The sequence below is a fragment of the Thalassobacillus hwangdonensis genome (genome assembly GCF_042675915.1).
GTDB classification, from domain to species: domain Bacteria; phylum Bacillota; class Bacilli; order Bacillales; family Halobacillaceae; genus Thalassobacillus_A; species Thalassobacillus_A hwangdonensis.
Genome location: NZ_JBHTKL010000005.1, coordinates 1,082,694 through 1,137,941 on the forward strand (window position 1 = coordinate 1,082,694; position 55,248 = coordinate 1,137,941).

The 55,248-nt window shown below is 44.0% G+C and carries 66 protein-coding genes and 3 riboswitches (2 of these 69 running past the window's edge); of the genes, 50 read left to right on the forward strand and 16 right to left on the reverse strand.

Going from position 1 to position 55,248, the window contains the following annotated elements:
- Together ACFQ2J_RS14825 and ACFQ2J_RS14830 are read right to left on the reverse strand one after the other, a co-directional pair.
- On the reverse strand, positions 1-113 hold the start of the coding sequence (locus ACFQ2J_RS14825) for a spore coat protein (protein ID WP_386062523.1). 178 nt of this gene lie to the left of the window's left edge; 113 of the gene's 291 nt are visible here — the first part of the coding sequence; it begins with the start codon at positions 111-113; its stop codon lies off the left edge, out of view.
- 63 nt (positions 114-176) lie between these two features.
- Entirely contained in the window at positions 177-437 is a 261-nt protein-coding gene (locus ACFQ2J_RS14830) for a hypothetical protein (RefSeq protein WP_386062129.1), read from the reverse strand.
- 238 nt (positions 438-675) lie between these two features.
- On the opposite strand from ACFQ2J_RS14830, the gene ACFQ2J_RS14835 reads away from it, so the two are divergent.
- From ACFQ2J_RS14835 to ACFQ2J_RS14880, 10 genes are all read left to right on the forward strand, one after another.
- Complete coding sequence (locus ACFQ2J_RS14835; protein WP_386062131.1) at positions 676-1,593, forward strand: proline dehydrogenase family protein; 918 nt, start codon at positions 676-678, stop codon at positions 1,591-1,593.
- Between the two features lie 297 nt (positions 1,594-1,890).
- The gene (locus ACFQ2J_RS14840; RefSeq protein ID WP_386062134.1) at positions 1,891-4,290 is read left to right on the forward strand and encodes a 3-hydroxyacyl-CoA dehydrogenase/enoyl-CoA hydratase family protein; all 2,400 of its coding nucleotides are present in this window, start codon (positions 1,891-1,893) and stop codon (positions 4,288-4,290) included.
- Between the two features lie 35 nt (positions 4,291-4,325).
- On the forward strand, positions 4,326-5,501 hold the full coding sequence (locus ACFQ2J_RS14845; protein WP_386062136.1) for an acetyl-CoA C-acetyltransferase: 1,176 nt from the start codon (positions 4,326-4,328) through the stop codon (positions 5,499-5,501).
- A gap of 13 nt (positions 5,502-5,514) precedes the next feature.
- Positions 5,515-7,299, forward strand: a complete 1,785-nt coding sequence (locus ACFQ2J_RS14850) for an acyl-CoA dehydrogenase family protein (protein WP_386062139.1) — start codon at positions 5,515-5,517, stop codon at positions 7,297-7,299.
- A 338-nt stretch (positions 7,300-7,637) separates the two neighbouring features.
- Complete coding sequence (locus ACFQ2J_RS14855; RefSeq protein WP_386062142.1) at positions 7,638-7,994, forward strand: arsenate reductase family protein; 357 nt, start codon at positions 7,638-7,640, stop codon at positions 7,992-7,994.
- 97 nt (positions 7,995-8,091) lie between these two features.
- Entirely contained in the window at positions 8,092-8,475 is a 384-nt protein-coding gene (gene gcvH, locus ACFQ2J_RS14860; protein WP_386062144.1) for a glycine cleavage system protein GcvH, read from the forward strand.
- 41 nt (positions 8,476-8,516) lie between these two features.
- On the forward strand, positions 8,517-8,675 hold the full coding sequence (locus ACFQ2J_RS14865; protein ID WP_386062147.1) for a hypothetical protein: 159 nt from the start codon (positions 8,517-8,519) through the stop codon (positions 8,673-8,675).
- Between the two features lie 155 nt (positions 8,676-8,830).
- The gene (locus tag ACFQ2J_RS14870; protein ID WP_386062150.1) at positions 8,831-9,184 is read left to right on the forward strand and encodes a toprim domain-containing protein; all 354 of its coding nucleotides are present in this window, start codon (positions 8,831-8,833) and stop codon (positions 9,182-9,184) included.
- Between the two features lie 9 nt (positions 9,185-9,193).
- Positions 9,194-9,502, forward strand: a complete 309-nt coding sequence (locus ACFQ2J_RS14875; protein ID WP_386062152.1) for a thioredoxin family protein — start codon at positions 9,194-9,196, stop codon at positions 9,500-9,502.
- A 101-nt stretch (positions 9,503-9,603) separates the two neighbouring features.
- Complete coding sequence (locus ACFQ2J_RS14880) at positions 9,604-9,930, forward strand: hypothetical protein (RefSeq protein ID WP_386062155.1); 327 nt, start codon at positions 9,604-9,606, stop codon at positions 9,928-9,930.
- A gap of 2 nt (positions 9,931-9,932) precedes the next feature.
- On the opposite strand, the gene ACFQ2J_RS14885 is transcribed toward ACFQ2J_RS14880, so the two are convergent.
- On the reverse strand, positions 9,933-10,352 hold the full coding sequence (locus tag ACFQ2J_RS14885) for a TlpA family protein disulfide reductase (protein WP_386062157.1): 420 nt from the start codon (positions 10,350-10,352) through the stop codon (positions 9,933-9,935).
- Positions 10,353-10,433: 81 nt separating this feature from the next.
- Positions 10,434-10,551, forward strand: a riboswitch (SAM riboswitch).
- Between the two features lie 570 nt (positions 10,552-11,121).
- A riboswitch (SAM riboswitch) is annotated at positions 11,122-11,236 on the forward strand.
- Between the two features lie 80 nt (positions 11,237-11,316).
- Here ACFQ2J_RS14885 and ACFQ2J_RS14890 point away from each other — a divergent pair.
- The 18 genes from ACFQ2J_RS14890 (at position 11,317) to ACFQ2J_RS14975 (ending at position 28,697) form a co-directional block, all read left to right on the forward strand.
- On the forward strand, positions 11,317-12,342 hold the full coding sequence (locus tag ACFQ2J_RS14890; RefSeq protein ID WP_386062160.1) for a methionine ABC transporter ATP-binding protein: 1,026 nt from the start codon (positions 11,317-11,319) through the stop codon (positions 12,340-12,342).
- Positions 12,335-13,003 (forward strand): methionine ABC transporter permease, encoded by a 669-nt coding sequence (locus ACFQ2J_RS14895; RefSeq protein ID WP_386062163.1) that lies wholly within the window; start codon positions 12,335-12,337, stop codon positions 13,001-13,003. The genes ACFQ2J_RS14890 and ACFQ2J_RS14895 overlap by 8 nt, the downstream gene beginning before the upstream one ends.
- Positions 13,004-13,029: 26 nt before the next feature.
- Positions 13,030-13,851: a MetQ/NlpA family ABC transporter substrate-binding protein gene (locus ACFQ2J_RS14900; protein ID WP_386062166.1), complete on the forward strand. Its 822-nt coding sequence runs from the start codon at positions 13,030-13,032 to the stop codon at positions 13,849-13,851.
- Between the two features lie 81 nt (positions 13,852-13,932).
- Positions 13,933-14,298: a carboxymuconolactone decarboxylase family protein gene (locus ACFQ2J_RS14905; RefSeq protein ID WP_386062169.1), complete on the forward strand. Its 366-nt coding sequence runs from the start codon at positions 13,933-13,935 to the stop codon at positions 14,296-14,298.
- Between the two features lie 236 nt (positions 14,299-14,534).
- Complete coding sequence (locus tag ACFQ2J_RS14910) at positions 14,535-14,675, forward strand: hypothetical protein (RefSeq protein WP_386062171.1); 141 nt, start codon at positions 14,535-14,537, stop codon at positions 14,673-14,675.
- 229 nt (positions 14,676-14,904) lie between these two features.
- The gene (sufC, locus tag ACFQ2J_RS14915) at positions 14,905-15,690 is read left to right on the forward strand and encodes a Fe-S cluster assembly ATPase SufC (protein WP_386062174.1); all 786 of its coding nucleotides are present in this window, start codon (positions 14,905-14,907) and stop codon (positions 15,688-15,690) included.
- Positions 15,691-15,708: 18 nt separating this feature from the next.
- Positions 15,709-17,013 carry a Fe-S cluster assembly protein SufD gene (sufD, locus tag ACFQ2J_RS14920; RefSeq protein ID WP_386062177.1) on the forward strand — a complete coding sequence of 435 codons (1,305 nt, stop codon included), beginning with the start codon at positions 15,709-15,711 and terminating at the stop codon, positions 17,011-17,013.
- A complete protein-coding gene (locus ACFQ2J_RS14925; RefSeq protein ID WP_386062180.1) occupies positions 17,013-18,233 on the forward strand; it encodes a cysteine desulfurase in 1,221 nt (406 codons plus the stop codon). The genes sufD and ACFQ2J_RS14925 overlap by 1 nt, the downstream gene beginning before the upstream one ends.
- Entirely contained in the window at positions 18,223-18,666 is a 444-nt protein-coding gene (gene sufU, locus ACFQ2J_RS14930) for a Fe-S cluster assembly sulfur transfer protein SufU (protein WP_386062183.1), read from the forward strand. The genes ACFQ2J_RS14925 and sufU overlap by 11 nt, the downstream gene beginning before the upstream one ends.
- Before the next feature lie 27 nt (positions 18,667-18,693).
- Positions 18,694-20,091: a Fe-S cluster assembly protein SufB gene (sufB, locus tag ACFQ2J_RS14935; RefSeq protein ID WP_386062186.1), complete on the forward strand. Its 1,398-nt coding sequence runs from the start codon at positions 18,694-18,696 to the stop codon at positions 20,089-20,091.
- A 115-nt stretch (positions 20,092-20,206) separates the two neighbouring features.
- Positions 20,207-21,025 carry a sulfite exporter TauE/SafE family protein gene (locus tag ACFQ2J_RS14940; protein ID WP_386062189.1) on the forward strand — a complete coding sequence of 273 codons (819 nt, stop codon included), beginning with the start codon at positions 20,207-20,209 and terminating at the stop codon, positions 21,023-21,025.
- 11 nt (positions 21,026-21,036) lie between these two features.
- Positions 21,037-22,431: a bifunctional metallophosphatase/5'-nucleotidase gene (locus ACFQ2J_RS14945; RefSeq protein WP_386062191.1), complete on the forward strand. Its 1,395-nt coding sequence runs from the start codon at positions 21,037-21,039 to the stop codon at positions 22,429-22,431.
- A gap of 60 nt (positions 22,432-22,491) precedes the next feature.
- Positions 22,492-22,800, forward strand: a complete 309-nt coding sequence (locus ACFQ2J_RS14950; protein WP_386062526.1) for a YunC family protein — start codon at positions 22,492-22,494, stop codon at positions 22,798-22,800.
- A 120-nt stretch (positions 22,801-22,920) separates the two neighbouring features.
- On the forward strand, positions 22,921-24,000 hold the full coding sequence (locus ACFQ2J_RS14955; RefSeq protein WP_386062194.1) for an HD-GYP domain-containing protein: 1,080 nt from the start codon (positions 22,921-22,923) through the stop codon (positions 23,998-24,000).
- Positions 24,001-24,061: 61 nt separating this feature from the next.
- Positions 24,062-24,868, forward strand: a complete 807-nt coding sequence (gene yunB / locus ACFQ2J_RS14960) for a sporulation protein YunB (RefSeq protein ID WP_386062197.1) — start codon at positions 24,062-24,064, stop codon at positions 24,866-24,868.
- Positions 24,869-24,924: 56 nt separating this feature from the next.
- Positions 24,925-25,104, forward strand: a riboswitch (Lysine riboswitch).
- 173 nt (positions 25,105-25,277) lie between these two features.
- Positions 25,278-26,855: a Na+/H+ antiporter NhaC family protein gene (locus ACFQ2J_RS14965; RefSeq protein ID WP_386062200.1), complete on the forward strand. Its 1,578-nt coding sequence runs from the start codon at positions 25,278-25,280 to the stop codon at positions 26,853-26,855.
- 209 nt (positions 26,856-27,064) lie between these two features.
- Positions 27,065-28,591, forward strand: a complete 1,527-nt coding sequence (locus ACFQ2J_RS14970; RefSeq protein WP_386062203.1) for a sodium-dependent transporter — start codon at positions 27,065-27,067, stop codon at positions 28,589-28,591.
- 1 nt (position 28,592) lies between these two features.
- A complete protein-coding gene (locus tag ACFQ2J_RS14975; protein WP_386062206.1) occupies positions 28,593-28,697 on the forward strand; it encodes a methionine/alanine import family NSS transporter small subunit in 105 nt (34 codons plus the stop codon).
- A gap of 266 nt (positions 28,698-28,963) precedes the next feature.
- On the opposite strand, the gene ACFQ2J_RS14980 is transcribed toward ACFQ2J_RS14975, so the two are convergent.
- A complete protein-coding gene (locus ACFQ2J_RS14980; RefSeq protein WP_386062209.1) occupies positions 28,964-29,932 on the reverse strand; it encodes a M23 family metallopeptidase in 969 nt (322 codons plus the stop codon).
- A gap of 111 nt (positions 29,933-30,043) precedes the next feature.
- Positions 30,044-30,679 carry a YhcN/YlaJ family sporulation lipoprotein gene (locus ACFQ2J_RS14985; protein ID WP_386062212.1) on the reverse strand — a complete coding sequence of 212 codons (636 nt, stop codon included), beginning with the start codon at positions 30,677-30,679 and terminating at the stop codon, positions 30,044-30,046.
- 146 nt (positions 30,680-30,825) lie between these two features.
- Here ACFQ2J_RS14985 and ACFQ2J_RS14990 point away from each other — a divergent pair, with 146 nt between their 5' ends.
- A complete protein-coding gene (locus ACFQ2J_RS14990) occupies positions 30,826-31,101 on the forward strand; it encodes a YutD family protein (protein WP_386062215.1) in 276 nt (91 codons plus the stop codon).
- Between the two features lie 73 nt (positions 31,102-31,174).
- Here the strand turns inward: ACFQ2J_RS14990 and ACFQ2J_RS14995 are convergent, their stop codons facing one another.
- The 3 genes from ACFQ2J_RS14995 to glpX all read right to left on the reverse strand — a co-directional run bounded on the left by ACFQ2J_RS14995 (position 31,175) and on the right by glpX (position 32,787).
- Complete coding sequence (locus tag ACFQ2J_RS14995) at positions 31,175-31,468, reverse strand: cytosolic protein (protein ID WP_386062217.1); 294 nt, start codon at positions 31,466-31,468, stop codon at positions 31,175-31,177.
- A gap of 62 nt (positions 31,469-31,530) precedes the next feature.
- On the reverse strand, positions 31,531-31,800 hold the full coding sequence (locus ACFQ2J_RS15000) for a DUF3055 domain-containing protein (RefSeq protein WP_386062220.1): 270 nt from the start codon (positions 31,798-31,800) through the stop codon (positions 31,531-31,533).
- Between the two features lie 12 nt (positions 31,801-31,812).
- Positions 31,813-32,787 carry a class II fructose-bisphosphatase gene (glpX, locus tag ACFQ2J_RS15005; RefSeq protein WP_386062222.1) on the reverse strand — a complete coding sequence of 325 codons (975 nt, stop codon included), beginning with the start codon at positions 32,785-32,787 and terminating at the stop codon, positions 31,813-31,815.
- Between the two features lie 148 nt (positions 32,788-32,935).
- On the opposite strand from glpX, the gene ACFQ2J_RS15010 reads away from it, so the two are divergent.
- Together ACFQ2J_RS15010 and ACFQ2J_RS15015 are read left to right on the forward strand one after the other, a co-directional pair.
- Complete coding sequence (locus ACFQ2J_RS15010; RefSeq protein WP_386062225.1) at positions 32,936-33,373, forward strand: DUF86 domain-containing protein; 438 nt, start codon at positions 32,936-32,938, stop codon at positions 33,371-33,373.
- A 17-nt stretch (positions 33,374-33,390) separates the two neighbouring features.
- A complete protein-coding gene (locus ACFQ2J_RS15015) occupies positions 33,391-34,161 on the forward strand; it encodes a TIGR01457 family HAD-type hydrolase (RefSeq protein WP_386062227.1) in 771 nt (256 codons plus the stop codon).
- A 186-nt stretch (positions 34,162-34,347) separates the two neighbouring features.
- Here the strand turns inward: ACFQ2J_RS15015 and ACFQ2J_RS15020 are convergent, their stop codons facing one another.
- Positions 34,348-34,866, reverse strand: a complete 519-nt coding sequence (locus tag ACFQ2J_RS15020; RefSeq protein WP_386062230.1) for a phosphatidylglycerophosphatase A family protein — start codon at positions 34,864-34,866, stop codon at positions 34,348-34,350.
- A gap of 132 nt (positions 34,867-34,998) precedes the next feature.
- On the opposite strand from ACFQ2J_RS15020, the gene ACFQ2J_RS15025 reads away from it, so the two are divergent.
- A complete protein-coding gene (locus ACFQ2J_RS15025) occupies positions 34,999-35,958 on the forward strand; it encodes a hypothetical protein (protein WP_386062232.1) in 960 nt (319 codons plus the stop codon).
- A gap of 77 nt (positions 35,959-36,035) precedes the next feature.
- Positions 36,036-37,001: a 2-hydroxyacid dehydrogenase gene (locus ACFQ2J_RS15030; RefSeq protein WP_386062235.1), complete on the forward strand. Its 966-nt coding sequence runs from the start codon at positions 36,036-36,038 to the stop codon at positions 36,999-37,001.
- A gap of 85 nt (positions 37,002-37,086) precedes the next feature.
- Here the strand turns inward: ACFQ2J_RS15030 and ACFQ2J_RS15035 are convergent, their stop codons facing one another.
- Positions 37,087-37,308 carry a NifU family protein gene (locus ACFQ2J_RS15035; RefSeq protein WP_386062237.1) on the reverse strand — a complete coding sequence of 74 codons (222 nt, stop codon included), beginning with the start codon at positions 37,306-37,308 and terminating at the stop codon, positions 37,087-37,089.
- A gap of 166 nt (positions 37,309-37,474) precedes the next feature.
- Between ACFQ2J_RS15035 and ACFQ2J_RS15040 the strand changes: the two genes are divergently transcribed.
- The 4 genes from ACFQ2J_RS15040 to ACFQ2J_RS15055 all read left to right on the forward strand — a co-directional run bounded on the left by ACFQ2J_RS15040 (position 37,475) and on the right by ACFQ2J_RS15055 (position 39,514).
- Positions 37,475-37,804, forward strand: coding sequence for a YuzD family protein (locus ACFQ2J_RS15040; protein ID WP_386062240.1), 330 nt, complete (start codon positions 37,475-37,477; stop codon positions 37,802-37,804).
- Between the two features lie 102 nt (positions 37,805-37,906).
- Positions 37,907-38,143: a YuzB family protein gene (locus ACFQ2J_RS15045; RefSeq protein WP_386062243.1), complete on the forward strand. Its 237-nt coding sequence runs from the start codon at positions 37,907-37,909 to the stop codon at positions 38,141-38,143.
- Between the two features lie 89 nt (positions 38,144-38,232).
- Positions 38,233-39,096, forward strand: a complete 864-nt coding sequence (dapF, locus tag ACFQ2J_RS15050) for a diaminopimelate epimerase (protein WP_386062246.1) — start codon at positions 38,233-38,235, stop codon at positions 39,094-39,096.
- Between the two features lie 55 nt (positions 39,097-39,151).
- Entirely contained in the window at positions 39,152-39,514 is a 363-nt protein-coding gene (locus ACFQ2J_RS15055; protein WP_386062249.1) for a HesB/IscA family protein, read from the forward strand.
- Positions 39,515-39,872: 358 nt separating this feature from the next.
- Here ACFQ2J_RS15055 and ACFQ2J_RS15060 read toward each other — a convergent pair whose 3' ends face one another.
- Complete coding sequence (locus ACFQ2J_RS15060; RefSeq protein ID WP_386062252.1) at positions 39,873-40,862, reverse strand: NAD(P)/FAD-dependent oxidoreductase; 990 nt, start codon at positions 40,860-40,862, stop codon at positions 39,873-39,875.
- A 328-nt stretch (positions 40,863-41,190) separates the two neighbouring features.
- Here ACFQ2J_RS15060 and ACFQ2J_RS15065 point away from each other — a divergent pair, with 328 nt between their 5' ends.
- From ACFQ2J_RS15065 to ACFQ2J_RS15075, 3 genes are all read left to right on the forward strand, one after another.
- Positions 41,191-42,408: an NAD(P)/FAD-dependent oxidoreductase gene (locus tag ACFQ2J_RS15065; RefSeq protein ID WP_386062255.1), complete on the forward strand. Its 1,218-nt coding sequence runs from the start codon at positions 41,191-41,193 to the stop codon at positions 42,406-42,408.
- 213 nt (positions 42,409-42,621) lie between these two features.
- Complete coding sequence (locus tag ACFQ2J_RS15070; RefSeq protein ID WP_386062258.1) at positions 42,622-42,939, forward strand: YuiB family protein; 318 nt, start codon at positions 42,622-42,624, stop codon at positions 42,937-42,939.
- Between the two features lie 132 nt (positions 42,940-43,071).
- Positions 43,072-43,755, forward strand: coding sequence for a 3D domain-containing protein (locus tag ACFQ2J_RS15075; RefSeq protein WP_386062261.1), 684 nt, complete (start codon positions 43,072-43,074; stop codon positions 43,753-43,755).
- Between the two features lie 45 nt (positions 43,756-43,800).
- On the opposite strand, the gene ACFQ2J_RS15080 is transcribed toward ACFQ2J_RS15075, so the two are convergent.
- On the reverse strand, positions 43,801-44,277 hold the full coding sequence (locus tag ACFQ2J_RS15080) for a divergent PAP2 family protein (RefSeq protein WP_386062264.1): 477 nt from the start codon (positions 44,275-44,277) through the stop codon (positions 43,801-43,803).
- 92 nt (positions 44,278-44,369) lie between these two features.
- Between ACFQ2J_RS15080 and ACFQ2J_RS15085 the strand changes: the two genes are divergently transcribed.
- Positions 44,370-44,735: a DUF309 domain-containing protein gene (locus ACFQ2J_RS15085; protein WP_386062267.1), complete on the forward strand. Its 366-nt coding sequence runs from the start codon at positions 44,370-44,372 to the stop codon at positions 44,733-44,735.
- Between the two features lie 32 nt (positions 44,736-44,767).
- Entirely contained in the window at positions 44,768-46,294 is a 1,527-nt protein-coding gene (locus ACFQ2J_RS15090; RefSeq protein ID WP_386062269.1) for a leucyl aminopeptidase, read from the forward strand.
- 7 nt (positions 46,295-46,301) lie between these two features.
- Here ACFQ2J_RS15090 and deoD read toward each other — a convergent pair whose 3' ends face one another.
- Positions 46,302-47,012: a purine-nucleoside phosphorylase gene (gene deoD / locus ACFQ2J_RS15095; RefSeq protein ID WP_386062272.1), complete on the reverse strand. Its 711-nt coding sequence runs from the start codon at positions 47,010-47,012 to the stop codon at positions 46,302-46,304.
- A 178-nt stretch (positions 47,013-47,190) separates the two neighbouring features.
- Here deoD and ACFQ2J_RS15100 point away from each other — a divergent pair, with 178 nt between their 5' ends.
- The 3 genes from ACFQ2J_RS15100 (at position 47,191) to ACFQ2J_RS15110 (ending at position 49,228) form a co-directional block, all read left to right on the forward strand.
- The gene (locus tag ACFQ2J_RS15100) at positions 47,191-47,454 is read left to right on the forward strand and encodes a phosphocarrier protein HPr (RefSeq protein ID WP_386062275.1); all 264 of its coding nucleotides are present in this window, start codon (positions 47,191-47,193) and stop codon (positions 47,452-47,454) included.
- Between the two features lie 102 nt (positions 47,455-47,556).
- Positions 47,557-48,045 carry a cation:proton antiporter regulatory subunit gene (locus ACFQ2J_RS15105; protein ID WP_386062278.1) on the forward strand — a complete coding sequence of 163 codons (489 nt, stop codon included), beginning with the start codon at positions 47,557-47,559 and terminating at the stop codon, positions 48,043-48,045.
- A gap of 4 nt (positions 48,046-48,049) precedes the next feature.
- A complete protein-coding gene (locus tag ACFQ2J_RS15110) occupies positions 48,050-49,228 on the forward strand; it encodes a cation:proton antiporter (protein WP_386062281.1) in 1,179 nt (392 codons plus the stop codon).
- A 40-nt stretch (positions 49,229-49,268) separates the two neighbouring features.
- Here the strand turns inward: ACFQ2J_RS15110 and ACFQ2J_RS15115 are convergent, their stop codons facing one another.
- On the reverse strand, positions 49,269-49,655 hold the full coding sequence (locus tag ACFQ2J_RS15115; RefSeq protein ID WP_386062284.1) for a kinase-associated lipoprotein B: 387 nt from the start codon (positions 49,653-49,655) through the stop codon (positions 49,269-49,271).
- A gap of 87 nt (positions 49,656-49,742) precedes the next feature.
- Here ACFQ2J_RS15115 and ACFQ2J_RS15120 point away from each other — a divergent pair, with 87 nt between their 5' ends.
- Together ACFQ2J_RS15120 and ACFQ2J_RS15125 are read left to right on the forward strand one after the other, a co-directional pair.
- The gene (locus tag ACFQ2J_RS15120) at positions 49,743-49,982 is read left to right on the forward strand and encodes a hypothetical protein (protein ID WP_386062287.1); all 240 of its coding nucleotides are present in this window, start codon (positions 49,743-49,745) and stop codon (positions 49,980-49,982) included.
- Between the two features lie 42 nt (positions 49,983-50,024).
- Positions 50,025-50,636 carry a superoxide dismutase family protein gene (locus tag ACFQ2J_RS15125; protein WP_386062290.1) on the forward strand — a complete coding sequence of 204 codons (612 nt, stop codon included), beginning with the start codon at positions 50,025-50,027 and terminating at the stop codon, positions 50,634-50,636.
- Between the two features lie 31 nt (positions 50,637-50,667).
- On the opposite strand, the gene ACFQ2J_RS15130 is transcribed toward ACFQ2J_RS15125, so the two are convergent.
- On the reverse strand, positions 50,668-51,840 hold the full coding sequence (locus tag ACFQ2J_RS15130; protein ID WP_386062293.1) for a MalY/PatB family protein: 1,173 nt from the start codon (positions 51,838-51,840) through the stop codon (positions 50,668-50,670).
- 447 nt (positions 51,841-52,287) lie between these two features.
- Here ACFQ2J_RS15130 and ACFQ2J_RS15135 point away from each other — a divergent pair, with 447 nt between their 5' ends.
- The 3 genes from ACFQ2J_RS15135 to yugI all read left to right on the forward strand — a co-directional run bounded on the left by ACFQ2J_RS15135 (position 52,288) and on the right by yugI (position 55,007).
- Complete coding sequence (locus ACFQ2J_RS15135; protein ID WP_386062296.1) at positions 52,288-52,845, forward strand: RNA polymerase sigma factor; 558 nt, start codon at positions 52,288-52,290, stop codon at positions 52,843-52,845.
- On the forward strand, positions 52,838-54,517 hold the full coding sequence (locus tag ACFQ2J_RS15140; RefSeq protein WP_386062298.1) for a hypothetical protein: 1,680 nt from the start codon (positions 52,838-52,840) through the stop codon (positions 54,515-54,517). Before ACFQ2J_RS15135 ends, ACFQ2J_RS15140 begins: the two co-directional genes overlap by 8 nt.
- A 91-nt stretch (positions 54,518-54,608) precedes the next feature.
- Positions 54,609-55,007: a S1 domain-containing post-transcriptional regulator GSP13 gene (gene yugI / locus ACFQ2J_RS15145; RefSeq protein WP_386062301.1), complete on the forward strand. Its 399-nt coding sequence runs from the start codon at positions 54,609-54,611 to the stop codon at positions 55,005-55,007.
- A 124-nt stretch (positions 55,008-55,131) separates the two neighbouring features.
- On the opposite strand, the gene ACFQ2J_RS15150 is transcribed toward yugI, so the two are convergent.
- Positions 55,132-55,248, reverse strand: the end of a protein-coding gene (locus ACFQ2J_RS15150; protein WP_386062303.1) for a DUF378 domain-containing protein. It continues 117 nt past the right edge of the window; only the last 117 of its 234 coding nucleotides appear in the window; its start codon lies beyond the right edge, outside the window; the stop codon is at positions 55,132-55,134.

Here is a 55,248-nt window from a genome sequence, read left to right on the forward strand (position 1 = left end):
TCACAGCTGGCTTCATTCAGTGCAGTACTATAGGCTCCTGTCATATATTTTTCTGTTGCTAACAGATCATTGACAAGATCTCGCTCATTGAGCTCAGTTGTTTTCGGAACCATCGTTTCAGGGTTCTGGATTTTCTGACTTTGCTGATTTTGCTGGTTCAATGGGATTCCCTCCTTTTAATTCAATGGTGGATTCTGTTTATTCAAGTGTTCCAGAATTTTATTGTAGTGACGTTGATGCATTTGTCCTGCCTGATCGAGTGCAGCTTTCAGCTCCTGATCCTGGCATTGCTGCGCATATGAATGAGCTTTCTTGCATGCATTCAAGTTCCAGGAAAGCATGTCTGTGATATAAAGGTGGTCTTTCGTACTTACCATATTGGGTGGCTGAGTCATCGATTGTGCCTGCTGCATACCTGATTGATTCTGCTGTTGCATAGGTTACCCTCCTTTTCTTATTCAGGAAGTAGTCTTTCCGAAAATCGTATTTTTATCATGAAAAAGGGAACATATGCATGCATTTCAGCAAAAAGCGACACTTTTCTTAATATATTGATTAATTTTGCGATTATATACCCATTTGTGAGAATAAATGATAGAATACTAATGTGATATCGTTTACAAGATCAAATTTTCAGACATTTTGTCCGGAAGTGATTTAGGGGGTCTATTCATCATGGAGAAAGTACTACGTAATTTCTTTCTGTTTCTGTCAAAAAACAAGTTCTTCACTAAACTGGCCAAAAAATATGGTCTTCGATTTGGTGCAGGTCGATTCGTAGCGGGAGAGACGATTCCGAATGCGGTGAAAACGATTCGGGAACTGAATGAAAAAGGTATGTCCGTCACGATCGATCACCTCGGTGAATTCATCGATAGTGAAGCGGAAGCAAGATACGCTGCAGAAGAGTGTATTGAAGCAATCAAAGCTATTTCTGAAAACAACCTTGATTCCCAGTTGTCATTGAAGATGACATCAATGGGCTTGGATATATCTCCTGAGCTTGTCATGGAAAATATGCGGAATATCCTCGATGCAGGGAAGGAATATGGCGTATTCGTCACCATCGATATGGAGGACTATGAACGCTGTCAAAAAACCCTGGAAATCTTCAAGGAATTGCGTTCTGAATATGATAACATCGGCACAGTCGTCCAGGCATACCTATACCGCACGGTAGAAGATATGGAAGAACTCGATCAGTATAATCCGAATTTGAGATTGGTCAAAGGTGCGTATAAAGAATCACCTAAAGTAGCATTTCCGGAGAAGAAGGATGTCGATGATAACTTTAAGAAAATCATCAAGATGCACTTGCTGAACGGGAATTACACAGCAGTGGCGACACATGATGATGCCATGATTGAATATACGAAAAAGATCGTCGAGGAACACAACATCCCCAACGATCAGTTTGAATTCCAGATGCTTTATGGAATCAGGGTAGAGCGTCAGGAAGAACTGATTAAGGAAGGATACCATATGCGCGTCTATGTTCCATATGGCAACGACTGGTACGGCTATTTCATGCGCCGCCTGGCAGAACGCCCGGCAAATGTCGCATTCGTACTGAAAGGTGTATTTGGAAAATAATTATCTAAGGAGCAGTCATCGCTGCTTCTTTTTTTACTTTAAGAAAGTTTAACTTTATTAAAGGAATAAAGTATAAGAAAATACTAAGGCTTTCGCCATAAGTACTTGGCGACAAGCCAAGTTTTTCTAAGTTATTAACCATTTGCTTTAGTAAAAATTAGCATATTTTTTCGTTAAACGATTGCGAAATATCTGAAAATATTTTATAGTAAGAATAGGTATTGATAGGAGCACTATCATATTTTTTTAGCAACAAAATGAATGAGTATTCATTCAAAAGAGATAGGGGGAACTGGAATGAATCGTAAAATCAAGCGCGCGGCTGTCCTCGGCTCCGGTGTCATGGGAGCTGGAATCGCTGCTCACTTGGCCAATGTGGGGATCCCGACATTGATGTTGGACATTGTACCTCGTGATGTAAATGAAAAGGAAAAGAAGCAAGGACTTACCTTGGAGGACGCTGCTGTACGAAACAAAATCGCAGCTGCAAATAAACAATTATTACTGAAACAAAAACCATCACCATTAACGAGCAAAAAGAACATGGACTTGATCACTACAGGTAATATGAATGATCATATGGACCAGTTGGCAGATGTAGACTGGATCATTGAAGTCGTCGTTGAGAACCTTGATATCAAGAAAAAAGTGTACGCTGAGGTGGATAAGTACCGAACAGAAGGAACGATTGTAAGTTCGAATACTTCTGGGATCTCCATTGAAGCAATGGCAGAAGGACGTTCAGAAGATTTCCGGAAACACTTCCTAGGAACGCATTTCTTCAATCCGCCTCGTTACCTGAAGCTGCTTGAAGTGATTCCGACGCAAGATACGGATCCTGAAGTCTTCAATTTCATGAAAGTATTTGGTGAAGATGTGTTAGGCAAAGGTGTCGTCGAAGCAAAAGACACACCGAACTTTATCGCAAACCGGATTGGTACTTACGGGCTACTCGTGACCGTTCAGGAAATGTTGAAAAAAGGATACAGTATCGGTGAAATCGATTCCGTAACTGGTCCTTTGATCGGACGTCCGAAGAGTGCGACTTTCCGCACATTGGATGTTGTCGGCCTGGATACGTTCATCCATGTGGCAAACAACGTCTATGAGCAGGTGGAAGGTGAAGAGAAGGATGTCTTCGATATACCTGCCTTCATGAAACAGATGCAGGAAAAAGGATGGCTTGGTGCGAAGAGCGGTCAAGGATTCTTCTTGAAGAAAAAAGGAGAAAAGGGAAGCGAAATTTTAGAACTTGATCCTTCAACGCTGGAATACGGTCCTCGTAAGAAATTGAAAACTGCGGCCACAGAAATGGCAAAGCAGGAAAAAGGACCAAAGCGCAAAATGAAAGCGCTTGTTTCTGCAAAAGGCGATCGTGCTGGTGACCTGATCTGGTCCTTAGTAGCGCCTGTACTCGTCTATTCTGCAGAATTGCTTGGAGAAATCGCTGATGACTTTACAGCGATCGATGAAGCGATGCGCTGGGGCTTCGGTTGGGAACTAGGACCATTCGAAATGTGGGACGCCATCGGAGTGAAAAAGTCAGTCGAACGCATGAAGGAAGAAGGTGTAGCCGTTCCGAGCTGGGTGGAAGCAATGCTTGAGCAAGGGAACGAAACCTTCTATAAGCAGGAAAATGGAAACGTGTATTTCTACCATGATGGTGACTACAAACAGAAGTCATTCAATGAAAAAGTCATCAACCTGAAACGTACGAAAGAAACGAAGGATGTCATTAAGAAGAATGCAGGCGCGAGTCTGATCGACCTTGGTGATGGTGTTGCCGGGCTGGAATTCCACTCTCAAAGCAATGCGATCGGTCTGGATATCATCCAGATGATCAATTACGCAATTGATGAAGTAGATAAAAACTATGAAGGTCTTGTGATCGGGAACCAAGGAAAGAATTTCTGTGTCGGTGCCAATATCGGCATGATCCTGATGGAAGCCCAGGATTTCAATTTCTTTGAAATCGAAATGGTCGTAAAACAATTCCAGAATGCAATGATGAATATTAAATATTCCGATAAACCTGTGGTGGCTGCACCATTCGGTATGACCTTGGGTGGTGGAGCAGAAGTTTGTCTCCCATCGGATGCAATCCAGGCATCTTCAGAAACCTATATGGGTCTGGTTGAAGCTGGTGTAGGACTTATCCCGGGAGGCGGAGGAAATAAAGAGCTTTATATGAAGCAACTTCGTAATATCCCACAAGGCGTAAAAGTGAACCTTATGGAAGTTGCGAATGCAGTATTTGAAAAAATCGCAATGGCAAAAGTGTCCACTTCCGGTGATGAAGCAAGAGAGAATGGCTTCCTTGATCAGCAGGATGCCATCAGCTTCAATGGGGATCACTTATTGCATGATGCGAAACAGAAGGTACTCGGACTTGCAAGGTCTGGTTATCAGGCACCTAAGCGTACGAAAATACCTGTCGTAGGAGAGCCTGGTTATGCAGCAATGCTGCTTGGAGCGAAGACCCTCGGTTTCGGAGGATATGCTTCTGAACATGATTTGAAGATTGCAGAAAAACTCGCCTTCGTCTTAGCTGGCGGACGGGTGAAAGAAGGCACGCTCGTAGATGAGCAGTATTTGCTGGATCTAGAGCGCGAAGCATTTTTAAGCCTTGTGGCTGAACCGAAGACTCAACAACGCATGCAGCATATGCTCATGAAAGGTAAGCCGCTACGTAACTAAGCGGTACACTTCTACTTAATGAAGGGGGAAGGAATGTGAAGGAAGCAGTCATTGTCGCAGGTGCTCGTACACCTGTTGGCAAAGCGAAAAAAGGTACACTAGCACATACAAGACCAGACGATTTAGCTGCGTTGACGATAAAAGAAACATTGAAACGTGCAGGGAACTATGAAGGGAACATTGATGATGTCATCATCGGATGTGCCATCCCTGAGGCAGAACAAGGGATGAACATGGCAAGGAATATTTCCGCACTAGCTGGACTGTCCCATACAATCCCAGGTATTACAATCAATCGTTATTGTTCTTCAGGTTTGCAGAGTATCGCTTATGGAGCGGAACGTATCATGCTGGGTCAAAGCGACACAATCATTGCTGGTGGAGCAGAATCCATGAGTATGGTACCTGTACCTGGTCATGTCATCAAGCCGAATATAAAAATTGTAGAGAATGCACCTGGCTATTACATGGGAATGGGGCATACAGCGGAAGAAGTAGCAAACCGTTTCAACATCTCCCGTGAAGAACAGGATGCTTTCGCAGTACGCAGTCATGAACGTGCAGCAAGAGCGATTGCTGAAGGTAGGTTCGAAGATGAAATCGTTCCGGTAGAAGTGATTGAACGAACGCTTGGCGCGGACAACAAAGTTAAGGAAGCCACTAAGCTGTTCACAACAGATGAAGGAGTACGTCCAGGAACGACTCAGGAAGTTTTGGCAAAACTGAAGCCTGCTTTCAACATCAAAGGATCTGTAACAGCTGGGAACTCTTCACAAATGAGTGATGGTGCTGCATCTGTACTCGTAATGGATAAAGAAAAGGCGGAAGCAGAAGGTCTTAAGCCACTATTGAAATTCCGTTCCTTTGCCGTAGCGGGTGTGGAACCGGAAATCATGGGAGTCGGTCCAATTGAAGCGATTCCTAAAGCATTGAAATTGGCAGGTCTTGAACTTTCTGATATTGGGTTATTCGAATTGAATGAAGCATTTGCATCTCAGTCACTTCGTGTCATCCAGGAACTTGGTCTGAATGAAGAGATCGTCAATGTAAATGGTGGAGCAATCGCATTAGGACACCCATTAGGCTGTTCAGGTACGAAACTGACATTGAGCCTGATGCATGAAATGAAACGTCGAAACGAACAGTTTGGTGTAGTGACCATGTGTATCGGTGGCGGAATGGGAGCAGCTGGAGTATTCGAGCTATTATAAGGAGGAGAAAGAAATGAGTGAAACGACGGAAAAAGTGTTCAAAGGTGGCGGATTTTTAGTAGAGGATTTGTCAGCGGAAGACATCATCACCCCGGAAGATTTTTCAGATGAACATTTGATGATTGCAAAAACGACAGAGGATTTCGTGTTAGGGGAAGTAGTTCCTAAAATCGATAACCTCGAAAATCATGAATTCGAACATTCTGTAGCTTTGCTGAAACAAGCTGGTGAACTTGGCCTGCTTGGCGCAGATGTCCCTGAAGAGTACGGTGGACTTGGTCTGGATAAAATCAGTTCATCCTTGATTACGGAGAAGTTCTCCCGTGCTGGCGGTTTTTCTGTCACACATGGTGCTCATGTAGGAATCGGATCCCTTCCAATCGTCTTTTTCGGTAACGAAGATCAAAAGCAGAAATACCTCCCGAAACTGGCTTCCGGTGAATTGCTGGCTGCTTATGCATTGACAGAACCTGGTTCTGGTTCAGATGCTCTTGGAGCCAAAACGACTGCGAAACTTAATGAGGCTGGTACTCATTATGTATTGAACGGAGAAAAACAGTGGATTACTAACTCAGCGTTCGCAGATGTATTCGTCGTGTACGCAAAAATTGATGGTGACAAATTCACTGCGTTCATCGTAGAACGTGACTACAATGGTGTTTCTACAGGCCCTGAAGAGAAGAAGATGGGTATCAAAAGCTCGTCCACACGTACATTGATCCTGGAAGATGCTGAAGTACCTGTCGAAAATGTACTTGGAGAAATCGGCCGCGGTCACATCATCGCATTCAACATTTTGAACGTTGGACGTTACAAGCTCGCAATCGGTGGTGTCGGTGGGGCGAAGCGTTCCATTGAGCTTGCTTCCAAATACGCAAACGAGCGTAAGCAGTTCGGAACACCGATTTCCAGCTTCTCATTGATCCAGGAAAAACTTGCATCGATGGCAGCCAATACGTATGCCAATGAAAGCTCTGTATATCGTACCGTCGGTCTTTTTGAACAAAGCATGGGTAAACTGACTGACGAACAATTGAAGGATGGAAAAGCAGTAGCGAAAGTCATTGCAGAATATGCAATCGAATGTTCATTGAACAAAGTATTCTGTACAGAGCTCCTTGACTTCACTGTTGATGAAGCAGTCCAGATCCATGGTGGATATGGATTCATGCAGGAATATGAAGTAGAGCGTATGTACCGTGATTCCCGTATCAACAGAATCTTTGAAGGTACGAATGAAATCAATCGCATGATCGTTCCTGGTACGCTTCTGAAAAAGGCGATGAAAGGTGAACTTCCATTGCTGCAAAAAGCACAGGCTCTACAAGAAGAGCTCATGATGATGATGCCTGAAGAGCCAGGAACAGAAGCATTGGAGCAGGAAAAATACTTGTTAAAGAATGCGAAGAAGATTGCATTGCTAGGCGCTGGTCTTGCTGCTCAGAAGTATGGTCAGAAGCTTGATAAAGAACAGGAATTGCTCGTCAACATTGCTGACATGGTAGCAGAAATCTATAACATGGAATCTGCCATCCTTCGTACAGAAAAAGCGATTGCGAAATTGGGTGAGGAGAAAGCCGCTCAAAAACTTCTTTACACTCAAGTGTACGTTCAGGAAGCATTCAACCGTATCGAAGCGCATGCTAAAGAAACATTGATCGCTTCAGAAACAGGCGATACACTTCGCATGATGCTTGGTGCAATGCGTAAACTTACACGCCACACACCAATTAACGTCATCGCTAAAAAACGCGAAATCGCCAAGAAACTACTATCCGAAGAAAAATACGCACTATAATCTAAATAAACAGCCGCTTGCCAACCAGCAAGCGGCTGTTTATTTGTATGATATATGCAAGTGTTTTTAAAAAGAAGGCGGTTTTCCTGCAGGTATGTTCGATAATAATCGGTGGGGCGGCTGGATAACGGCGAGACTCCCGTGGGAGATGGACCTAGGTGAGACCCCGGAAGGCAGAGCCTGAGGAGGCTTGCCAGTTCCCCCACGGGAAAGCGAGTTGTTTTCCAGCCGTCCCTAGCTATCATAAGTAGAATGGACCTGAAATCCTGACCTTAGACTTGCGCATATCATCATCAATTATGATAAAATGAAATGGAAGATGAAGGAGGGAATCGACTTTGGCTTTGCAGTTTTACTGGTACCCTAAATGTGGCACATGTCGTAAAGCAAAGAAATGGTTGGACGAGCATGACAAGAGCTATGAAGAAATACATATTGTCGAACAGCCGCCATCCAAAGCACAATTGAAAGAAATGATCGAAAAAAGCGAACTCAATGCTAAAAAGTTTTTCAATACCTCTGGTAAAAAGTATCGAGAACTTGGCATGAAGGACAAGCTGAAAGATGCGGACCAGAATCAGATGATCGAGTGGCTAGCTTCCGATGGAATGCTGATCAAGCGTCCGATTGTCACAGACGGAAATAACGTTACCGTTGGGTTTAAAGAAGCGGATTTTGAGCAAGCTTGGAAATGATAAGCAATTTGAGCAGAATAATGGAAGTAAAAGCATAATGCTTTTATGTTTATAGAGTGTCTAATTCATAATCATTTTAATGTGGAGGTTTGTGAACATGAGTTTACCAAAAGATTTTCGTTATTCAGAAGAGCACGAATGGGTAAAAGTTGAGGGAGAAAAAGTACGAATCGGTATTACAGACTTTGCACAATCCGAACTTGGCGACATCGTCTTCGTTGAACTTCCTGAGGTTGGAGAAGAGATTGAAGCGGATGAGCCATTCGGCAGCGTCGAATCAGTAAAGACCGTTTCCGAACTTTATGCACCATTAAGTGGTAAAGTCGTTGAAGTGAACGAAGATCTGGAAGATAGCCCAGAATTCGTCAATGAATCTCCATATGAAAAAGCCTGGATGATTGTCGTTGAGCCATCTGATGATTCAGAGATGGATGAATTGATGGATGCAGATCAGTATGCAGAGATGATTCAGGAAGATTAATTCCTTCGCCATGAGGCACCCTATATTCAAGGGGTGATATCATGGAACAAGACCGCAGACGTGAACCACAGAAAACTGCGAACCAGACTTACCAGCAGGATAAGCGGTCCAACGGTGCAAAGCAACAATCCGCACAAAATATGATCGAAGCACCGAAGGTTACCCAATATGTGGACTGCGACGAAAATGGTTGGTGCTGACACCGATCATTTGACCCTTGAGTAAATATTGTTAAATACGTGTGATTTCTGCTATGGCACAAGCACACTTTGGATCATGCGTTGCTATCTTAAGGTAGCAACGCATTTTCTATATAAATGATTGGAATCACATCATCTTTGAATAGGTGGTTGGTATGATGGATGAAGAAAAAGCAGTCTTGATCGTTGAGGGAATCACAGATAAAAAGCATGTACTTAAGATTCTTGATGAACCAGTGGAAGTCATATGTACTCATGGTACGCTTGGCGTTGAGAAGATGGAGCGGATGATTGATGAACATCAACTTGATGATCGTACTGTCTACATTCTTGTTGATGAAGATTACTCCGGAGGTAAACTTCGTAAACAATTGACCCACGAACTCCCTCACGCCAGGCATATTTATATCGACCGTATGTTTCGTGAAGTGGCCACTACACCTGAACCCGAACTTGCTCGAGCATTGCTTAGTCAGAATTTTACCGTCAAACCTATTTATTTAATTTAGGAGTGGAGCATGAGACAATTAACGCTTGAATCCAATGACCATACACTCTTAGATAACGACTGGATGTACATTTTTATCCAAAGTCCTTTTTGCGGCACATGTCAATTGGCGTCGAAGATGCTGGAAACTGTCGAGCGCACTTATAATCGAAATTTATTTTACGATTTGAATGCTTCTTTACACCCCGATTTGATGCAGCAATATGAAATAGAGAGTGTACCGTGTCTATTAGTTATCCATAACGGAACGATAAAAGAAAAGATCTACGCCTTTCACTCTGTACCTTACCTCTATGAGCTGATGTCAAAATATGTATGAATCTTGGATTATTTCCCGAGAAATAACGAACGATTCTGTACGAAGAATAAAGGTGTCCTATCTCCTGGCAGCGAATTCATAAGCTGTCAGGAGGTTTTTTTATGTTGATGGAACATGTGAAAAGCTGGCAGTCGGAATTATTGGACAAAGTGGAATTGAATTCGATATGGAAAGGAAAATCACTGACCATGATGATCAGTGATAAAAGAGATACGGTGAATGTTTGTTTTCATCGAAATGAAATTATCATCAATGCATGTCCTTTCCCATCTTCCCATAAGATATTTCTGAGAGGGGATCTGGATGTTCTTTCTGATATCTTTCAGGGCAGGCGCAAGCTTACAAGTATTCCGAAGCAGATTATACAGATTAAAGGTACATTCAGAGATGTACTATTTGTGGAGTCCCTGTTATTGCTTGCGAAATAGTTTCAGTCGATCAATTCACCGATTTTACTAACAATCGAAAGAAAATCTGCTTTATCACCAAATTGTCCGGCGATGTTACCAGCTTGATCGATAATGATCGTGCTAGGAACTCCTTCACATTCATATGCTTTATAGAAGGTGCCATCGTTATCTACGAGACTAAGTTGATTAAGGAATTTCTGAGAAAATTTGCTGCCTTCCTCCATTGCTCTTTCTCTTGAAGCCGCATTGATGGCAATCAATTTAACCTTGTTTGAATCCATCGAACCATGAAGTTGTTCTTTTTGGGGAAGGTCTCTGGAACAATCAGGGCACCAGGAAGCCCAAAATGTCAGCACGACAACCTTGCCGGCGTAATCGTCCAGACAGTGAGGCTGTCCTGACTCTATTTCAGGTAAACAAAATGACGGTGCTTTTTTCATCTTAATTCTCCCCTTACAAGAAGTAGTTGACGGTTGTTTCATCCCATGCTAACATATTTCTTAATCGAATAGCGACATCTGAACTTATCCAGAGAGGCGGAGGGACTGGCCCTACGAAGCCCAGCAACCGGTTTGGAAACAAACACGGTGCTAATTCCAGCAAAGCGATCATAAAGTGATCAGCTTTGGAAGATGAGAGAAGCAGTGACGGAACCCGAATCTCTTCTCTTTGAAGAGATTTTTTTAATGCTTTCATATCATTTGCGTGGGAAATTTCGAGACGTTTGTAAGAGTTTGGGCGACAGGGAAGGACTCGCTTTCCTGTGGGGGAACTGGCAAGCCTCCTCAGGCTACGCCTTCCGGGGTCTTGCCTAGCTCCTTCTCCCACTGGAGTCTCGTCCTTTCCCGCCCACCTATGCACGATTAACTTATTTCTCGAAATAACTAATTTAATCAACTCTCATCAAAGAAATTCGTAATTAAAATTGATTTGGAGGTTTTGAGAAATCACCTAATCATATGGTGGATGAAAGAACGTTGAGACTCCTGCGGGAATTGCAAGACTGGCTAGACCCCACAGGGCATAGCCCGAGGAGGCTTGCCGTCTTCCCCGCGGAAAGCGAGACGTTCTTTCACCCACCAGTAATATCTCAAAACAATATTTATTTGCAAAAATTATTGACAGAAGATTTAAAACGATGCTACAATTCAATTTAGTCACTTAAGTGAGATAAAGCATTAACGAGTTAATACGATAATTGAATAAAATCTCTTATCCAGAGAGGCGGAGGGACTGGCCCGATGAAGCCCGGCAACCGACAAGCTGTTACAGCTTGGAAAGGTGCCAAATCCTGCAGAGTATAAAAGACTCTGACAGATGAGAGAACAGAACCTTATGTTTTACGATGCCTTTCTGTTCTCCTGAACAGAAAGGCATTTTTTAGTTTTAGGAGGTCATTCGAACATGATTACCATCAAAGGGTTATCAAAGGTTTTTCAAAGTCGGGATCACCAGGTGAAAGCAGTCGACAACTTGGACCTGACCATTGAAAAAGGAGAAATATTCGGTGTGATCGGTTATAGTGGTGCCGGAAAAAGTACATTCATCCGCCTATTGAACCGTCTGGAAGAACCGAGCGGTGGTCAAGTGACCATTGAAAATCAGGAAATTACCGGGCTGAGTAAGAAAGCACTTAGACTTACAAGACAGGAAATAGGGATGATCTTTCAGCACTTTCACTTGCTATGGTCAAGAACAGTAAAAGATAATATCGCCTTTCCATTGGAAATAGCAGGGATGCCCAAAGAGGAACGACATGCACGAGTACAGGAACTGATTGAACTCGTCGGCTTAAGTGGCAGGGAAAATGCCTACCCTTCTCAGTTGAGTGGCGGACAAAAGCAGCGCGTGGGGATAGCGAGAGCACTGGCAAATAATCCGAAAGTATTGTTATGCGATGAAGCGACATCTGCGCTTGATCCCGAAACCACCGATTCCATTCTGGATTTGCTGGTGGATATCAATAAGAAATTAGGATTGACGATTATCCTGATTACCCATGAAATGCATGTCATACGGAAGATATGTCACCGCGTGGCAGTAATGGAAGATGGGAAAGTTGTGGAGCAAGGAGATGTGCTGGATGTTTTTCTCCATCCGGAAAAGCCCGTCACACGAAAATTCGTAGATCAGGTGATGGGAGATACAGAGCAAGCGCATTCACTGGAGTTGATTCATCAGAACTATGCTTCCGGCAAAATTCTCAAGCTTCATTTTGTCGGTGAAAACACGAACCAGGCGCTGATCACCGAGCTTGCCAGGAACTTCACGGTCGATATCAATATTCTTCACGGGAAGATCACCCAGACACAAAAAGGAGCGTATGGCACATTAATCGTCCATGTTACCGGAGATTCAGAGGAAACCGACCGTGCCATCGCATACATCAAAGAAACATCTGTAGAAGTAGAGGTGAACCCGAATGCTTGAAAACCTATTCCCAAACGTGAAGGTCGAGGATCTCATTACAGCGACGAATGAAACAATGTACATGACACTTGTTTCACTTCTGGGAACACTGATATTCGGAATCTTGCTTGGTCTTACTCTATATCTGTCCTCACCAGGTGGGCTTTGGCAGAACAAAGTCATCAATGGTATTACAGCATCCATTGTCAATGTATTCCGTGCCATCCCGTTTATTATCCTGATCCTTCTTTTGTTTCCGTTCACCGATTTTCTGATGGGTACGATCCGAGGGCCAAAAGGAGCTATACCTGCCCTGATCATTGGTGCAGCTCCTTTTTACGGACGATTGGTTGAAATCGCCTTGAAGGAAATCGATAAAGGAGTATTAGAAGCTGCCAAAGCAATGGGTGCTAAGACATCCACAATCATTTTCAAGGTGTTATTGAAGGAATCGATGCCTGCACTCGTTTCTGGTCTTACAGTAACAGCCATTGCATTAATCGGATATACCGCTGTTGCAGGAATTATCGGTGCCGGGGGGTTAGGAGATTTCGCTTATTTCTATGGATTCCAACGGAGCGACTTCGATATCGTGTTTGTTGCAACGGTACTCATTGTAATCATCGTATTCATTTTCCAATTCATCGGGGATTTCATCTCCAGAAAATTGGATAAAAGATAAATCATATTTATAAAGGGGAGTTAGAAATGAAAAAAACGTTAAGCTTGATTGTAGGAAGTCTGTTGATTTTAGTATTGGCTGCTTGTGGAAGTTCCGATGGCGATTCAGATGAACTTGTCGTAGGTGCGACAAGTGTTCCTCACTCCGAGGTATTGGAAGAGGCAAAACCATTGCTTGAAGAAGAAGGCATCAACCTGAAAATCGAAACATACCAGGATTATGTCCTGCCCAACAAAGACTTGGATTCTGGTGAAATTGATGCGAACTACTTCCAGCACATCCCTTATTTGGAGGAACAAAAGGCGCAAAACGACTTCGATTTCGTCAACCTGGGTGGAATCCATATCGAACCGATGGGGATCTACTCCAAAAACATTAAAAGTCTTGAGGAAATTCCAGAAGGTACAACTGTATTGATGAGCCGTTCTGTAGCAGACCATGGACGTGTTCTTTCATTATTAGAAAGAGAAGGAATTATCAAGCTCGAAGAAGGAGTCGATAAAGTCACCGCTACGGTTGACGATATCGTCGAGAATCCTAAGAACCTGAAGTTCGATGCAGGAATCGATGCTGCACTTCTTCCTTCCAATTATGAGCGTGAAGAGAATGCACTGGTAGCGATCAACACCAACTATGCCATCGAAGCCGATCTGAATCCGACCGAAGATTCCTTGATCCTGGAAGGGCCTGAATCTCCATATGTCAATGTAATTGCAGCAAGAAGTGAAGATGAAGATAATGAACAACTGAAAAAATTGGTGGAAGTGCTGAGATCTGAAAAAATCCAGAATTTCATCAAAGAAGAATATAACGGAGCTGTCGTTCCAGCTGGCGGATCTGAAGAATAATTTACTTTCCTCCCGGGATAAGATGAAACGTATTGCTCATACTAGCAGTAGTCATCTATTATCTTGGGAGGTTTTTTATTTATGGAAGAACAAAGAATGTCGTTTACAGAAGCCTACTTGCAAGAATATAAACATGGAATCGGCACCTTCACCGAGAAGATGCCTGATATTGCCCATCATTTTAATTCTTTCACAGAAGCATGCTTTGATGCAGGTGAACTGTCTAAGAAGGAAAAGCAATTGATTGCGCTCGGAATCAGTGTTGTTGCTCAGGATGAATACTGCATGATCTACCATACAAGAGGATGTATCGACCAGGGCGCGAGTGAAAGAGAAATCATGGAAGCATGTGGAGTAGCAGCAGCTTTCGGTGGTGGCGCAGCTATGAGCCAGGCGGTAACACTAGTTCAAGAAGCATATGAAGAGCTGAATGACGCGACTCATTAAGTGAATTCGTAGCAATTCCGAGTAAATCGTAAGATATGCCATGAATACTATCAATGCTTTCGCTATATAATTTATAGATATTATAGCGCAGGTGGAAACACCATTTATTGGTTTATATCCACTTTGTAACGGGTATCATACCCGTGTTACGCTTAATATCGTAAAAATTCTGAAAGGATTGATTCATTATCAACGACCAACTGAAGCTGAATTACACTTCCGAAATGGAAAAAGCGATGCAACAATCTCATGGAATGGGTTATGCGGAGTACAGTAGAGGAGTGGATCAGCTGCTGAAAGTTGAAAAGCGTCGTCAGAAAGAATATGAAGCAAGCCGAAGAATGGTATCAGAAGCAGGACGTCAAATCCATAAATAAACACAAAGGAATCAGGTGGAATCAACCACCTGATTTTTTATGTTCCTTTTATATATAATAAGGAAAGAACTTAGTGATTTCACTGCCCCTTTACCACTGTCTGCATAGGGGAAAAGAGTTGATATCAATTGCTATATGATATAAGATTGTAATGAGAATAGATTGAGAATGGATGCTGGATCTTAATCAAAGAAAAAATGAACAACAATAGATATTGGAGGTATTAGTTATGGCAGGATCTACTCTAGAAATCAAAGATCTTCACGTAGCAATCGAAGGTGAAGAGATTCTTAAAGGTGTCGACCTTACAATTAAAGGTGGCGAATTCCATGCAGTAATGGGACCGAACGGAACTGGTAAGTCAACATTGGCTTCCGCAATCATGGGGCACCCTAAGTATGAAGTTACACAAGGAGAAATTCTTCTTGATGGTAAAGACGTACTTGAAATGGAAGTGGATGAGCGTGCACTTGCAGGTCTTTTCCTTGCAATGCAGTATCCAAGTGAAATCAGCGGAGTGACAAACTCTGACTTCCTACGTTCTTCCATCAATGCACGCCGTGAAGAAGGCGACGAAATTTCTTTGATGAAATTCATTAAAGAAATGGACGGTACAATGGATACACTTGAAATGGACAAAAATATGGCACAGCGTTATCTGAACGAAGGATTCTCTGGTGGAGAGAAGAAACGTAACGAGATCCTTCAACTGATGATGGTGAAGCCTGCAATCGCTATCCTTGATGAGATTGACTCCGGTTTGGATATCGATGCGTTGAAAGTTGTTTCCAAAGGAATCAACCAAATGCGTAATGAAAGCTTCGGCTGCTTGATCATTACCCACTATCAGCGCTTGTTGAACTATATCACTCCAGATAAAGTCCACGTCATGATGCAAGGTCGTGTAGTGAAATCAGGAGGACCTGAGCTTGCTCAGCGTCTAGAAGACGAAGGTTACGACTGGATCAAGCAGGAGCTTGGCATCGAAGACGAAACCATCAGCCAAAAAGCGTAAACAGATAGGAGGGATAGCATGACCGTAGAAATCTCACTACCATACGAAAAAGATTATATCAGCAACTACTCAGCAGGCTTGAATGAACCTGAATGGATGAAGACCCTTCGTCTGGAAGCATTGGATAAAGTCGAGCACTTGCCAATGCCGAAGCCTGATAAAACTAAAATAGATAAATGGAACTTCACGAAGTTCAAGCATGATGCAAAAGGCGAAAAAATCAATTCTTTCGATGAACTTCCTGCAGAAATCCAGGATTTCCTTGATAAAGAAAAGAATCAGAACCTTGTGATTCAGCGTAATCAAAGTGTTGCTTATGCATCTATTTCCGATGACCTGAAGAACAAAGGTGTGATTTTCACAGACATCATTACAGCACTGAAAGAGCACAGTGACCTTGTTGAGAAGTATTACATGACGGATGGTGTTCAGGTGAATGAACATCGCCTGACAGCACTGCATGCAGCGCTTATGAGTGGAGGCATCTTCGTCTATGTGCCGAAGGACGTCCAGCTCGAAGAACCGTTGCAGGCAATCTACTGGCAGGAAGACCCTGAAGCAGCAATGTTCAATCATGCCATCGTCGTAGCAGACAAACACAGCTCTGTGACGTATGTAGAAAACTATATTTCCAATAATAAAGAAGAAGAAACCGTAGCGAACATCATCACGGAAGTATTTGCACACGATGGAGCGAAAGTTTCCTTCGGAGCAGTAGATAATTTTGCGGCTGGAACGACGGCATACGTCAACCGCCGTGGTATGGTCGATCGTGACGCTAAGATCGAATGGGCGCTTGGCCAGATGAATGACGGTAACACAGTTTCTGAAAACATCACTTACTTGTTAGGCGACAATGGCTATGCAGATGCTAAAACCGTATCTGTCGGTCGTGGTGACCAGAAACAGAACTTCACAGCTAAAATCGTCCACTTCGGAAAAGGTTCCGAAGGGTACATCCTTCAGCACGGAGTAATGAAGGATAAATCAAGCTCCATCTTCAATGGTATCGGAAAAATCGAGCACGGTGCTTCCAAATCTAATGCTGAGCAGGAGTCTCGTGTACTGATGCTGAGCAAACATGCTCGTGGCGATGCCAACCCGATCCTTCTTATCGACGAAGACGATGTAACTGCGGGACACGCGGCTTCTGTAGGTCGTGTCGATCCGATGCAGCTATACTACTTGATGAGCAGGGGTATTTCCAAGACAGAAGCAGAACGTCTGATCATTCACGGCTTCCTTGCACCTGTCGTGAACCAGCTGCCGATCGAAGCAGTCAAAGCACAATTGACTGAGGTTATCGAAAGGAAAGTATATTGATGGATATCAAGGCAGTCCGTAACGCATTCCCGATTCTGGATCAGGAAGTCAACGGACACCCATTGGTATACTTGGACTCATCAGCAACTTCTCAAAAGCCGCTCAAGGTGATTGAGAAGTTGGATGAATACTATCGAGGCTATAACTCGAATGTCCATCGTGGGGTCCACACTCTTGGCACGAAGGCAACTGATGAATATGAAGGTGCACGCGAAAAGGTACGCCGCTTCATCAATGCGAGCAGTACCCAGGAGGTCATATTCACTAGGGGAACGACGACTGCGATCAATACGGTTGCATACAGTTACGGTCGCAACAACCTTGGGGAAGGTGATGAAATCGTCATTACTCCGATGGAGCACCACAGTAACATCATCCCTTGGCAACAGGTGGCTAAAGCAACAGGCGCTACTTTGAAGTATATGCCATTGCAGGCTGATGGGACGATCGCTTTGAAGGATGCTGAGGAAACGATTACTGAAAACACTAAAATTGTTTCAGTCATGCATGTTTCGAATGTGCTTGGTACCATCAATCCAGTGAAGGAACTAGCACAGATTGCACATCGTAACGGAGCGCTTATGCTTGTGGATGGAGCGCAGGCTGCACCACATATGAAAGTCGATGTGCAGGACCTTGATTGTGACTTTTACGCATTTTCCGGCCATAAGATGTGTGGCCCGACGGGAATCGGTGTCCTTTATGGAAAGAAAGCACTTCTCAATGACATGGAGCCTGTGGAATTCGGTGGGGAAATGATCGACTTCGTCAACTTGTACGATTCCACATGGAAAGAGCTTCCTTGGAAATTTGAAGGCGGAACACCGATTATCGCTGGTGCTGTTGGACTTGGAGCTGCGATTGATTTCCTTAACGAAGTCGGGTTGGAAGCGATTGAAGCGCACGAACACAAACTGGCAGCTTACGCGATGGATAAGATGAAGCAAATCGACGGCATGAGCATCTACGGACCAGAAGAGCGTGCTGGGTTGATTACCTTCAACCTGGATGACGTCCACCCGCATGATGTTGCGACGGTATTGGATGCTGAAGGTATTGCAGTTCGTGCAGGTCATCACTGTGCACAGCCATTGATGAGATGGTTGGATGTAACTGCAACCGCACGTGCAAGCTTCTATTTATACAACACAGAAGAAGATATAGATCGACTAGTCGAAGGATTACAAAAAACAAAGGAGTATTTCGGCGATGTCTTTTAATAATTTAGATACACTATACAGGCAAGTCATCATGGACCATTATAAAAATCCTCGTAACAAAGGATCGCTAGCAGAAGGGGATCACCTGACTGTCGATATGAACAATCCGACATGTGGTGATCGAATCCAACTGCAATTGCAAGTCGAAGACGGCATTGTAAAAGATGCTAAATTCGATGGGGAAGGCTGTTCGATCAGTATGTCTTCCGCTTCTATGATGACCCAGGCTATTAAAGGTAAAAAGATTGAGGACGCAATGAAGATGTCTGAGCTGTTTTCTGATATGATGCTAGGTAAGGACGTCGATGTCGAAGAACTGGATTTGGGAGATATCGAAGCATTGCAGGGTGTTGCCAAGTTCCCTGCACGTATCAAATGTGCAACGTTAGCTTGGAAAGCAATGGAAAAAGGTGTCGACGAAGATCAGGCTTAGGCAAACACCTAAAGGAGGTAATTGATGATGGCTAAAAAAGCGCCAGAAATCGGGGAATACAAATACGGGTTCCATGAGAAGGACGTTTCCATTTTCCGTACTGGAAAAGGTCTGACGAAAGAAGTCGTAGAACAGATTTCCAATTATAAAGAAGAGCCGCAATGGATGCTTGACTTCCGCTTGAAGTCATTGGAGCATTTCTATAAAATGCCGATGCCTCAGTGGGGCGGAGATCTTGCAGAACTTAATTTCGATGAGATCACGTACTATGTGAAACCATCCGAGCGTTCCGAACGTTCCTGGGATGAGGTTCCGGAAGAAATCAAGAATACATTCGACAAATTGGGAATTCCTGAAGCGGAGCAGAAGTACCTTGCAGGTGTATCTGCACAGTACGAATCCGAAGTAGTTTATCACAACATGCAGGAAGACCTTGAGAATATGGGAATCGTCTTCAAGGATACCGATTCCGCATTGAAAGAAAATGAAGACTTGTTCAAGGAATACTTTGGTAAAGTGATTCCTCCATCTGATAACAAGTTCGCTGCGTTGAACTCAGCAGTTTGGTCAGGTGGATCATTCATCTATGTTCCGAAGGGTGTCAAAACGGAAATGCCACTTCAGGCATACTTCCGAATCAACTCCGAGAACATGGGACAGTTCGAGCGTACGTTGATTATCGTGGATGAAGATGCTTCTGTACACTATGTAGAAGGTTGTACAGCACCGGTCTTCACGACGAATTCCCTGCATAGTGCGGTAGTAGAAATTTACGTTAAGAAAAACGCTTACTGTCGTTACACGACAATTCAGAACTGGGCAAACAACGTCTATAACCTTGTTACAAAGCGTGCCGTTGCGGATGAAAATGCCACGATGGAATGGATCGATGGTAACATTGGTTCCAAACTGACGATGAAATATCCTGCAGTCATCCTTAAAGGCGAGGGTGCACGTGGATTGACACTTTCCATCGCACTTGCCGGTAAAGGTCAGCACCAGGATGCAGGTGCAAAAATGATTCACCTTGCACCGAACACATCGTCCACCATCGTTTCCAAGTCAATTGCGAAGCATGGCGGGAAAGTGACGTACCGTGGAATCGTACAATTCGGCCGTAAAGCTGAAGGTGCACGTTCCAACATCGAGTGCGATACGCTGATCATGGATAACGAGTCCACATCAGATACGATTCCTTACAACGAAATCATGAATGAGAACATTTCGCTTGAGCACGAGGCGAAAGTCTCCAAAGTATCTGAAGAACAACTATTCTACTTGATGAGCCGCGGAATTTCCGAAGAAGAAGCTACAGAAATGATCGTAATGGGCTTCATCGAGCCATTCACGAAAGAGCTTCCTATGGAATATGCCGTAGAAATGAACCGTCTGATCAAGTTCGAGATGGAAGGTTCCATCGGGTAATCTTTACTCAAACAAGCCACATGGTGTTACAATAAGCCATGTGGCTTCTTTTTATTGTGCATACATAATTTTGAGGGTAACCTAATACTATCTTGATAAGATTGAAGGGATAAATGTGGTCATCATCGTATCATTCATCATAGGTTTGATTACTGCAATCGCAGGGAGTATTGCAGGACTTGGTGGAGGAGTCATCCTTGTACCTGTTGTGCTTTTTTTACATGAAGTGTGGGACGCGTTCGCGTGGGCAACTCCCCAGAAAGTAGTCGGCATTTCTCTTGTGGTCATGATTTTCACAGGACTTTCTTCGATGCTTTCCTATATGAAAAGCAAGCGGATTGATTTTAAAAGCGGATCGATTTTTATCGGTGGAAGCATTCCAGGAGGAATTTTCGGTTCCTACCTGAATCAGTTTTTCTCTACTGATCATTTCTCATTATTCTTCGGTATTGTCATGCTGCTTGTCTTCAGTGTATTTTTTATCCGTACGAAGGATAATCGAGCGTTATTGAAAAGCGAGAATGGTTTAGCGCGTACAGCAGAGATTGATGGGAAGATGTTTCATTATCGTATTTCCATCGTTACAGGTCTGCTTCTTTCGTTCGTTGTTGGTATGTTGTCCGGTTTATTCGGGATAGGAGGCGGTTCCCTGATGGTTCCGGCAATGATCCTGTTATTTGGATTCCCGGCTCATATCGCCACAGCGACTTCGATGTTCATGATCTTTTTTGCAAGTATTTCGAGTTCAGCAACTCATATTCTTTTAGGGCATGTGGATTGGATTTATACGCTGGCATTCATCCCGGGTGCCTATATTGGAGGTACTCTCGGAGCTAAAATCAATCAGAAGCTTAAAGGAAACGCGGTTGAGTGGGTGCTCAGAGGGTTACTATTACTTATTGCGATTCGGATGATCTGGCAAGGAATTGTGTAAGGGGATGACTTATGAAAGAAAAAATGTACATGTATTATACAAGCGATCTCCATAGTCACTTTGATCAATGGTCCAAAATTACGGGGTATTTTAATAAAGAAAAAGAAAAACGGAAACGAGCGAACGAAAGTTACTGGATTGTCGACAATGGTGATCATGTTGATCGGTTCCATCCCATCACAGAAGGATTGATGGGAAAAGGAAACGTTCAGTTGTTGAATGAAGCAGGCTACGATGTGGTCAATTTAGGTAACAATGAAGGGATCACCTTGTCCCATGAAGACTTGGATCAACTTTATGAAGATGCCGCATTTGATGTTGTCTGTGCCAATCTTTCATATAAAGGTGAAGGAAAGCCGGAATGGCTCAGTACGTCTACGATAGTGGAATCAAAGCATGGGGTGAAAGTAGGGATACTTGGCGTAACAGCACCCTTTGAAACGTTTTATGGGCTGCTTGGCTGGGACATTGAACTGCCATACAGCACCCTTGACCGTGAACTTTCCATGTTGAGGGATCAGGTGGATGTACTTGTACTGTTATCCCACTTGGGTATAAACGATGACGAAGCAATTGCAGAACGTTATCCATTCATCGATGTCATTATCGGTGGGCATACCCATCACTTGTTCCAAAATGGAGAAGATCGTAATGGGACGCTATTAACAGCTGTAGGGAAGCATGGCACCCATCTCGGAGAAATCATGCTTGAATGGGACCATGATAAACAGTCACTCGTGCGAAAGGAAGCCTACGCTGTTTCGACAGAGAAACAACCTGGTGACCTTATAACAGAGGAAAAGCTGAAAGCGCTGAGTGAAGAAGCGCACAACAACCTGTTGGAGCCGATCAGTTATCTGGACGAGGCTATGGAGGTTGCATGGTTCAGGGAAAAACCTTTGATGAAGCAATTGGTTCAAACCTTGAAGGAATGGACAAATGCAGATATCGCAATGTTGAACGCCGGAGTTCTTCTGGATAATCTTGAAGCAGGGAAAGTATCCTATTCAGATGTCCATCGGATATGTCCGCACCCGATGAATCCGTGCAAGGTTGAATTGGACGGAGATGAGTTACTGGAAGTCATTCGGGCTTCGCTCTCAAAATCCTTTACGCAAATCAAGCTTAAAGGATTCGGTTTCAGAGGTGAAGTGATTGGAAGGATGATTTTCGCAGGGGTGGAAATTGAGACGTATCTGGATAAGGCTGGAGAAGAACACGTAAGAAAAGTACGCTTCAACGGGGAAAACATCGATCCAGATCGCACCTATGAAATAGCAACTGCAGACACCTTTACTTTTGGAAGACTGCTGCCGGAAGTTGCCTATTCTAAGAAAAAGACGTTCTATATGCCTGAACTGCTCAGGGATCTATTAGTAGTTACCCTGCAAAAGAATGCCAAGTGAGTTTCACGGCACCTCCTCCACACCCATTGCATAGGTTAAAGCAAAAAGGATGTGGGGATCATTTTCAACGTAAATCCGATTAAAATAGAAGATAAGGTGTTCACGGCGATCAGTGTGCAATTGCCGAAAACGAACCTGCTAGTCGTTTCCAACGAGATCGGTTATATCATGTGCGGTGCATTGGATGTCGATTTGCTTAATGAAAAGCTTGCAGATCGAAACATCATCGCAGGAAGAGCAGTTGGTGTGAAGACGATCGAACAACTGCTTGAGGCACCTTTGGAGAAAGTAACGTTGGCGAGTGAAAAGAAAGGCTGGTACCCTGGCTTGACTGGGAAAGAAGCCTTATTGAAAATCGCAGAGGAATAAATAAAGCCGCCCTTCAGGGTGGCTTTTTACTATTTATATATAATTTTTCCTAGAAGAATCGTTGGATTCTTGTATAATGGTACTAAGAGAAATGTCGAAGAATAGTCGGGGTGTGTCGAGATGAGACTTGTTGAACGAACCGCATTGAAGGCTGGCCACAAGCTTGGTAAGTCCGTGCTGAATGAAAATGGAAAAGTTCTCATCAATCATGGTGTAGAGCTGTCAGACAGAATGATCCAGCGCCTGGGCGAAATGGAGATCACCTATGTCTATATTCAGGATAACGATACAGAGGATATCCTGGTCGATTCCCCTATATCCGAAGAACTGCGGAATGATGCAAGAAAGAAAATCAAGCGTACGTTCGAAGAAGTGAAAGGATTGACGAATAAGCACGAACCTTTCATCCATGAAAAAGTCGGGTTTAAAATGAGAAGTGTCGTACGTGATATACTTAGCGAGCTGCAGCAGAATAGGGAAGTGATTTCCTTGTTATCTGATGTATTTACCTATGACGATTACATATTGACGCATTCGATGAATGTAACGATCTATGCGTTAGCTTTGGCAAGAGAACTCGGGTACAGTCAGAAAGAGCTTGAGGAAATCGGAATCGGCGCCATCCTGCATGATGTCGGTAAATTAGGCGTGCCGAAAGATATTCTGTTGAAGCCTGGTAAACTTTCCAACGATGAGTTTGAAAAGATCAAGCATCATTGCGAGGAAGGGTTCAATATCCTTCGCAAATCTGCAACGATCCCTCTGGTCGCCGCACATTGTGCATACCAGCATCATGAACGTCTGGATGGCTCAGGCTATCCACGAGGCATTAAAGAGCATGAAATCCACCGATACGCTAAAGTGTTGGCGATTGCTGATGTCTTCGATGCAGTTACAAGTAATCGCGTATACAGAAACGCCATGCTTCCTCACGAAGGACTTGAGGTTTTATATTCAGGCTCAGATCATCTTTTTGCAAAGCCGATGCTGGAAGCTTTCCGCAGGTGTGTCGCTGTGTATCCAAATGGTCTGACCGTAGAATTGAGCAACGGTCAGCATGGAGTCGTGTCCAGGCAAAATAAGCATTTATGTGATCGACCTATCGTTCGTGTATTAAGTGATGGAAAACCTTTCGAATTGGACCTGTCCGAACAGTTGAACGTTGTCATCACGAAGTGTCATACAACATTTGCAAGTTGAATGAACAAGCTGATACTAAACCCCCTTAAGTGAACATATCATGTTCCAAGGGGGTTTTTTCATGAATCGATTTTCCAACAACTACAGGACTCCTCCCTCGATGGGGAAAATCTTCGTAATTACTTTCATCTTTTTCATCTTCTTTACCTTCCTGAGTTTATGGGTAATCAACAAGGGAATCACGCCTACATTGATTGAAATTGCCGAAACGAAAACGCAGCAGTATGGCCGGGATGCATTATTGGATGCGGTGAGTAAGCGGATCGCAGACGATCTGACTTTCGAAGACATGATTACGATGGAGAAGAATGATGAAGGATACATCACATATATGGCTTGGAATTCCGTAGTCGTCAACCGAGTTCTGCGGAATACCACCTATCGAGTACAGAACTTCCTTAGGCATATGGAGCGGGGAGAAATACCTGATGGAGGCACGACACTAGACGTCCCGATGGAGGAAGATGAGGGAGAAGAAGGCCAGAATCGCGTGAAAGATGATGCGTTGATTGAGATTCCGATCGGGCAGGCAACCAACAATGCTGTGCTTGCCAACCTGGGACCAAAAGTACCAGTGAAATTTACGGTGATTGGTGATGTGCAGTCGAATGTTGATATGAGGGTTACGGAATATGGGATTAACTCCGCATTATTTGAAGTACTTATCCATATCGAAGTCAACGTACGGCTCGTCATTCCATTTTCCACAAAAACGACCGTCGTCTATACCGATATTCCTGTAGCGATGAACACTTTATCTGGACCTGTGCCGGAATTCTATAATGGGATGAACGGAGAAAATGCGCCATCTTTCTCTATTCCGATGAATATTGATCCAGATGTTGGTGGCATGTCAGGCTTGCAATGATAACAAGAAGCTGATAAAATGTTTTTGAAATTTCATATTGCGTGACCTTATCAGATCGGTGAGGTAGAGGAGCGAAAGGTATAAGTAATTGGCAGGAGGATGACAACGAAGATCGCCAATGAAAGGATCATTCGCCGAAGTATGGAGTGCAGTCATACACTTCCGTGCTGGTGCATGTCTGAATAGGATATGTACTGTCATGCATAATAATGGATGCATGGTGCGCTACTGATCGAAATGGAGGATAATCAACTTTTGCTACGTACAAGCAGTGATGGATTATTTTCTATCGCTGCTTTTTTTATTTCCTCAATTTTAATCTGCAGTAGTTTCCCATATCCATGTCATCCCTGCAATCAGGCCTGATTGTAACACTTCAAGATCCACAAACGACGGAGGGGACAAACACATGGAAGGAACAATTTACTCATTAATTCCCGCAATTCTAATGCTTATTCTGGTTGTACTTACTAGAAAAGTCATCCTGTCACTCGGAGCAGGAATCATCGTCGGAGCGCTGATGCTCCATGATTTCAGTATCGTGGAAACAGCAGGAGCCATCTGGACGTTATTCTATGAAATCTTCATTGCTGATCCAGCCAATCTTACATCTCTGGAAGGCTGGAGCATGGGGAACATCTATCTTTTTGCTTTTCTTATCTTTCTAGGAATGGCGACTGCATTGATGACTGCCTCAGGAGGGAGCAGAGCTTTCGGTGACTGGGCGATCCATCGTGTAAAGACGCGACGAGGTTCGCAACTGACAACGGCATTCCTTGGAATCATCATTTTCATTGACGATTATTTCAATGCCCTTGCAGTCGGACAAGTAGCCCGACCATTGACCGACCGTTATAAAGTCTCAAGAGCGAAGCTTGCTTACATGATCGATTCCACATCAGCTCCAGTCACGGTCATTTCACCTATTTCAAGCTGGGGTGCCTATATCATCGGTACCATTGGTACGATTCTTGCTACCAATGAAATCGCGGATTACGGGGCGCTTGAAGCATTCATAAAAATGATTCCAGCCAACCTGTATGCATTTTCTGCCTTACTGCTTGTATTCATGACTGCTTACTTCCGCCTGGATTTAGGTGCGATGCGTAAGCACGAGCGTCGTGCGATGCAGACTGGTGAGCTCGTCGATCCATCAAGGGACGACATCCCTGGTGATTTGGATGATGAGTTCAAAGAGCATAAGAACGGACGGATTTATCACCTAGTATTGCCGATTGTCGTATTGATTGCAGGTACAGTATTGTCCATGATCATCACTGGTATCCAAGGAACAGAAGGACAAGCTGATATTCTATCTATATTTGCAAATACGAATGTGAATATTTCCTTGTTCTTTGGCGGACTTGCAACGGTGTTGGTTGCTGGTGGGATGTACGTAACCCAGCCACAGCCTAAATCTTCCCCAGGAAAAGTCCTTTGGGAAGGTACGAAGGCAATGCTTCCGGCCATCTACATCCTTGTATTCGCATGGATGATCGGTGCGGTCATCGACCAGCTTCAAACTGGTGAATACCTGGCTGCGCTTGTAGAACAATCATCTATCGATACAGCATGGCTGCCATTGATCTTATTCCTGGTAGCAGGATTCATGGCACTTGCAACTGGTACATCGTGGGGAACGTTCGGAATCATGCTGCCGATTGCTGGTGAACTTGCAGCTGTTACAGATGTAACTCTCATTCTTCCAGCACTGGCTGCAGTACTGGCAGGGTCCGTATTCGGTGATCACTGTTCACCGATCTCAGACACCACGATCCTGTCATCTACCGGAGCTGGTTCGAACCATATCGACCACGTGTTGACGCAATTGCCGTATGCATTGATTGCTGCACTCGTTTCCGTTGTTGGATATATCCTCATCGGCTTCACAGGACAGGTGGCGTTAGCACTGCTTATATCGTTGGGGCTATTGGTTGGAATTGGAGTGGCATTGCACTTCATCCTGCCTTCTACCCAGGAAAATTGAGTCTTTTCATCTAAAGCACACGTTTTCGTGTGCTTTTTCCATAAATTGAAATTACTGAAAATTTAAATATCTTTTTGACAACCCCTGACTAAATGGCTATAATACAAGCACAGATAAATAATCTGAAAAATACGAAATTTTTAACATTCTTCTCTTCGAACAAGCATATAGGAATAGAGAGGAGAATGAAAAACAGGGGAGGTTTACACATGGAAAATCGCGCGCAATGGGGAACAAGAGCCGGTTTTATTCTGGCAGCCGTAGGTTCAGCCATCGGGCTTGGTAACATCTGGCGTTTCCCGGCAGTAGCTTATGAAAATGGAGGAGGGGCATTCTTCATTCCTTACTTATTCGCCCTTCTGACAGCAGGTATCCCACTATTGGTCATGGAATTCACACTAGGCCATAAGTACCGAGGTTCCGCACCGCTATCATTTTTCCGTATGAATAAGAAGACGGAATGGCTCGGTTGGTGGGCAGTACTCGTATCATTTGTCATTTCAACTTATTACGCTGTCATTATTGCCTGGGCAATGTCTTACAGCTGGTTCTCGTTTAACCTGTCATGGGGAGAAGAGACACAAGGTTTCCTTTTTGAAGATTATTTGAAATTATCAGTAGATCCTGGTCAAACAGGAAGCCTGGTTCCAGGCGTATTCTTCCCACTATTGGCTGTATGGCTGATTACATTGGGAGTCCTCTTCAAGGGAGTTAAGAAAGGGATTGAAGTAGCAAACAAAATTTTCATTCCTACACTTATCGTGTTATTCCTTATCATTGTTATCCGAGCTATTACACTGCCAGGAGCAGTTGAAGGTCTACAGGCTTTCTTCCAACCTGATTTCAGTGCAATTACTGACAGTAGTGTATGGGTTGCAGCATATGGACAGATTTTCTTCAGTTTATCCATCGCATTTGCGATCATGATTACGTACTCCAGCTATCTTCCGAAGAAATCGGATATCACAAACAATGCCTTCATAACAGGCTTCGGGAACTCAAGCTTTGAGTTGCTTGCTGGTATCGGGGTATTCGGTGCACTAGGATTCATGGCTCAGCAACAAGGGTTAGGTGTCAACGAGGTAGTTGAAAGTGGAGTTGGCTTAGCATTCATCGTATTTCCACAGATCATCAATGAGTTCCCGGCATTGAACGGGTTATTCGGATTCCTGTTCTTTGCTTCATTGGTTTTGGCAGGATTATCTTCATTGATTTCTATATCAGAAACTTATGTAGCAGGTCTGAAAGAAAAATTCGGTCTTACACGTAATCAAGCTGTCGGGTTTGGTGGTGGAGCTGCAGCTTTAATTTCCATCCTTTTTGCAACACAGGGTGGACTGTTCTTCCTAGATGCGGCTGATTATTTCATTAACCAGTTTGGAGTAGCATTCGTCGGACTTGTTGAAGTTATCGTTATCGCCTGGTTTGTGCGTAAGCTTGGTGATTTCCAGAACCATGCAAATGGAATTTCCGATATTCGCCTGGGTGTCTGGTGGAAAGTATGTTTAGGTTTGATTACACCACTAGTGCTAGGGTGGATGATGTTTGATTTGTTCAAAACAAACCTTCTTAAAGAGTTTGACACTCCAACAGGAAACTATGAAGGCTACAGTGATACGTTCATCCTATTCGGAGGATGGTCAGTTGCTGCATTTGCCATCGTAGTCGGAATACTGCTTTCATTCAAAAAGTGGAATAGCAGCGCGTTGGAAGAAGTGAAAAGGGAGGTAAGCTGATATGACAGCAGGCGCAATCGTTACTATGATTGTAGGTATAGTAGTGATCTGGGGAGGACTCACAGCAAGTCTTGTCAACGCTTCCCGAAAATCCAAACAACAATAAACACACAAAAGCGTCGTACACACTGTACGACGCTTTTTTTCATTTCGCAATGATGTAATCGTTATTATCATTTTAAAATATCGAAGTGTATTGGTTATTTAGTAATTATGGATAGCTTTATACGGTAAGGGGCGATGGGGAAGGAGGAGACTCCCGCAGGAATGCCATGGTAGGCAAGACCCCACAGAGCTTTGCTCGAGGAGCTTGGCACCATCCCTGCAGGAAAGCGAGTCCTTCCCCATCGTCCCTAAATCATGTTTGGTTCATTAATCCCTTGCCATGCGCTCCCATTTCCTAAGGTAAGAATAAGGATCAAACGACCACTCACTATACCCGTTATCTTTGTACATTCCATAATGCAGATGCGGCGGAAACTTCCCTGAAGTTCCAGGAGGACCATAACCAGAAGCACCTACCGAACCGATTACATCCCCAGGCTTGACGACATCCCCGACTTTGACTCCTTTTTCAAAACCGTTCAAATGCGCATAGTAGTGGTAAATATTGAAGATGTCTCGGATTCCGATCCGCCATCCGCCGAACCGGTTCCACCCTTTCATTTCAATTACCCCATACGTAACTGATTTGACTGGAACACCATAGTTGGCAAAAATATCTGTCCCTTCATGAATCCGCCGACCACCGAATCCACGAGCATCTCCCCAGGTGCTTCGATAACTGTAGTTAGCACCTAACGGAAGCGGAAAATCACGATCTGTCAGTTCAATGGTTTTGAACTTCTTGAATACCCTTGCATTGTTCATGATCGTCTGTACAGAAAGATCCCTGTTATAATAATTCCACAAGGCGATTTTAATATCATCTTCGTTATATCCATAAGACGTCAGATACTGAGCAATGGAGTAAAGCACGTCTTCATCATTGGTGCGATCCGCAAAGCCGTCGCCATTACCATCTTCCGCCCAGCCCTCGAACATTTCAGCCATTTGAGGCTTCAGTTTTTCTCCACTTTCAGGATTCCCTAAACCGTTCCAAAAGACCATTTCCGGCTGAATAGCAGTAATCCTTCCTTTTTGCATCTCTTTATGGATTTGACGTTCATATTGATCGATTGCTGCCAAGTAATACCAAGGAAGCTTGACGACTGTCGCTGTTTTTTTATAAAGCTCCATCCGCTCCTTGAAATTATCTTCCTGTGTTTTTGCCTCAATCAAGGATGGAAGACAGAGGGAAGTCATGGTCATGAATATAAGTATAAAAACGAATCTCTTCATCATTGGTCACTCCATATCATTGATGTCATTAGCTTGTGACAGAAGCGTTCTTCTATAAGTGGGGATAAATGGGAAAGATCAGATGGAAAGCCCATCTGATCCTCCTTCTAATTATTTATCTCTATCCATTCCGCGGTCTTTGACATCCCTAGGGTCATCCATCGATTCTGTTTCATCGTTATAAAGCGGTTCACCTTGAGGTGCCTGACGCATACGTTTGATGATCTCTTCAATGACCTGATCATAGTTACGGTCAGTTGTACTTGTATTGTTCAAGGATTGGATATCATCGAATGCTGATGCCTGATCTGAAACGTAGATTTCGAAATACCTTGGTACCAAACTGGCAGCAGTCTTTTTGACCATATCAGCTGCCTGGTCCCGGTCCATTTCATCGGGCTTCTGGTAAGCGACTAACACTTCGTCATCACTTACAAGCGTTGCTGCATCCTCAAATTGTTCATAGCTCAGGATCATTTTCGTGATCATGTCGGACATTGCTTCACGGTCCACTTGTGTTTCATAATTCCCCTCAGGATCCACCTGATCTTTCGTGTAGCGGACATAACCAAGCTGGTCGTTATTCTCGGTCGTATCCGGTCCGTTATAGCTGTCCATGGCATTACCGTTTAGGTTGCCATCGCCATTGCCATTATTCAATGCATTATCATCATCATTTCCAGCATTACATGCTGTCATCAATAGCCCTGCAGAAAGCAGGATCGATGTTGCAAATGTCTTATTCATTGGATTGCCTCCCATGTGGTTGAAATACTCTCCCTTAGGATAGTTTTCAGCCATCCAACCCGAAACATACGAAAAAAATATTACCTGCAATTGTAATGAAGCCGGTTAAGTATGATAAAATTGAAGTAACGTATGAGGTGATGGAAATGATTGAATTGTTTGGAAAACAATATGAAGTGATCGAAAATCATAGAGATGGATTCCAGCCGGAAGCACTTGAGCAAAGATTCAGTGATATCCTCAGCAAATATGATTTCATCGTCGGAGACTGGGGATACGGACAATTACGATTAAGGGGCTTTTACGATGATCAGAATCCAAAGTCCACGTTCGATTCCAAAATCAGTACACTGGAAGATTATTTGTATGAATACTGTAACTTCGGGTGTGCGTATTGTGTATTAAAAAAAATCGATAAATAAAAGGATGGAGCAGGCCACATTCACTTTTGAAAAGTAAATGTGAAGCTGGCTCCATCTTTTTTAAAATAGCCGGTTAATGTTTTTCTTCACCCGGTTTCATATCGACACCCGGTTCATCATGAGGGGGATGTGCTCCATCCATTTGTCTTGGGAGATCCTCATGCAATCCTTTGTTTTCATAGTTGAATGCACTATAATAACGTTGCTTCTCTGTCCACGGGGCACTCTTCCTGTTGGAAACAGGTTCGTTTTTATTTCGCGGCGCTCCATAAGGGCCTTCCGGTAACTGCTCCGGTGTCAGGTAATTCCGCTGTGCTTCTACATTGGCGAAATCCGAATAACGGTCTTCATTCTTTTTGTCAGCCATAATAAAAACCCTCCTTTGGCTTAGGATAGCCTCTGGAGGGTCTGTTATTCATTATGAAGGATTCAGATTGCCTGACGTAAAAATTCTCTAAGTTCTTCAGCTTCGATTTCATTCAGGTTGAATGCATGTTCGATGTTACCGGGCTCTTCAACATCGTCCTGCCCCATGATGGCAAACCTGTTTCCTTGAAGATCAAGGACCAGCGTCTTTCCATAATAACGGGATGTTTTGACAAGGGCGAGGTCATAACGATGGGCTTCCCCCATGAAGCTTACAAAGCGAGTATCCGAACTTTCTTTTTCATCGTAAAGAAAAAACTGTTCTTCAGACATACAGCTGCCTCCTTATTTTTCCCCCATGACGAGGTGCGGTTTATGATCCAAGTGGTGGTGCGCTTTGATGAAACGGACAGTCTTTGTTTTTGCTCGCATCACGATCGAGTCGGTTTCCGTCAAATCGCCACCAAGGAATTTCACACCATTCAATAGTTCACCTTCTGTTACGCCTGTGGCTGCGAAAATGGCGTCGTCACTTTTCACAAGGTCATCTAGCTGTAAAAGCTGTAATGGATCTTTCAATCCCATCGTCTTACAGCGTTCTGTTTCTTCTTCATTTTGTGGTGATAGTCGGGCTTGCATATCTCCACCCAGACTTTTGATTGCAGCCGCGGAAATGACGCCTTCCGGTGCACCGCCTTTACCAACGAACAAGTCAACACCAGTGTGTGGAAGACATGTTGCAATCGATGCTCCTACATCACCGTCTCCGAACAGCTTGACTCTTGCACCTTTGTCGATCACGCGCTGAATGATATCAGCATGGCGGTCACGTTCCTGGATGATCACGGTCAAATCACGGACACGCTTATTATTAGCACGGGCTACGATATCAATCGTACGTTCAATCGGGTCATCCAAGTGCACAAGGCCCTTGGCATTTTTTCCGACAGCGATTTTGTCCATGTACATATCCGGTGCGTGCAGCAAGGCACCGCGTTCTGCTGCTGCGATGACAGCCATCGCATTGTTGTGCCCTTTTGCTACGATGCTTGTACCTTCCAGTGGATCGACGGCAATGTCGACCGAAGGGCCATTCTTATTCCCTAATTCTTCACCAATATAAAGCATAGGCGCTTCGTCCAGCTCTCCTTCTCCGATGACGACGACACCGTCCATCGAAACTGAGTCGAACATCGCTCGCATGGCTGATGTTGCTGCATCATCTGCTGAGATTTTGTCCCCACGACCCATCCATTGAGCAGATGCAATGGCTGCTGCTTCTGTAACACGTACAATTTCTAATGCGAGTTCTCTATCCAATCATTTCTCCTCCGATACTATAAAGTCCATGTATATGATAGCAGAATTCTTGATAAAACGTAAGTATGCATCCTTTTCCTTAATAATAATGAAATATGATATCATGGTGGAGGAATAAAGCCATTCAATATGTGTGGAGGGATAGAACATGTATTTTGTCGATCGAAAAAAAATTGAAAACACCTTATTATACATGGAGGGGCTCATTCAGGAGTATCCTCATCATGACTATACATCCTTTTTAGAAAAGCTGAGTCTCGAACGTCTGACACAGATGACGATTGAATCCGTAATCGATGCCGGGAACATGATGATCGATGGATTCATCATGCGCGATCCTGGAAGTTATGAGGATATCATTGATATTCTGGTTGATGAAAAAGTGATTCCTGAAGAAGAGGAAAAGGCTTATAAATCTTTTATCCAGTTAAGGAAACCACTAGTCCAGTCCTACACAGAGATCGAGCATACAACATTGATGGACACCTGGAAGGCTACGTTACCTGCCATCGAGCAGTTTTCAACACGGATCAGGGACTACCTGGACAATGAGCTTGGTCCAGTATCTGCCTTTCAAAATGAATGAAAAAGTGAGTGAACAGCATGAAAACATACAAAGCTTATTTGATTGACCTGGATGGAACAATGTACCGCGGTGCTGAACGGATTGAGGAAGCGGAACATTTCGTCAAACGATTAAGGGAAAAAGGTGTGCCACATTTATTTGTGACCAATAATTCTTCCAAGCGACCGGAGCAGGTTGCGGAAAAATTGCAGTCGATGGAGATTCCAGCTGACACCGAGCAAGTGTACACAACCAGCATGGCAACCGCTCAATTCATCAAAGCTGAAAATCCGGATGCAAAAATTTTCGCTATTGGAGAAGAAGGGCTGTATGATGCGCTGGAAGCGGAAGGGTTGACGCTTGTACAGGACGACGCTGACTATGTGATCATCGGAATCGACCGGGAGATCACTTACGAAAAACTTGCGAAAGCTTGTCTGAATGTCAGAAACGGGGCAAGGTTCATTTCCACCAACGGAGATATTGCCATTCCCACTGAACGCGGGATGGTGCCGGGTAATGGTGCGATGACTTCCGTAATTACGGTAAGTACTGGAGTAAAGCCGACGTTCATTGGTAAGCCGGAAGCAGTGATCATGGATCAGGCCATCAAAAAGATTGGCTTCGAGCGCGAGGATGTGGTGATGGTCGGGGATAACTACCATACTGACATACTCGCAGGGATGAATGCCGGTCTGGATACGGTCATGGTCTTCACAGGAGTGACGTCACAAGAACAGCTTGAAACGTATGAAAAAAAGCCGACATACACGATTCCTACACTTGAACACTGGATGGATCGAATTTGAAAAAGAGGTGACCGTAATGGTCACCTCTTTTGCTTTGTGTTGGTTTAGGATCATAGCCGGTAGGTCTACTCCAGCTCCAGCGCCTACCCCCTCGAGGTCTTAAGTCAATCCTCTCTGTGACAAAGACCGTCACGACGACGCTTGACTTAAGCTTGTCGGGGGTGAGCAAGGCGCTTGCGCTTTTGTTTATTCGATGTCATCTTCCTCTTCTTCTCCTACCGCACTATGTGCAAGTCTGCTTGATGCAGCGGCTGCGATAGCACCGACTATATCATCCAGGAAGGTATGGCATTCCCCAGTGGATTTATCATTCAATTTTTGCAGGATTCCCGGCTTCTGTTTATCGATATAGCCATAGTTGGTAAAGCCGATGGAGCCATATACATTGACGATGGAAAGGGCGATGATCTCATCGACGCCATACAACCCCTCATCTTTACTGATCGTATCCTGAAGTGGTTCATCCAGCATGTTCTTTTCTGCGAGGATATCCATTTGGATCCCCGTAAGGATGGCATTTTGCACTTCCCGTTTCGTCAATACCTTTTCTACATTGAAGCGGCATGACTCTATCGTCAATTCATCATGGTATTTCGATTGAAGGTAATACACAAGTTCTGCAATATCATTGATCGTGACTCCACGTTCCTCTAACCATTCGCGGGCTTTTTTCTCTAGTTTACTCATTTTTCGGCTCTGTTCCATATATACTCTATTGACCTCCTCTAAAAATAAGCTTTCGATTAGTGCTTCCCTGCTGATACCATTGTAAAACTTATTGTGTCGTGGTCGTAGATTGTCTACTTTCATTATAGCATGAGAAGGAGTGAAACGAAGGTGGAAGAATTATTGCGTGACTTCATAAACTTGGATCATGCATCTGCAGTCCAGGTCGATCATCAAACCGGCTATCTTCATGAAGGTGTGCTCTACTTTGTTGAACGCTCAATCGGAAACGAACGAGCTTATTTGGAACTTCAGGATGTATGCGAGTTTCTATCCCGTTCAGGTATCGAAGGTATGACGTTTCCGGTCCGTATCAGGAATGATCAGTATAGTATTTCCGCAAGAGACGGAAGCTATGTGATTTGTCAGGGGTTTCCGCCATCTGGAAAAGTGCTGCCGTTTTCTGCACAGCAATTAGCTGATTTTCACCGGGTGGGAGCTTCCTATCCATATCAACCGACCACTTTCTCAAGTTATGGTGGTTGGCGCACGCTGTGGGCGAATCGGATCGATCGATTTGAAGCGGAAGTGAGCCGGCTCTATCAAGAGAGACCTGTGGCTGACTGGCATCGAGCGTGGATTGATGCAGCCCCATATGTGATCGGTCTTGGAGAAAACGCAATCCAATATTTGCAGGAAAGCGAACAGGAATCGAGGCACCATGAAGCGGATCAGCCAACCATCACCTTCGACCGCTATCCAACGCAATCCCAGACCCTGATCTGGTTCAATGAATTGCGTCAGGATCATCCATCAAGAGATTTGGCTGAAGCCATAAGGCCGATGCTGCTTCGTGAAAATGGTGCACAGGAAATGACTTCTTTTTTACAAAACTATCAAGCAAGATCTCCACTTTCGTTCTTCGGTATTCGTTTATTGTATGCCCGCCTGCTTTTCCCAGTGCATTTACTCGATCAGTTCAGAAACGCACAGGCCGATGAGCGCGGTTTGATGGAAGAAACTAGGCAGATTTTTGAAAATCAGAAGAGATACGAGCTTCATTTGAAGATGTTTTATGAATGGCTGCAATTATCCGCGAGGGATATGCAGCTCCCTGTACTGGACTGGTAACAGGGTGTGCGAATCATTTTCTTTCCTATCGTTATGCTAAACTTGAAGAGACGACGCGATAGGAAAGGGGAATGACCATGTCCAAACCAATCGTATATATAACGAGATGCCTCCCGGAAGATGTTGTAGAACCATACCGGAAGCATTTCCAAATCGACATGTGGGAGTATGAAGACAGACCTGTCGACCGAAATACATTGAGGGAAAAAGCAGCACAGGCAGATGGGCTGCTCACCGTTCTGACAGAGCAGGTGGATGATGAGTTGCTGGAACAATGCAAAAATTTGAAGATCGTTGCAAATATGGCTGTCGGTTTTGACAATATCGATGTTGATGCTGCCTCCAAACGGAACATATCAGTTACGAATACACCGGACGTCCTGACAGAAACGACCGCAGACTTGACGTTTGCGTTAATGATGGCTACGGCGAGAAGGTTAGTGGAAGCCAGTTCCTATGTCAAAGAGGGGAAATGGCAGAACTGGTCGCCCCTATTGTTGGCAGGTACGGACATTCATCATAAGAAAATCGGCATCGTCGGGATGGGAAGAATCGGAGAAGCAGTGGCACGAAGAGCAAGCGGGTTCAGTATGGACATCCTTTATCACAATCGATCGAGAAAGAAAGAAGCAGAGGATGAGCTCGGTGCAACCTATCGATCATTGGAGGCTTTGCTCGAGGAAGCGGATTATGTCGTCTGTCTTACGCCCCACACTCCTGAAACGGAAAAAATGTTCGATGCAGAGGCGTTTGCCAGGATGAAAAAGGATGCTATCTTCATTAATGCTTCACGTGGAATGACCGTTGACGAGGATGCGCTGATCCAGGCATTGAAGACAGGAGAAATTGCAGCGGCAGGATTGGATGTGTTTGCTGAGGAACCGATCGATGCAGACCATCCACTGCTCCAAATGGATAATGTCGTCTGTCTTCCGCATATCGGTTCTGCGACAAAAGAAACGAGATATAAGATGATGGAGCTGGCTTTGGAGAACATCAAGCTGGTATTGAGTGGCAGCGAACCTAAGACACCTGTGGAATAAGCTGTGATTAATTTACCGAAGCAAATACCTACCCAACAAAAAAGCCAGAGACCGTATGTCGGGTCTCTGGCTTACATCGTTTCATTTAAAATACTTGTTCTACTTCGCGAATCCCCGGTACTTCTTCTACTAAAGCACGTTCGATTCCGGCTTTCAATGTGATGGTCGAACTCGGGCAGCTTCCGCAAGCTCCCATAAGGCGAAGGCGTACAATACCTTCATCGACGTCCACCAATTCTACGTCACCGCCGTCACGAAGCAAAAATGGTCGAAGCTTATTCAGCACTTCCTGAACTTGTTCTTGCATGCTCCATCTTCCCCTTTCGTATGCTTCCATTATAAAACCTATCGGAAAAAAAATCTATTGTTCTGCAAGGATTTCAAATAATGATTGAGAATCATTTTCATTTTATCTTTTTTCCGGGATTTTGTAAAATGGATAGTAGAACACACCAAGGGTGGAGGCGTTTTACATGAGTGATAAGAAAATCGAGCTGGTCGTTTATGGCGCGGACCAGATTTGTCCGAGCTGCATCAACTCACCTGGCTCCAAGGAAACTTACGAATGGCTGCAAGCTGCAATTTCAAGGAAATTCGGCGAGACAGGGGTACACTACAAATACGTAGATATTTTTCAACCACCGGAAGACGAACAGAGTCAAGCTTTCGTACAGCGGGTTTTTGATGAAGATCTATTCTATCCCGTCGTCGTCATTGAAGATGAAATTGTCGGCGAAGGCAACCCCAGGCTGAAAACGATTTATAAAGCATTGGAAGAGCGCGGCTTGAATCCTGCAGTTTAAATAGCTGCACATAAGTATTAATGGTGTTAAAATGACAGAAAATATGGTACCATTTTGGCTTAGTGGGGGATTCATCTGGGTGATTGAATGAGGTGAAAAAAGATGAATCCGATTATCGAATTTTGCGTGAACAATTTAGCAAGTGGAGCAGAAAAAGCGAAAGAGGAGCTGGAGAAAGATCCGGACCTTGATGTAATAGAGTATGGATGTTTAAGTCATTGTGGGATTTGTGCCCAAGGATTGTTTGCTTTAGTTAATGGAGAGCGGGTCATGGCTGACAGTGCTGAAGAGCTAGTGGAAAATATTTATCAGCACCTGGAAGAGAATCCCCTATTCTGATCGACACGCTTTTGGATATAGAGCAAAAATGGTGAAGTCGTGCAAGCTGGCACGGCTTCTTTTTATAAAGGATGAAGAGAGGAATCCAAATGAAGATACCTTTTGTGAAAATGCACGGACTCGGAAATAATTACGTATTTGTTGATACATTTGACCATCCATTGGAAGAACGACAGTTACCTGAGATTGCCAGAAATGTGGCAGATGTGCATACAGGCATCGGATCGGATGGATTGATACTGATTACTCCAAGTGATAAAGCGCCGGTTGGCATGCGCATATTCAATAATGATGGTTCTGAAGGGAAAAACTGTGGGAACGGTCTGCGCTGTGTGGCGAAATACGCTTATGAAAAAGGTATCGTTTCCATCGAACAGTTTCAAATCGAAGCGAAATCCGGTGTTGTAGATGCTACCGTGAGGCTTGAGGATGGAAAAGTTGACCAAGTGACTATTGATATGGGTACACCATGGTTGAAGCGATCCGAGATACCGATGGTTGGAGCAGAAGTAGATCAGGTAGTTGGGGAAGCCTTTGATGTGAGCCATCACCCTCTCGAGGTGACTGCGCTTTCGATGGGAAATCCACATGCGATCTTTTTTGTGGATGATATTGCACAAGCGCCATTGAAAACGCTGGGACCGGTAATTACAAATGATCCCAGATTCCCGGATGGGGTGAATGTGGAGTTTGTTGAAGTAGTTTCTCCAACAGAACTTCACTTCAGGGTCTGGGAGCGAGGATCAGGAATTACCCAAGCCTGCGGAACAGGTGCGTGTGCAGCAGGAGTAGCCAGTGTGCTGAACGGTTATGCTAAAAAAGATTCTGATATTGTCGTTCACTTGAGCGGTGGCGATCTTATAATTAAATGGGATCTTCACGACCGTGTATGGATGACAGGACCTGCGGAAGTGATTGCAGAAGGTGTGTATCACTTCGAACGCAACGTTTGATTGAACTGCAGATCCTTAGTATACTGACGATAACAGATAGAAAGGGGAGACACGGATGATTCTCAATATAACGGATCAAGCCAGTCTGCAAATCCAGGAGATGATGAAAGAGGAAGAATCAGATCGTATTCGTCTTCGTTTCGGTGTTAAAGGCGGAGGATGCAGCGGACTATCCTACGCAATGGGGTTTGATGAAGAAGTCAATGAAGAATTGGATAAAGTATTCGAATCAAATGGAATTCCAGTCGTGATGAGCAGTCAGGACATTGCGATCGTAGAAGGAACGAAGATCGACTTCAAGCAGAATATGATGGGTGGAGGATTTACAATCGATAATCCGAATGCCATTGTTTCCTGTGGGTGTGGCTCTTCCTTCAAGACAGCGACGAACGCTGGAACACCAGATGAAAATTGTTGATAGATCACCAAAAACCTTCTCAACTTGAGAAGGTTTTTTATATGCTGTATGTATTTTTATATAATAGCGATGATTTCGATATGGTCAAATGTAATAAGAGGCGGTGGGGAAGGAGTCGCTTTCCTGCGGGGAACTGGCAAGCCTCCTCAGGCTACGCCTTCCGGGGTCTCGCCTAGCTCCTTCTCCCGCGGGAGTCTCCCCCTTTCCCACCGCATCTTGCCACATATATTTATCGAAATCGATAAATAAAGATTGCCACTAATTAAGCTTTAATGGAATCTTTTGTACAGAACATTTACGTAATACAATAACCAATTACACAAAAAAACAGCCACCGAAAATCGATGGCTGTCATTATTTACCCTCCAAACAAGCTTGTGGAGTGTTTCGGTTGTACACGTGCATCTGGATCGATATAAGCCTTAGCATTGTTTACTGCTGTCGGCCCTTCGCCGAAGCCGGAAGCAATCAGCTTGACCTTACCAGGATATGTACAAATATCCCCTGCAGCATAGATGCCAGGAATGTTCGTTTCCATTTTGGAATTGACGACAATGCTGTTCTTTTCAATCTCAAGGTCCCACTCTTTGATCGGTCCGAGAGATGAAATGAATCCGTAGTTGATGATGACGTCATCGACATCGATCGTTTTGATATCATCGCCTTTTGTCTCTTTCAAGACGACTTGATCGATGCAATCTTTTCCGATCATTTCTTCCGGATTATATGGAGTCATCACGTTTACGGATGAATTTTTCAATAATTCCACACTATGTTCGTGGGCGCGGAATTTGTCTCTGCGGTGAACAAGCGTGACCTCTTTGGCAATCGGCTCAAGCATTAATGCCCAATCGACTGCGGAGTCACCACCGCCACATAACAGGACACGTTTGCCAGCGAACTGGTTCATATCTTCCACGTGGTAGTGAAGGTTGATTCCTTCATAATCGCCACATCCAGGAAGGTTCAGCTTCCGTGGCTGGAATGCACCGTTTCCTGCCGTGATGATAATTGCTTTTGTATAGTGTTCTCCTTTGGTCGTGGTCATTTTGAAAGTGTTGTCTTCCAAACGCTCAATCTTCTCGACAGCTTGCTCCAAAGAGATTGTAGGATTGAAGGCAAGTGCCTGCTCCTTCAAATTATCGACAAGATCCTGTGCTTTGACCTTAGGGAAACCTGCAACGTCGTAAATATATTTTTCAGGGTACAGCGCAGACAGCTGGCCACCCAATTGAGGCAGACTTTCAATGATGTTGACACTGGCTTGTCTCATTCCGCCATAGAATGCAGTGAATAGACCGACCGGTCCTCCACCGATGACTGTTATATCGTGTACTTCTTTGCTCATATCTTCTCCCCCTATTCCAACTAAAATGGCAATCCATAACTAGTTTATCATAAATGAATTCCGTCTGTGGAGTATAAGCAGTCAAGACTTTTTAATTTATTTAAAAATTATCAAGATTCAATTTACTTATTTAAGGGTTGAAAATTGTATGGAAAAAGCCTAAGATGGTTACTAGAAAAAGTTATTACGATTTTGTGACATTTTTGCATGCGGTTCGACAGGCTTTTTTTATGGATTCGTGTGTGAAAGAAGTCACAAAGGATTAATCCTCGGTTAATAGGGGAAGTTCTAAGCATAGGATAACTATAACTAATTGGAAGTGATCATGATGAAAAAACCGAACATTGTCATCCTTGGAGCTGGGTACGGCGGAATGATGACAGCAGTGAATCTGCAAAAGAGCCTTGGCGTAAATGAAGCACATGTAACATTGGTGAATAAGCACAGTTACCATTATCAGACAACATGGTTACATGAAAATGCAGCAGGTACGCTTCACCACGATCGCACGCGCATCAAGATCAACGAAGTGTTGAACTCCGGTAAAGTCAACTTCGTGCAGGATACAGTAGTTTCCATTCACCCGGAAGAGAAGAAAGTGAAAATGGCAAACGGAGACATCGAGTACGATTACCTGGTCATCGGACTTGGTTTCGAAGCGGAAACATTTGGAATTTCCGGTTTGAAAGAGCATGCATTCACAATCAGCAGCATCAATAGTGCCCGTTTGATTCGTCAGCATATCGAATATAACTTTGCTAAATACAACAATGAAAGAGAAAAGAATCAAGAGCGTCTGAACATTGTTGTAGGTGGAGCTGGTTTCACTGGTATCGAATTTGTAGGTGAACTGGCGAACCGTGTTCCTGAGTTATGTAAAGAATATGATATTCCTCGTGAACAAGTACGCATCATCAACGTAGAAGCTGCTCCGACTGCACTTCCAGGTTTCGATCCTGCACTGGTTGAATATGCGATGAACTCGCTTGAAGCGAAAGGCGTAGAATTCAAAATAGGTGCAATGATCAAGGAAGTCACTCCGAACAGCCTTGTCTTTGAAAAGGATGAGCAGCGTGAAGAGATTCCAACGAACACTGTCGTTTGGGCTGCAGGAGTACGCGGTAATTCTATCGTTGAAGCTTCTGGTTTTGAAACGATGCGTGGACGTGTCAAAGTTCGTGAAGACATGCGTACGAACGAATATGACGATGTGTTCATCGTTGGGGACAGCGCATTGATCATCAATGAAGAAACAGACCGTCCTTACCCGCCGACAGCACAGATTGCAATTCAGCAGGCTGAAAATGTCGCGCACAACCTGAAGACACTTGTACGTGGAGGAAAGGACCTTGAAGGGTTCACACCTAAGATCCAGGGTACGGTTGCATCACTTGGTCACGACGATGCTATTGGTGTCGTTGGAAGCAAGAAACTGTTCGGATGGTCCGCATCTGTCATGAAGAAAGTCATCGATAACCGCTACCTGTTGAAGCTTGGTGGTTTCGGACTGCTAATGAAAAAAGGAAAGTTCAACATTTTCCATTGATCCATTGAAGCAAAGGCGCCGAGCCTTTGCTTTTATTTTTGGGACAGTCCTCTATCGCGTTAAAGCGCTGAGGGACTGTCCCCACTTGCTTGTCCCCACTTGCTTTAACGCGGTGGAGTGGGGGTGCTTGCGCTTTGTGCTCATCCATAATAGAATGAGGTTTGGAAATCTTTTTTAGCTAGTTTGGTTACATAGATTAGAGGGGGAACACCTTTGGATATTGTGCAGTTAGTCATCGGGATGATTTTGTTTTTCGTACTCTTTTTTGGAATCGCATTCCTGCTTAATATGCTATTACGTTCAACGTGGTTCATGGCATTCGTCTATCCGGTCGTCGTATTATTGATCGTCGACGATTTTCCGTTCAGCCATTATTTTACACAGCCTGGAACATCATTCCCTGCCGTGTTTGAAATGATATTGAATTTGAAGCTTGTAGATATTCTGATTCTTTCCAGTGGATTTGCAGGTACGATCGTATCTGGAATCGTCATCCGCCTGTTGCGGAAAAGCGGATATCAGATGTTTTGATTTATCATTCATAATTGTTGAAATCATAGGGATGGATCCTCGTTTTTCTCATCAGCGGGACCTTCTCCTATGATTTTTTTGTATAAAATCAGATTAATATGGAAACCATGAACACCGAGAGAGGTGTTTATGATGAATATGAAAAAATGGGTATGGCGGATTGGATTCAATCTGTGTTTTGTGGGGGCATTGTACTTGGCAGCGGCAAACATATCGCATGTGTCAGCAATGGAATTGAAGCGTATGTTTATGGATGATGACCATTCGGAATCGAAAGTAAGTAATTTACTAGATTACAGGAATACAGCATTAGTTGGGAAATCTTTGTTATCCCGTGAATCAGCTCAACGTTACATCAGCAGTTCCACCATTGATGCACCTGCAACAATTGAAGAAGCGATGAACCTGGGAGAATATCCGACAGTGACAGTAGAAGCGACAGGTTACACGGCTGGAGTGGAGTCCACGGGAAAATCTCCAGGACATCCCCAGTATGGGATTACATTTTCTGGTCTGAAAGTGAAGCGTGACCTATATTCGACGATTGCAGCAGACTTGACTGTGCATCCGATCGGCACGATTCTATATATCCCGGATTACGGATTTGGTGTCGTAGCCGATAAGGGATCCGCCATTCAAGGCAATAAAATCGACTTGTACTATGACACGGTAGATGATGTTTATGAACAATGGGGGAAGAAGACACTGGAAGTTTTCCTCATCAAAAAAGGTGATGGAACATTGACACAGGAAGAACTGGATGGCCTGAACAGTAATGAAGCCCTGCAGGTTTTCAGGAATAAAATAGCACAATAAGAAAAGAGGATGTCAACGCGACATCCTCTTTTCTCATTCGTGGAATCAGAACCACCAATAATATAGTCCTATACTCAGCAGAATACCTGTCAACCCTCCGAAAAACACTTCGATGGGCTGATGTCCCAACAGTTCCTTCAGTTCCTGACGCTTCTCGAACTGCTGTTTCTTATTCCAGCCTTTGGCTTCATTTACGAAACGGTGGAAGTCATTGATGAGCATATTCAATACAATAGCCTGTTCACCTGTCTGTCTTCGTACTCCAGTCGAGTCGAACATGACGATGATACTGAACACACAGGCTACGCCGAATATGGTCGAGTCGAAGCCTTCTTCAAGCCCTACGGCTGTTGCCAATGCTGTTACTGCTGCCGAGTGGCTGCTTGGCATTCCGCCTGTACTGAACGCAAGCCCAGGTCGGAAATCGCGTGTAGCAATCATTCGAATCGGTACTTTTACTGCTTGTGCAAAAAATATTGCGATCAGTGATGCGAGCAGTGGAAAATTGTAGAGTAGATCCATCCAGTCCAGTCATCCTTTCACTATGATTCCCTCTTTATTATAGGTTTCCTTTGTTATGATGGATATAAACGCATCCGTTCAGGAGGTTGCTGATGTCTTTTGAATACCCGCTGAATTATTACCAATTCTTTGTCTCTTTCAACATGGGAGATTACTACGAATGCCATGATTTATTAGAAGAAGTATGGCTTGAAGACAGAAGCAATCACTTTATCAAAGGGCTGCTTCAGTTAAGTGTGGCCCATTACCATTACAGCTATGGTAACATAAAAGGTGCCAGGTCAATGTTCGAATCCGCAGACACTTACCTTTCGAAATATTCAGGAAAACACTGGGGAATCTCCATCATTGGAGTGCGGGATCATATCCATGATTGTCTGAATATTATACCACAAACCCGACCCGCTGGAGAATTGCCTGAACTCCCTGTTTTGTATTTGAACATCGAAGAGGAGTGAGTGGATGTTGGAATTATGTTGGAGGTGGAACGATGTTTTTATTCAGAAAAACTTTATTTGCAGAAGAAGACGCGTTAGTTGTCGGTCTTTTTCAGGAAAACGGTCAAGAGCAATCGATTTACCAGCAAATCAATCAGAAACTCGATGGAAGCTTAGATGACTACATAAAAGACGGTGATCTGTCCCATGGATTCAAGCAGATTTCGAAGGTGTACACACTTGGCAGAGCAGAAGTCAAACGAATCTATTTTGTCGGATTAGGAAAAAGGGACAAGCTTACTTCAGTGAAAATGAAGCAGGCATTTGGGAAGCTCTTCAAGCAATTGCAAAAAGATGGCCTCACACAGGCTTCAGTGGCAATAGAGAGCTTTCGTACCGCTGAGATCCATGATGGCGAACTTGCAGAGGTGATTTCGGAAGCGATGATTACAGCCTCCTACCAGTTTGCGGATTACAAGACGAGACCTGCCACTCCTGCAAAAGTAGTGGATACGCTCACCCTTGTAACCGATTCTGATCAGGAAGAACTGAATGCTTCTCTGAAAAAAGGTTATTCTTTTGGCATTGGAGTGAACACCGCAAGACACCTTGTACAATTGCCTGCTAATCTGCTCACATCGACAGACATGGCTGAATTTGCGCTTTCACTGGCGAAAGAACATGGTTTTGAGGCGCACATCCTCGATAAAGCGGAAATGGAACAATTGGGAATGGGAGCCCTGCTGGCAGTCAATCAAGGATCACATGAACCTCCTAAGATGATTGTTCTTAAATATCAGGGACTGGACGAATGGAAGGATGCAGTCGGACTTGTCGGTAAAGGGATCACTTATGATACAGGTGGCTATTCGATCAAGTCCAAGGCAGGAATGCCGGGTATGAAAGGCGATATGGGTGGTGCCGCAGCAGTGCTCGGTGCAATGGATACAATCGGAAGGTTGAAGCCGAAGAAAAATGTTTTGGCAGTCATTCCATCGTCGGACAATATGATTTCAGGAGCGGCATTTAAGCCTGACGACGTAATTACCTCTCTAAGTGGTAAGACCATCGAAGTGTTGAATACCGATGCGGAAGGAAGGCTGGCACTTGCAGATGGAATCACTTATGCAAAAATGAACCAGGCTACTACATTGATTGATGTTGCGACATTGACGGGCGGGGTAGTGACGGCGCTTGGGTCCTGGATGACTGGCGCTATGACGAATGATGAATCGCTGCTTTCTGCTGTCATTGAAAATGGTAAACGGGTAGGGGAACCGATTTGGCAATTGCCTTATAACGAAGACTATCAGGCTCAGGTTCGAGCAAGTGAGATGGCTGATCTGAACAACTCCCCGACAAGGAAAGCACACCCGATCATGGGTGGAGCATTTGTCGGAGAATTCGCAGAGGATACTCCATGGGTGCATTTGGACATTGCAGGGACCTCTGTGTCTGAAAAAGCACATGACCTCGGACCAAAAGGACCGACTGGGGTTATGAGCCGTACGTTGGCCTCCTTTATTTTAAACAGCAACTCAAAAAAGGACGAGCGGAATCGCTCGTCCTTTTTTCATTAGTAAAAGATTATTTCTGAATCGCTGCATCCAGGGCAATGACGATCATGTCATTGAACGTATTCTGACGCTCTTCAGAAGTCGTTTCTTCACCAGTCAGGATGTGATCGCTGACAGTCAGTACAGAAAGTGCCTGACGGTCATATTTGGCAGCCAGTGTGTAAAGTGCCGTCGTTTCCATTTCAACAGCAAGCACGTTATACTTTGCCAGCTTATTGAACAGATCCATTGCATTGTCACGATAGAAGCTGTCACTTGTGAATACATTTCCTACGCGAAGCTTCAACCCTTTCTCTGTTCCTGCATCATATGCTTTTTTCAACAGATCGAAGTCTGCAGTCGGCGCATAATCGATGCCACCGAACTCCATCCGGTTCATCTGTGAATCTGTAGAAGAAGTCGATGCAAGAATGACGTCACGCACCTTTACATCCTTTTGTAAAGCACCACAAGATCCAACACGGATCAGCTTCTGTACACCGTAGCTTTCCATCAGCTCATTGACATAGATGGAAATGGACGGTACTCCCATTCCCGTACCTTGGACAGAAATGCGTTCGCCTTTATATGTTCCTGTATATCCATACATTCCTCGAACTTCGTTATAACATGTTGCATCCTCCAGGAAATTTTCGGCAATGTACTTTGCACGTAACGGATCTCCTGGTAGTAAAATCGTTTCTGCGATATCTCCTTGTTTAGCACCAATATGTACACTCATTGGCTGTTACCTCCTCAAAAATTATCCTGTCGCGTAAACTTAAATTATCACAACCCCGATAAGAACTCAAATAGTATAGTAGGTACTGGCTGGTTAGGTTATGATTGATATTTGTAGTATTCGAATGTTTTTTCATGTAATATACATGTAGAATTATATGAAGAAGGGAAATGGACAAATGGTGAAAGAAACATTTACGATTACGAATGATACCGGAATTCATGCAAGACCAGCGACGTTGCTTGTGAATAAAGCAGGTCAATATTCTTCCGAGGTTGAACTCGAGTACAAAGGGAAGAAGGTCAATTTGAAATCCATCATGGGCGTCATGTCCCTAGGTGTACCTCAGGGTGAAGAAGTGACCATCATCGTTGAAGGAAATGACGAGTCAGACGCAATAGAAGGAATCAAGGCAGTCATGAACGAACACTTAAGTAAATGATTGTATAAACTAATGTAAATAAAAGCTGGAGAAGGTTCAGGCTCTGGCTTTTTTTCATAGGGGAGCATGTCCCCGGATAAAAAAGTAGAAAGGAGTCATTCCATGAATATTTCCATTTCGCAACTACCAGGAATCGGGCAGAAGATTTCTTTGAGAACCGCAGAGGACAGCATGCTTGTATTGATTGTCCATCATACGGGAAAACGTGAGCTGTACTTCTTCGAACATCATGATAGTGAAGAAGCTGATTTCGCGATGGATCTTACTTCAGATGAAACGAGGGAATTAGGTGCTCAATTGCTTGGCGCTACTTATCAGCCGGTCGATGCAGATAAGCTGAAAGTATTCAAGAATCAGATTGTAATCGACTGGGTGGAATTGAAAGCTCAATCCCCACTTGTCAATTTGACCATTGAAGAGTCTGAAATCAGGAACCGAACAGGTGCAACCGTCATCGGTATCATCCAAGGTGACGAGACCATAGCGATACCAGAAGCGGATACCAAGCTGAAGTCCGGTAATGTACTGATGATCATCGGAAAGCAGGACCAGTTGGATACGTTAACGGATCTATGTAAAGGAGAGGGATGATATCGTGCATGGAGAATTTCCTTCATTGCTCGGAGCGGGTATTGTCCTTCTCTTCATCTTTTACCTTGGCTATCTCAGTCTGAAAATCAAGTTTCCGAATGTTATCTTATATATTCTGCTTGGAATTGTTCTAGCGGATGTATTGACTGACAATGAGCTGCTCTATTTTGCGAGTGAAATCGGAATCGTATTATTGTTTTTCCTGCTTGGCCTGGAATTCAATGTCAAGCGGCTTGGAGGAATCGCCAAAAAGATCTGGCCATCCGGACTGCTGGATGTCGGACTGAGTCTTGGTGTTTCGATGTTGATGGCAATGGCCTTCGGGATGAGTCTGTTCGACTCGTTTCTAATCGGGGGGATTGCTTATGCAACCAGCTCCTCAATCACAGCAAAATTGCTTGATGATCGCGGCAGGATGGCGAATACGGAAACGGAATTCATGCTCGCGATCCTCATTTTTGAAGACCTGGTAGCTCCCATCGTCGTTGCAATCCTTATCGGAGTCAGTTCAGGTGAAACCTTCACAACTGCATCCTTCCTGATTCTGATTGGTAAGATTGTCGGTCTGACAGCTGGAGCGATCTTATTAGGCAAAACGGTGTTCAAACGTTTCGAAAAATTCCTTGCTAGAATCGAGGATGAAGATTTCAAGATTGCGTTACTAGTGGGAATCGCCTTATCTTATGGCGGTCTTGCATTATACTTAGGACTGTCAGAAGTGCTTGGAGCCTTCCTGGCAGGGATGATGCTCGCTGAGATTGGTAAAATCGAGCGGGTGGAACATACAGTATTACCGATCAGGGATTTGATGCTGCCTACCTTTTTCGTTTATTTCGGTACGACCATCAAATTCGGTGACGGGGTGCCGATGGGACTGTTCCTCGTGCTGCTGATTATCTGGTCCATTATTGCCAAGGTGCTGCTCGGGATACTTGGTGGTCCGATTTACGGCTTGTCAAAACGAGCATCACTAAGAGCGGGCCTGTCGATGTGTGCAAGAGGAGAGTTCTCTGTCGTCATCGCCAGTGTGGCAGTCGGCAGTATCAAGATATTCAGCGGAATCTATATCGTAGTTGCTGCATTCATCGGAATGCTGCTGTTTGAGAAAGCACCGGCCATCACTACGAAGATTTATGGAAAACCCGAACGGAAAAAGAAAAACTTGAAAGTTCCAGGATCATAAGCAAAAGCGGATGCATTGGTGAGCATCCGCTTTTTTGAATTTATTTATTAGGGAAATACTGTGCTTCCAGTGATTCCAGTTGATCCAGTGCCTGATCATTGAATTCGGAATCGCGCCGCTTTAGTTTTTCTTTAAGCTTATCGATGGAAGCCTGTAATGAGTCTTCATACGCTGGTACTTCTCCATCGAAGGCTTTGACCGCCTGCTTGGAAACGTTCGCCTTTTCTCGATGGCTGAGTGCTTTACGCTGATGGAAGAAGACCCCCTCGGTTTTTCCCGGATTATGCAGATCTCCTTGCATCGGATGCTTTTCGACCGCATGCACTTCGACCAGGTAGTTCGGGTCGCGGTCCTCTATGACTTTCGCTATGTAGCTGCCTGATTTGTAATGAGCGATGACGTGGTCACCGATTTGAATGTTGGACATAGCTGAACCTCCTTTTGCTACCATTGTAACAAAACTGTCGAAGGATTCTGCATCAACAGATTTTTAGGTGAGCGGGATTCTGTTATAATGGGCATGTATGAAAAGAAGGAAGTGATGCCATTTATGATGGAATTTCTGTATTTTCCGGAGGATAAGACGGAATATATCCCTGCAGTATTATCGTTGATCCTGTTTGTAGCACTTGCAGCAATAGCGATGTACTTTTTTGTGAAAGTATCCAAAAAGCAGGAAAAACAGGCGGATGAACAAGTCAGGAAAATCAAGGAACAACAGAATAAAGAACAGTCCAACGTGCCAGGGGAATGACCCTGGCATTTTTTTACTTTACTAATATAAAAAGGGAGATTTTTGGATAAGCTAGGGGGAAACGGAGAAAGGACGAATGTCATGCACCCTAGACTATTGATGATTTGCGGCTTATTCCTGCTTCTGGCTGCATGTCAGAATGAAAGCCGTTCCTTTATTGAGGTAGGAATGTATAATCCCGACGGGGACATGATCGGGACTGCAAAGCTTACCGAAAAGCCGGAAGGTGTTCAAGTGAAGCTTAGTGTCGAAGGATTGGAACCTGGTCCACACGGAATCCACATCCACGAGTACCCGAAATGTGAAGGACCTGACTTTACAAGTGCAGGGAACCATTTTAATCCGACTGGAAAAATGCATGGGTTGATGAATGCAGAGGGAGCTCATATTGGTGATATGCCGAACGTAGAACCTGGTGAAACAGGTCTCGCTGAAGCCGAACTGATGGTGGCAGAAGCGACTTTGAAAGATGGTAAGAATTCACTTGTGAAGGGGGAAGGAACATCGATCGTCATCCATGCTGGACCTGATGATGGGATGTCACAGCCTTCCGGGGATTCAGGAGAGAGGATTGCCTGTGGTGTGATCCAATTGAACAAAGATGGAGAACTGCCTACTGACCCGACGGAACAAAACAAAAAGAAAGAAAAATAAACAAGAGCAGCCATATGGCTGCTCTTGTTCATTATAGACGTTTGAACGCTTGTACGATGCGTTCTACACCATCTTCTAATGTCTTGCGGGGACAGGCAAGATTCATGCGAAGAAAGCCTTCTCCGCCTTCTCCGAACCATTTGCCGTCATTCAACCCGACACGTGCTTCTGTCTCCATGTAATCCTTCAGCTTTTGATGGCTGAGGCCTGTACCGCTGAAATCGATCCACATCAAGTAGGTACCTTCCTGCCGAATCACCGTGACACCTTCCAGTTCTTTATGGAAACGTTCCGTCACATAGTCTCTATGGCTCTCAAGAGTTTCGTTGAGCTCTTCCAGCCACGCCTCACCATGCTGATAAGCAGCTTCCAACGCTGTCAAACCGAAGATGTTGAGCATTCCCATACCATTGTTCTTGAACTGCTCATCAAGCTGCTTTTTCTTTTCAGCATCAGCGGTGACGATATAGGAAGCCTGCAGACCTGCCAAATTAAATGTTTTCGTCGGAGATAGGCATGTAATTGTCTGTTTGTTGATGCGATCGGATAACGTAGCGATCGGTACGTGCTTATGGCCAGGCAGGATGATATCAGCATGGATCTCATCTGAAAAGATGACTACATCATGCTTGAGACAAATATCTGCCATCCGCTGCAATTCTTCTTCTGTCCACACTCTTCCTACCGGATTATGCGGATTACATAGAATGAATGCTTTCACATCGTTGGATACGATTTTCTCCTCAAAATCTTCAAAGTCGATTTCATAGCTTGTATCATTCCGCTTCAATTCGTTTGTGACCAGTTTACGGTTGTGGCGCTTGATCACATCGAAAAATGGCGCATAAACGGGTGTCTGGATGAGTACGCCATCGTTTTCCTCAGTAAATGCCTGGATCATCATGTACAGGCTTGGCACGACCCCCGGACTATAGGAAATCCATTCTGTGTCGATGTCCCAGCCATGTCTTCGATTCAGCCAGTTCTGAATCGTAGTATGGACTTCATCATCCGGCAGGGTGTAACCGAAAATTCCATGCTGCGCTCGTTCAGAGATGGCATCGAGCACAGGCTGTGGCGATTTGAAATCCATATCCGCCACCCACATCGGAAGGATATCCTCCCCTGTGAACAACAATTTGCTTCGATCCCACTTGACGGAGCGTGTTCCTGTACGGTCCGTCACTTCTTCAAAACGACTCATCGAATCACTCCTGACAATAATTTCACTTTACAAGTATCATATCGAAAGCATTTCAAAATGAGAAATAAGCTGTTTGTAGATTGCTGATTCTGATTAAAGTTTGGCGTTTTCTGATTGATTGGGCTGCTTTTCTAATTAAAATCTCTCGATTACTGCTTAAATATAAGGATATTCAAATCAAATCTACTTATTTTCCACATAAAAAAAGCAAAGCGGACGTTCGCTTTGCTTAACAGGGGGAATACGAGAAAGTCTTACGATACTACATATTGCCACTTTGGATATAAAATAAACCACTTTTTTTAGAAAAAAATTCTTTTTGTCAAAAAAGATGATAAAACACGGGAAGTGGGATTGTTAGAAAATGTTTTTTTCTTTATTCTGAAACAAAACAGTAAAACAGTGCGTTACATATGCAGAACCGGTTCAAGTACAGGAGGGCAAGGGATGGATGAGGTGAATATGATCAAGCGAGTCAAGGATGGCGACCATGAAGCGTTCCGTTTTCTAATGCAGCGATATAAATCGACAGTAGAAAAGTTCGCTTTCCAATTTGGTCTGCTTCCGGATGAAGTACAGGATGTCACACAGGAAGTTTTTCTGAAAGTATATAATAATATCTCCAAATATGAAGGTGGGAAGTTTTCGACGTGGATCTATCAAATCTGTCTGAACGTAACGCGGGATTATTTCCGAAAACAGCAGCGTGAACGTCGAAAATGGAAAAAAGCTCAACGTGATGCCGAAGTCACCTTTCGGGAAGAGACTGCAAAATACTTTTCCAGCGAAGAAAAAGCAGAGATGCATGGGTTCATAAGAGGACTGAATGAAAAATATCGTACGCCGATCATACTGTATTACTTTCACGAGATGAGCTATGAAGAGATTGCGGAGGCGACAAAAGTAAGCTTGTCCGCAGTGAAATCAAGGATTCATCGAGCAAAGGCGAAATTGAAAACAGCTTATGAAAATTCTCCAGTAGAGGAGGTACGAAATCATGGCTGAGAAGAAATTCGAAGAACTGATGAAATCGATGAAATGCGATTATGACAATGTGTCAATCGAGACCGATGAAGATAAAATTATGGATCGTCTCCCATCGAAAAGAAAACGGCCAACATGGATTAGAGCCCTATCTTATGGGAGTGCACTTGCAGCGGCGGCAGCTTTGTTTATCATTCTTTCACTTGGATATATAAATGAGGATGCCAGTAAACAGGGTGATGAAGTGCAAAATCAAGAAGTTCCAGGAAGTCTGATTGAGACCTTTGATAAGAATAAGGAGCGTTTCGAGAAGTCTTTAGGTGTTGGCGATGCCTCTGAGTTTGAAGAGGTGAAGCAGGCGAAGCGGATAGTAGAAGTGAATAAGGGTGAAGAGGACCCGGAGAAAATAGAAGACGCTCAGCTTGCGATCATCGAATGGTTCCAGACGCCTGAAATGGAACTGAAGATTGCAGTGGATAACGCAGATGGGCGGTCAGATACCTCATTTGCATTCAGTCTGAGGGATGTCACTAGCAAGCTGGAAATTTTCAAACCTTCGATGCAAGCTTATTGGGAGCGGGTAGTAAGCAGTGAGGGAGGGCTTAGTCAGCAGGAGAGCGAAACCATCATTGAAGCTTTAAATAATGGTGAAGACTACAGGCCTTCAAAGGAAATCAACCATGCATTGAATGTTCTGGAAAAGCAAGGGTACACACTAGTTCCGAGCCTTGGAAAGGATATTAAGCTCTTGGTGATGATCAACCACGACTGGATATTGGAGAAGCTTGATGACTCGTTGATTACTGAAGAACTCAAATCTTATTACGATATTCAAGATGAACTTGAGGTACTATATGCCTCACAGGATGCTGATGAATCTCATTCATGGATGGATAGTCAGTTCGTGCTTCTTCAAATTGAAGAGCACTTGGAGAAATACAACAAGGATGACCCCTATCATCAGCAAGCGATTCTGACGGGTGAAGCTGGAAGGGTGCTTAGTATCTTTGTAAGTGCTGGTGTGAATGTGGGAGAAGAAATTCCTGCAGAAGCGGAAGGGGTTTTCGAGGACTTTCTGGATGAAAATCAGACGTCTAAATTCTACGGACTGGTCAATACAGCGTTACAGACGTATGAAGAAAATGACTGGCGAAGAGAAGGTTTTGAAATTTACGGTCAACTTATTGATATGATGTACCGTGATTATGATCCTGAAAACCAGCCACAGTTCCCGTACGATAGAATCCGTGATAATATAGCGTTGATTCCTCAGGGGGAGTTGCAAGACGTTTATGAGAACTATAGCCAGTCACAAAACGACCTTCTTCTGGAAGGATTGTCAGCATACGACGTTATGCGCCTTTACATGATGGCATCCGACGAAGATGATTTTGAAACGGTATATGCGCTGACGATGAAACAGGACAATTATGGATACCCTGAAGACAAAGAGCAATGGCGTGAAGAGTTCCTTGGCTTTGACAATGCGCATAAATATTTAAATTTGGAGCACGACACTGGTTATGTGCTCGAATATATAGATGAAGGGCCGGAAGATGTAGAGCCGAATAATCCGGAAAAAAGATTTACTTTCCTCAATGAGAACGGAGAAGTGGTGACAGGTGGCCTTGCTTTCCGCATGGTCCAGCGCGAAGATGGGGTGTGGAAAGTTCCCCATATGTCCATGCAGTAACCTTAAATATCTTTGCTATAATACAACTTTTATGGTAGAATCAATAATTGCGTAAAAAGTTACGAATAATATAAATCAGGAGTTGTATAGCATGGCAGAGAAGTTCGAAGTAGGTCAAGTTCTAGAAGGTAAAGTTACTGGTATTCAACCATACGGTGCATTCGTTGCCCTTGATGATCAAGTCCAAGGCTTGGTTCATATTTCAGAAGTCACTCACGGATTCGTTAAAGATATCAATGAGCACCTTTCTGAAGGAGATGAAGTTAAGGTCAAGATCCTTAACATCGACGAGAAAAGCAACAAGTATTCCCTTTCTATCCGTGCGACTCAGGAAGCACCGAAGAAAGAAGCTCGCCGTCCACGCAAGCCACAAGCTCAAAAGCAGCAGGTTCAGCAAGATAACAGTGCTGGCTTCAACACTTTGAAAGATAAGCTTGAAGAGTGGATCGAGCAGTCTGAAGACCGCGCGAGCACTTACCGTAACAACTAATTTGATCCTAAAGAAAAGCCCGAGCCTGCATAGGCCCGGGCTTTTCTGTGTTCTATAGAGGGACAGCACTCCATCGCGTTAAAGCGGTGGGGGACTGTCCCTCATTGCTTTACAGCGGTGAAGCTTATGTGGTTGGTTCTGTGCGGTCAGCGTATTCTCTATCTGGTTTGAATAGCAGGGAAATGGCAATGACTCCACTGATTCCAACCAGTGTATAGATGATTCGTGCGAATGCGCCGCT

Excerpts from the sequence above, each read along its gene's own strand:
- ACFQ2J_RS14830 (WP_386062129.1), bottom strand. The coding sequence starts at position 437 with ATGCAACAGCAGAATCAATCAGGTATGCAGCAGGCACAATCGATGACT.
- ACFQ2J_RS14835 (WP_386062131.1), top strand. The coding sequence starts at position 676 with ATGGAGAAAGTACTACGTAATTTCTTTCTGTTTCTGTCAAAAAACAAG.
- ACFQ2J_RS14840 (WP_386062134.1), top strand. The coding sequence starts at position 1,891 with ATGAATCGTAAAATCAAGCGCGCGGCTGTCCTCGGCTCCGGTGTCATG.
- ACFQ2J_RS14850 (WP_386062139.1), top strand. The coding sequence starts at position 5,515 with ATGAGTGAAACGACGGAAAAAGTGTTCAAAGGTGGCGGATTTTTAGTA.
- gcvH (WP_386062144.1), top strand. The coding sequence starts at position 8,092 with ATGAGTTTACCAAAAGATTTTCGTTATTCAGAAGAGCACGAATGGGTA.
- ACFQ2J_RS14865 (WP_386062147.1), top strand. The coding sequence starts at position 8,517 with ATGGAACAAGACCGCAGACGTGAACCACAGAAAACTGCGAACCAGACT.
- ACFQ2J_RS14870 (WP_386062150.1), top strand. The coding sequence starts at position 8,831 with ATGATGGATGAAGAAAAAGCAGTCTTGATCGTTGAGGGAATCACAGAT.
- ACFQ2J_RS14875 (WP_386062152.1), top strand. The coding sequence starts at position 9,194 with ATGAGACAATTAACGCTTGAATCCAATGACCATACACTCTTAGATAAC.
- ACFQ2J_RS14880 (WP_386062155.1), top strand. The coding sequence starts at position 9,604 with ATGTTGATGGAACATGTGAAAAGCTGGCAGTCGGAATTATTGGACAAA.
- ACFQ2J_RS14885 (WP_386062157.1), bottom strand. The coding sequence starts at position 10,352 with ATGAAAAAAGCACCGTCATTTTGTTTACCTGAAATAGAGTCAGGACAG.
- ACFQ2J_RS14890 (WP_386062160.1), top strand. The coding sequence starts at position 11,317 with ATGATTACCATCAAAGGGTTATCAAAGGTTTTTCAAAGTCGGGATCAC.
- ACFQ2J_RS14895 (WP_386062163.1), top strand. The coding sequence starts at position 12,335 with ATGCTTGAAAACCTATTCCCAAACGTGAAGGTCGAGGATCTCATTACA.
- ACFQ2J_RS14900 (WP_386062166.1), top strand. The coding sequence starts at position 13,030 with ATGAAAAAAACGTTAAGCTTGATTGTAGGAAGTCTGTTGATTTTAGTA.
- ACFQ2J_RS14905 (WP_386062169.1), top strand. The coding sequence starts at position 13,933 with ATGGAAGAACAAAGAATGTCGTTTACAGAAGCCTACTTGCAAGAATAT.
- ACFQ2J_RS14910 (WP_386062171.1), top strand. The coding sequence starts at position 14,535 with ATGCAACAATCTCATGGAATGGGTTATGCGGAGTACAGTAGAGGAGTG.
- sufC (WP_386062174.1), top strand. The coding sequence starts at position 14,905 with ATGGCAGGATCTACTCTAGAAATCAAAGATCTTCACGTAGCAATCGAA.
- sufD (WP_386062177.1), top strand. The coding sequence starts at position 15,709 with ATGACCGTAGAAATCTCACTACCATACGAAAAAGATTATATCAGCAAC.
- ACFQ2J_RS14925 (WP_386062180.1), top strand. The coding sequence starts at position 17,013 with ATGGATATCAAGGCAGTCCGTAACGCATTCCCGATTCTGGATCAGGAA.
- sufU (WP_386062183.1), top strand. The coding sequence starts at position 18,223 with ATGTCTTTTAATAATTTAGATACACTATACAGGCAAGTCATCATGGAC.
- sufB (WP_386062186.1), top strand. The coding sequence starts at position 18,694 with ATGGCTAAAAAAGCGCCAGAAATCGGGGAATACAAATACGGGTTCCAT.
- ACFQ2J_RS14945 (WP_386062191.1), top strand. The coding sequence starts at position 21,037 with ATGAAAGAAAAAATGTACATGTATTATACAAGCGATCTCCATAGTCAC.
- ACFQ2J_RS14955 (WP_386062194.1), top strand. The coding sequence starts at position 22,921 with ATGAGACTTGTTGAACGAACCGCATTGAAGGCTGGCCACAAGCTTGGT.
- yunB (WP_386062197.1), top strand. The coding sequence starts at position 24,062 with ATGAATCGATTTTCCAACAACTACAGGACTCCTCCCTCGATGGGGAAA.
- ACFQ2J_RS14965 (WP_386062200.1), top strand. The coding sequence starts at position 25,278 with ATGGAAGGAACAATTTACTCATTAATTCCCGCAATTCTAATGCTTATT.
- ACFQ2J_RS14970 (WP_386062203.1), top strand. The coding sequence starts at position 27,065 with ATGGAAAATCGCGCGCAATGGGGAACAAGAGCCGGTTTTATTCTGGCA.
- ACFQ2J_RS14975 (WP_386062206.1), top strand. The coding sequence starts at position 28,593 with ATGACAGCAGGCGCAATCGTTACTATGATTGTAGGTATAGTAGTGATC.
- ACFQ2J_RS14980 (WP_386062209.1), bottom strand. The coding sequence starts at position 29,932 with ATGAAGAGATTCGTTTTTATACTTATATTCATGACCATGACTTCCCTC.
- ACFQ2J_RS14985 (WP_386062212.1), bottom strand. The coding sequence starts at position 30,679 with ATGAATAAGACATTTGCAACATCGATCCTGCTTTCTGCAGGGCTATTG.
- ACFQ2J_RS14990 (WP_386062215.1), top strand. The coding sequence starts at position 30,826 with ATGATTGAATTGTTTGGAAAACAATATGAAGTGATCGAAAATCATAGA.
- ACFQ2J_RS14995 (WP_386062217.1), bottom strand. The coding sequence starts at position 31,468 with ATGGCTGACAAAAAGAATGAAGACCGTTATTCGGATTTCGCCAATGTA.
- ACFQ2J_RS15000 (WP_386062220.1), bottom strand. The coding sequence starts at position 31,800 with ATGTCTGAAGAACAGTTTTTTCTTTACGATGAAAAAGAAAGTTCGGAT.
- ACFQ2J_RS15010 (WP_386062225.1), top strand. The coding sequence starts at position 32,936 with ATGTATTTTGTCGATCGAAAAAAAATTGAAAACACCTTATTATACATG.
- ACFQ2J_RS15015 (WP_386062227.1), top strand. The coding sequence starts at position 33,391 with ATGAAAACATACAAAGCTTATTTGATTGACCTGGATGGAACAATGTAC.
- ACFQ2J_RS15020 (WP_386062230.1), bottom strand. The coding sequence starts at position 34,866 with ATGGAACAGAGCCGAAAAATGAGTAAACTAGAGAAAAAAGCCCGCGAA.
- ACFQ2J_RS15030 (WP_386062235.1), top strand. The coding sequence starts at position 36,036 with ATGTCCAAACCAATCGTATATATAACGAGATGCCTCCCGGAAGATGTT.
- ACFQ2J_RS15035 (WP_386062237.1), bottom strand. The coding sequence starts at position 37,308 with ATGCAAGAACAAGTTCAGGAAGTGCTGAATAAGCTTCGACCATTTTTG.
- ACFQ2J_RS15040 (WP_386062240.1), top strand. The coding sequence starts at position 37,475 with ATGAGTGATAAGAAAATCGAGCTGGTCGTTTATGGCGCGGACCAGATT.
- ACFQ2J_RS15045 (WP_386062243.1), top strand. The coding sequence starts at position 37,907 with ATGAATCCGATTATCGAATTTTGCGTGAACAATTTAGCAAGTGGAGCA.
- dapF (WP_386062246.1), top strand. The coding sequence starts at position 38,233 with ATGAAGATACCTTTTGTGAAAATGCACGGACTCGGAAATAATTACGTA.
- ACFQ2J_RS15055 (WP_386062249.1), top strand. The coding sequence starts at position 39,152 with ATGATTCTCAATATAACGGATCAAGCCAGTCTGCAAATCCAGGAGATG.
- ACFQ2J_RS15060 (WP_386062252.1), bottom strand. The coding sequence starts at position 40,862 with ATGAGCAAAGAAGTACACGATATAACAGTCATCGGTGGAGGACCGGTC.
- ACFQ2J_RS15065 (WP_386062255.1), top strand. The coding sequence starts at position 41,191 with ATGAAAAAACCGAACATTGTCATCCTTGGAGCTGGGTACGGCGGAATG.
- ACFQ2J_RS15075 (WP_386062261.1), top strand. The coding sequence starts at position 43,072 with ATGAATATGAAAAAATGGGTATGGCGGATTGGATTCAATCTGTGTTTT.
- ACFQ2J_RS15080 (WP_386062264.1), bottom strand. The coding sequence starts at position 44,277 with ATGGATCTACTCTACAATTTTCCACTGCTCGCATCACTGATCGCAATA.
- ACFQ2J_RS15085 (WP_386062267.1), top strand. The coding sequence starts at position 44,370 with ATGTCTTTTGAATACCCGCTGAATTATTACCAATTCTTTGTCTCTTTC.
- ACFQ2J_RS15090 (WP_386062269.1), top strand. The coding sequence starts at position 44,768 with ATGTTTTTATTCAGAAAAACTTTATTTGCAGAAGAAGACGCGTTAGTT.
- deoD (WP_386062272.1), bottom strand. The coding sequence starts at position 47,012 with ATGAGTGTACATATTGGTGCTAAACAAGGAGATATCGCAGAAACGATT.
- ACFQ2J_RS15100 (WP_386062275.1), top strand. The coding sequence starts at position 47,191 with ATGGTGAAAGAAACATTTACGATTACGAATGATACCGGAATTCATGCA.
- ACFQ2J_RS15105 (WP_386062278.1), top strand. The coding sequence starts at position 47,557 with ATGAATATTTCCATTTCGCAACTACCAGGAATCGGGCAGAAGATTTCT.
- ACFQ2J_RS15115 (WP_386062284.1), bottom strand. The coding sequence starts at position 49,655 with ATGTCCAACATTCAAATCGGTGACCACGTCATCGCTCATTACAAATCA.
- ACFQ2J_RS15120 (WP_386062287.1), top strand. The coding sequence starts at position 49,743 with ATGGGCATGTATGAAAAGAAGGAAGTGATGCCATTTATGATGGAATTT.
- ACFQ2J_RS15130 (WP_386062293.1), bottom strand. The coding sequence starts at position 51,840 with ATGAGTCGTTTTGAAGAAGTGACGGACCGTACAGGAACACGCTCCGTC.
- ACFQ2J_RS15135 (WP_386062296.1), top strand. The coding sequence starts at position 52,288 with ATGGATGAGGTGAATATGATCAAGCGAGTCAAGGATGGCGACCATGAA.
- ACFQ2J_RS15140 (WP_386062298.1), top strand. The coding sequence starts at position 52,838 with ATGGCTGAGAAGAAATTCGAAGAACTGATGAAATCGATGAAATGCGAT.
- yugI (WP_386062301.1), top strand. The coding sequence starts at position 54,609 with ATGGCAGAGAAGTTCGAAGTAGGTCAAGTTCTAGAAGGTAAAGTTACT.